The following is a 54,429-nucleotide window of genomic DNA, read 5'->3' on the forward strand; positions in this document are numbered from 1 at the left end:
GATCACCTGACCGGACACGTACGAGGACAGTACCGAGGCCAGGAACAGCACGACCGAGGCGACCTCCTCTGGGCGGGCCCAGCGTCCCTGCCGGATTCCCAGGGTGGACACGATGTTCGCGCGGACCTGCTCGGCAGAGATGCCCTTCTCCGCGGCGACGGCGTCGTGCCGCTCCAGATGTCCCGAGGTGAGCGACATTCCGGGCGACACCGCGTTGACCAGCACGCCCTTCTGCACCGCCTCCGCGGCGAGGTAGCTGGTCAGGGCGACCACCGCGGAGTTGGTGATGCCGGTGACGGCGGCGCCGGGCACCAGCGAGTGGGCGGTCACGCCTGCCACGTTGATGATGCGCCCGCTGTCGCTGGTGGCCAGATAGGGCAGGGCGGCTCTGGCGACACGCGCGTAGCCGACCAGTTTTGTGCCGAGTGCGTTCTCCAGCACGGATTCCTCGGTGTCCACCAGCGGGGTCTGGGCGAGGCGCGGCCCGGCACAGTTGATCAGGATGTCGAGCTGACCCGACCAGTCCCGCACCTGCCGCAGCGCGTCAGCGACGGCATCGGCGTCGCTGACATCGGCGCTCACCGTCAGCACGGGGGCGTCTCCGTCGAGTTCTTTCTCCGCGGCCTTCAGCGCGCCGGCATCGCGGGCCAGCAGCGCGACGGAGGCACCCTGGCTGTGCAGGGTCTTCGCGATCGACAGACCGAGGCCGGAGCTGCCGCCCGTCACCAGGGCGGTCTTTCCGTCAAGCCGCACGTCGATTGTCATTGCTTTCCTCTCTTCGGGAGTATGAGTTGGCCGCTAGAGGGCGGCACGGACCTTCCCGGGCGCGGCCGGCAGGTCGGGGTCGAAGGCCATCACCCGGTGGAAGCGGGCGAGACCGTTCCAGATGCTGATCGACATCAACAGCTCCACGATCTCCTCGGCCGAGAACCGCTGCGACAGCAGCCGTCGCAGGTCTTCGTCGATGCCGAACTCGTTCTCGGCAAGGGGAGTCGCGGGCACGTCACGGGTCACCGCGTCGGCGAACTCCAGGGCGAGCCGCAGATCCTCTGTGAAGCCCCCGTAGTCGCCGGCGGCCACGGCTGCCATGTCCTCTTCGGACACCTGCTGCGCCCGGGCGGAGGTGCACCGGTGGCTGACGGTGTACCGACAGTGGTTGAGCACGCCGACCCGGACGGCGACGAGCTCCTTGATCTTCTGCTCCAGCGCGCCGGGTCCGGTGAGTGTGCGCACGAAGGGCAGGTACACCGACAGCAGGCCAGGCCGGTTGGCAATCGCCTGCCAGGTGTGCAGCAGGCGCCCGAAGGCCTGCAGGCCCGCCTCCGCCGTCGGCTGGTCGGCGGCGTCGATCTCGTCCTTCTCACGCAGCGGAACCAGAGCCATCGCTACTCCTTGGGTTCGGATCGGGTGTTCCTACGCAGGTACGTGGCTATCGCCGTGACGTCCTCGTCCCCGTCACCCGCGTCGACCATCGCTTGCAGGACCGCGAGGTTCGCCTCGGCCTGCGGAGCACGCGCACCAACGGAGCCGGCCAGCTCCGTGGCAAGCCGCAGATCCTTGAGGGCCAACGCGGTCTGGAAGGTGACCGGTGCGCCGTCGGGGTCGAGGAACTTGTTCCGCCGGAAGGAGAGCACGGGAGAGGCGACCGCGCTCGCGGAAAGGACGTCATAGGCAGTGTGGCGGTCGATGCCGGACAACTCGGCCAGCACGAGTGCTTCCGCCAGTGCCTGGCCGGTCGAGTGCACGATCAGGTTGAGCGCCAGCTTCATCGCCGCGCCCATGCCGACCGGTCCAATGTGATGGGTGGCGGAGCCGACGGCATCGAAGATCGGGCGCACCCTGGCGATCGCGGACTCCTCGCCCCCGGCCAGGATCGTCAGCTTCCCCGCCCTGGCCGCCGGGGTGCTGCCGGACACCGGCGCGTCGACGAGGAACCCGCCGGCCGCGGCGACCTCCCGTGCGAGCGCGGCGATGGCGAGCGGGCCGGAGGTGCCCATGTCCACCGCGGTCGCGTCCGTTCTCAGGCCCGCGAGAATCCCGTTCTCGCCGCGGTACACCGCGTCGAGGGCGGCGTCGTCCGCGAGCATCGTGATCAGCACGTCAACCGATTCGGCGGCCTCGCGCGGGCTTGCCGCGACAGTGGCGCCGAGCTGACCCGCCAGGTGCTGTGCGGTGGCGGCCGTGCGGTTGAACAGCACCGTGGTGAACCCCGCCGCGGCGATGTTACCGGCGATGGCAGAGCCCATCTTGCCGAGCCCGAGGACGGCGACAGCCGGCGTGTTCACAGCGCCCCCGCGTCGTGTTCGTAGATCCAATGCTGGGCCCGGATCCCTTCTGCCGCAAGGCGTTCGTCTCGTGCGCGCTGCGCGGGGCCGTCGTGCAGGTGATAGTCCTTGCCCTGGTTCTGGGCCATCAGCTGGATCTCGCTCGCCCGTGGCTGCCTGATCGTCTCGTAGCGCCGAAGCGCCGCGGCCGCCTCCTCGGCTGTCCTGACCTCGGCGAGGACCCCGGCCAGACAGGCGGCGTCCTCGATCGCCTGGCAGGCGCCCTGCGCCAGGTGCGGCAGCATGGGGTGCGCCGCGTCACCGAGCACCGCGATCGGCCCCGCGGTCCAGCGTTGCAATGGTGCCCGGCTCAGCAGCGCCCACAGCTTCACCCCCTCCGCGTTCTTGATCATTTCGACGACCGCGGGATCCCACCCCGCGAAGGAGGCGGCTAGGTCGTCCCGATCGCCCGCCGCGCTCCACGACTCCTTCTCCCGGCCCGTTGACGGCACCACACCGAGCACGTTCATCAATCGCCCACCAGAGATCGGGTAGGCGACGAAATGCTTGTCCGGGCCGAGCCAGAGACGGGCCGTGGCGGCAGCCTCGGCGAAGGCGGTGCCCTCGATGGGAACGGTGGCGCGAAAGGCCGAGGTTTCCGAGGCGATCGGGGGACGGGCGGGCATGAACCGGTCGCACACCAGGGAATGGATGCCGTCGGCACCGACGAGCACATCGGCCTCGGCGAGGGTGCCACCGGCGAAGCGCAAGCCGATGCGGTCCTGACAGTCGATCTCCACCAGCTGCTGGCCGAGCGCCGGTGGCGGGCCGTCGAGGTGGGCAAGCAGCAGGTCGAGCAGCTCAGCCCGGTGGACGAGCAGGTGATCGAGCGGCGCTCCACCCGCCTGCGGCCCGCGCCAGATGATCTCGCCGCTCGCCCAGCGGCGTAGCTCCCAGGCGACATCTGGCCGCACCCCTACGGCGGCCAGATCTGGGCCGAGCCCGACTCGGCGCAGCAGGCGCAGGCCGTTGGGTGACAGCCGGAGCCCGGCACCCACCGCTGTCAGCTCCGGTGCCTGCTCGTAGACATCCACATCGAGCCCGGCCCGGCGCAGAAAAATCGCAGCGGACAGGCCACCGATACCAGCACCGACGATGGCGATCTTCATGGCGGACCTCTCAGTAGTCAGCTGGTTCAGTAGGCGTTGGTGACGAACAGTTCCTGTGCGGGGAACTTCGTGAGCACCTCTGCCCCGTCGTTCGTGACCACCACCTCTTCCTCGATGCGCGCTGCGGACACACCGTCCGTGGCCGGCCAGTACGTCTCCAGCGCGAACACCATGCCCTCCTGGATCTCCATGGGATGTTCGAGCGAGACGAGTCGGCTGATGATGGGCCGCTCGTGCAACGCCAGACCGAGCCCATGACCGAACTGCAGCCCGAACGCGAGGCGTTCGTCCCCGGCGTTGAACTCCTCCGCGGCCGGCCACAGCCTGGCGACCTGGTCCGTGGAGACCCCGGGCTTGATCGCCTGGATGGCGGCGTCGATGAGTTCCCGGGCCTTGGTGTACGCGTCGCGCTGCGGGGCTGTCGAGGAACCCACGCTGAAGGTGCGGTAGTAGCAGGTGCGGTAGCCGTTGTAGGAATGCATGATGTCGAAGAACGCCTGGTCACCAGGGCGGATCAGCCGGTCCGAGAAGTTGTGCGGATGCGGGCTGCAGCGCTCCCCGGACACGGCGTTGATCGACTCCACGTCGTCGGAGCCGAGTTCGTAGAGCTTCTTGTTCGCCAGTGCGACGATCTCGTTCTCCCGCACGCCCGGCTTGAGAGCGGCGACGATGTCCTGATACGTCCCGTCGACCATGCCGGCCGCGGTGGACAGGAGCATGATCTCGTCGCCCGACTTGATCTCGCGCGCGCCCAGCATGACCTGCTGCCCGTCCCGCACGTCCAGGCCCTGTCGCCCAAGTTCGAAGATCATCGCGGGCTCGACCACGTCCACGCCGATCGGCATCCCGGCGACGCCCGCGTCGGCCAGCCGGTCCTTGATCTCCTCGACGGCATGGGGGATGAGGTCGACTTCGCTGGACACCGCGCCGCGCATCGTGGTGTACGCGGCCAGGCAGTTCTCCGGCTTGAGCCACGGCGCGTACAGCTGGTTGTGCAGTGCTGCTGAACCGAAGTCCCAGAGGATCAGCTCGCCCGTCCTTGTCAAGATTGCGTAGCGACTGAGCTTGTCCCGCGTCCACTCACCGACAAAAGTGCTGGTGAGATAGCGGATGTTGTTGTTGTCGAAGACAAGCACCGCGCCGAGGTCGGAGCGTTCGATCGCCTCTGCCGCCCGGCCGAGCCGGTAGCTGCGCAACCGATCGAAATTCACCCGCTCCTCGAAGTCGACGTTGCCCGCCCCAGGGCTTGCGGTTAGCGACCGTCGCAGGTTCGGCATCGGTGGTTCTCCTCGGAGTTCGCGAGTGGTGGCGACGAACACGGCGAGCACGGGCGCCGGTTGTGAAGTATTAGAAGACACCCAACGAGCCTGACAGTCAACAGCGCTGAACAAAATTGAAGTATTTATTGACACTGGGTCGCCGGTTGCGGCAGGCTGGGCACCGGGTCGAGGACCCACTCCAGCATTCCCGGACCAGAACGGAGCCCCCCGTGCCCTACTGCTTCACCGTCACCTACACCGTGGCCGAGGAATCACGGGAAGCTGTCGCGGACGCGCTGCGCGCGATCACCACTCCGAGTCGCGCCGAACCCGGCGTCATGGACTACCGGGCACATGTCTCGCCCGAAGACCCGTGCACGTTCATGGTCTACGAGGTCTACGACGAAGAAGCCTCCTTCGCCAAGCATCGCGAGAGCGAGCACTTCGCAAAGCACTTTCACGGCGTCGTCGCACCTGCCGCACTGACCAGGACCTTCGTCGCGTTCTCGGCCCTGGAACCGGACTGACCGGCTTGCCGGCCGGCAAGCAGCGCTGAACGGGTGTGAAGCATGCGTATAGTCCCGATCGTGACGAATGCAGACACCGACGAGCCCACCTTCCGAGGCCCCGTTCGCGATCTGCCCGCCGTGACCGAGCACAAAGAGATCGGCGCGCGGTTGCGTGCCCAGCGCCGCAAGACCGGCAAGACCCTGCGCACACTCGCCGCCGAGGTGGGCGTCTCGCCCAGCCTCATCTCGCAGATCGAGACCGGTAGGTCCAAGGCCTCGGTCAACACCCTCTACGCCATCGTCGACCGCCTGGGCCTCTCACTCGACGACCTGTTCGACAGGAAGATCTCCGCCCCGGCGCCCAGCCCGCCCTCGTCGGAGCCCGCGGCCAGCGGAATCTCAGTGTGCAGCCCTGACCAGCGTCAGACCATCGACCTGGAAACCGGCGTCCAGTGGCAGCGACTCACCCGCGGCACCGACGCCGAGGTCGATTTCCTCTTCGTGGTCTACGAGGTCGGCGGCGCATCGTCGGCGAACGGCAAGTTCGTCCGACACCACGGCCGCGAGTACGGAATCATCCAAAGTGGACGGTTGCGGGTCAGCCTCGGTTTCCAGAGCTACGAGCTCGGCCCCGGCGACTCCATCTCCTTCGAATCCTCCACGCCCCACCGGCTGGAGAACATCGGCGACGAACCGGTGCACGCCATCTGGTTCTCCCTCGACCGACACGGTTCCCGCGACGCCGACTGACGCCGACTGACGGCTCTGTGTGTTTCCCGAGCCGAAGCCCATCGGCATGACGGTCGCGCGCGGATTCGCAGCAAGGAAGGAACTTCCATGGAATCCAACGACGTCTTCCCGCTCGATCTGTTCGAGGCGTACCGGACCATGACCACGATCCGGCTCTTCGAGGAACGCGTCCTGCAGCTGAGCAGGGACTCCGTCATCGCCGGCTCCGTCCACCTCTGCCTCGGCCAGGAGGCCATCCCCGCCGGTGCGCTGGCGGCTCTCGGTCCCGCCGACCGGGTGCTACCGACGTATCGAGGGCACGGCTGGGCGCTCGCCTGCGGCGTACCGGTGGGGGCGCTGCTCGCCGAACTGTGTCACCGGGCCGAGGGCATCAACGGCGGTCGCGGCGGCTCGGCCTACCTGACCGCGCCCGAGTACCGGTTCCTCGGGGAGAACTCGATCGTCGGTGCCGGCGTCCCCATCAGCGCTGGGGTGGCGCTGGCCGCTGAGCGGCTGGACACCCGCGGGGTCGCGCTGGCCTCCATCGGGGACGGCGCGATGAACCAGGGATCGGTGCACGAGGCCCTGGCGTTCGCCGCCGCCAACAAGCTGCCGTTGATCGTCGTCTGTGAGAACAACGGGTGGGCCGAAATGACCCCCTCGGCGATGACGGCCTTCACTGCGCACCTCGCGGATCGTGCCCAGCCCTATGGCATCGCCAGCGACACCGTCGACGGCAACGACCCGGGCGCCGTGCACAACGCGGTGGCCTGGGCCGTCATCCGGGCTCGGGCCGGCGAGGGCCCCACGCTGATCGAAGCCAAGACAGCTCGGTTGTCCGGGCACTACACCCGCGACATCCAGCACTATCGTCCGAAGCAGGATCTCGAAGCAGCCCAGGCGGCGGACCCGCTTCCCCGCCTGCGGCAACGACTGCTCGACGGCGGTGTCAGCACGGACAAGCTGGACGACCTCGAGGCAGAGATTCTCGCCGAGCTCGACAAGACGACCGAAGCGGTGCTCGCCATGGCGGAACCCGACCCGGCAACAGCACGCGAGCATGTCACCGCCACCGTCCGGCCCACACCTCCCGCGACCACCGTGGGAGTGACCAGGGAGCTGACGTACTGGAAGGCGATCAATACGGCACTCGCCGAGGAGCTGGCCGCCCGACCGGAAGTGCTCGTCTACGGAGAGGATGTGGGCGCCGCCGGTGGGATCTTCGGGGTCACCAGGGGCCTGCAAAAGGAGTTCGGCGCCAAGCGGGTCTTCGACACCCCGATCGCGGAGAGCGCGATTCTCGGTTCCGCGGTCGGTGCCGCCCTTGCCGGGGCGCGGCCAGTGGTCGAGATCATGTGGGGCGACTTCCTGTGGGTGGCCTTCGACCAGGTCGTCAACCAGGCGAGCAATGTCCGCTACATCAGCCGGGGAACCCTGAACGCGCCAATGACCGTCCGGCTGCAACAAGGCGCGACCCCCGGCAGCTGCGCCCAACACTCACAGAGCCTGGAAGCCGTCCTCGCCCACATTCCCGGCATCAGGGTCGGCGTGCCGGCCACCCCCGCCGACGCCTATGCCATGACCCGCGCGGCGATCGCCGAGCCCGACCCGGTGATCCTCGTCGAAGCCCGCGAGCTCTACCAGAACAAGGGCGAAGTAGCGGTCAATGCGGAACCCGAACCGATCGGCGGGGCCCGGTTCCGCCGCGAGGGCTCCTCCCTCGCGATCATCACCTGGGGGACGATGGTGCACCGCGCGCTCGAGGCCGCGAACACCCTGGCCGAATCCGGTATCGAGGCCACGGTGCTCGATCTGCGCTGGCTCAACCCGATCGACGACGAGGCCATCGCACGGGCCGTTCAGCTCGGATGCGGCCGGATTCTCGTCGTGCATGAGGCCAACCGCACCGGTGGCCTCGGTGCCGAAATCGCTGCCCGCATCACTGAAGCGCACATGGCGCGGCTGCACGCACCCGTTGCCCGGCTTGCCACGCCGGACACCAGGATCCCGGCGGCACCCGTCCTGCAGCGGTCGCTGATTCCCGGGCCGGCCGCAATCGCCGAGGCCGCCAAAGCGGTCGCCTCGAACTGACCCCCAACCCCGCACCAAGGAGAGGATCATGGCAACGGACGACGAGGTTCAAGCCAGACCGGACGAACGGCACTCCGGCGCGCAGCAGGTCTACTTCATCTGCTTCACCGAACCAGTGAGCATGTCCCCGGACGAGATGCGTCCCCATGTCGATGAGCACAAGTCCTGGATCGCGGATCTGGAAAGCTCAGGGAAGCTGTTCCTCGCCGGTCCCTTCCTCGACGACGATTTCCGGTTCTCCGGTGCCGGGATGATGGTGTTGCGCGCCGCCTCTCTACACGAGGCCAAGGAGCTCGTCGACGCAGATCCCTTCCACGCGAACGGAATCCGTACGTATCGCCTGGTCCCTTGGCAGATCAACGAGGGCACGGTGAGCCTGAGCACGGTCTTGTCCACCGGCACCTCCTCCCTCACCTGACTCCTCCGCTGGCCAGGAGTACCCATGACCCTCTCGCACAGTCCCCAAACACAACGCGCCCCCAGCAAGCAGCTGGAATTCGACGTCGGGGGACACACCATCGCTGGCAGGTACACACCCGGTGACCGGCGCGACGAACTGCCACTGCTCGTGCTGTTGCACGGCGGCTGGTTCACCGGACGCTACTTCGAGGTCCCGGCGCTGCCCGCCGGTTCACTCACCGACACCGCGATCGCGGCCGGTTTCGACGTGCTCGCGCTCGACCGCCCCGGCTACGGGTCAAGCTCGCCCGTGCCCGCCGCCGACTCTGCCTTCGAGCGACAGGCCGAGCTGATCGCGACCGCCGCCGCCCAGGCAGCGCGACAACTCGGTGCGAACGGGGTCGTCGTCATCGGACACTCGATCGGCGGCATGATCGGCGTCGACATCGCGGCCGGCGACTACGGCCTTGATCTGCGCGGCCTAATCGTCACCGGTGTGGGCTGCACGCTCGCCGACGGCGGGCGCCAGGCACATGAATTCGCGAAGCTCGCCGCCGTGCACACCGAGCCCACCCTCGCCCTTCCCGTGTCCACACAGGACCAGTTCCTGCTCTCCCAGGGGACCGCGCCTGCCGCAGAACTGCTCGAGGCGGCGCGAGCCTCCTACGCGCCCGGGGTCACCGCCGAGCTGAGCGAGCCACCCCGCTGGCTTGCCCGTCTCCCGGAGAACGCACCCCGCGTCCGGGTTCCGATCCATTACGCAGTGGGGGAGTTCGACAACCTGTGGGAGGGAACACCAAGGACGGTCGCCGAGTTCGCCGCGCTGTTCACCGGATCACCCAACGTCGAGACCATCCTCGCGCGGGGAACCGGGCACAGCATCGACCACCACCCGCTGGGGCACTGCCTGCACCTTCGACAGCTCGCCTTCGCAATGGAAGGCGCACTGTCCCCCGTATGAACGGCGAACGAGCTCATCGTGACCACACGGATTCCCGCTCGCACCGACCGCCTGCAGTCCTATTCCCTGGTCGCCGAAGCGGCGCGAGCTGGCGCTCGATGACCTGGATGCCGTTGGGGGATCGGGGGTCGCGGGAAGCAACGGCAACTGCCCAGCCTCGGGAAGGTTGGGCCGGCGCACATGAGCCACCACCCAGCCCGCGGCGCGCGCGTGACCGTGCACGAACGACACCGCGACCACCTCCGGTCGCCGAGTCAAACACCGGACCCTGACAGAACGCTGCGTCTGTGAAAGGCGCCTGCGGCCTGACAAGAGCTTGCTCGAGAATCCCGACGCTGGCTGCTGGTGCGGATTCTCTAGCAACTGCTCCAGCCGCAGGTCGACCAGCGCCCGAACTGCCTCGGGCAGGTCGGTGTACTGCTCGGCCGCGATCTCCAGCCACACCGGGCCGTAGCGAGGCATCTACACCTGGACCCAGTTCCCCTGCACGTCCCGGGTACGAAGCCCGGTCAACTCACCCGCCTTCGCGGCGGCCACCTGGGCCGCCTCCCGCTCCGACAACGGGTTCACCCGGATCACCGCGATGCCCCACCAGCGGTCCAACACCGCCTCGGCCGGGGCCAGATCGAACTCGGCGCTCGCCCGCGCGAGGCTCTCGGTGAACTCGGCCTCGAACCGCGCGCACTCCGGTGGCGACACCTCCGCCAGCACCGCCCGGATCGCCGGCGCCGAACGCTCAATCTTGGTCGTCGAGGCGGTCATCCGGTGAGTATCCGCCCCCGGCCCTCAGACCCGCGCGAGGGTGCCGATCCCGGCGTGGCAGACCCAATCACCGCCGCTCAGACGCGCTCTCGGACAACACCACCACAGCCGACTCAGCCCCCGCGGCAAGCTTGTCGTCGTCCATGACGAGACATAATGCCAGTTCAGCGCGTTGTAGTTGACATATCAGTTATCGGTGATCTCTCAATAATATATCCCAGACTACCAGTTACGGGCGGGTCGACCACTGCGCCGGGTTGGTCGGCGTTGTCCCGGGTCGCGGCGGTGGCAGTTTCTTCGGCGGTCGCTGCGGGCGGTTGCCAAGTTCGACACTGCGATGGTCAATCTCGTGCGGCGCGACAAGGCCCTGGAACCGCCGCGGATTGCCGGTCCTTCGGGCATTCGTCAGTCAACGAGGTAGTGGGCTTCGATGTAGGCGACGGTGGAGTCATACGGCTCATCCACCGGCTTCAACATGTACCTGCGGAAGACTGCGGCAGTGGCGCGGCGGACGCCTCGGTTGTGAGCGTCGGCGTTGTCCCATGACCGGGAGAGGGTGCGGGTGACCACTTGGTCGATCTCCTCGGCGAGGTTCCTCTCGGTGACTGTGAACCCGGGCGCTGCGTGGTCATGAATGATCCGGGACAGGACACCCACGTGGTCGTCGTCGAGCACGACGACGGCTTCGTCGGGGTGCTTCTCGGCGTCCACGATGGCGCGGGCGACGCGGAGTGCTTTGGACAGAAACTCCAGGGCGTCCTGGGCGTCCTGGATGATCCGGTCCCGTAGCAGCCTGATCCGCTTCAGCCAGGCTCTTTCCGAGGGGTGAGGATGACGTGGCGATCGTTAGGTTCGCGGCATGCCCAGGTTTGCGGCGTTCGACACGACGAGCTTGCGTAACGCCAGCAGCACGAACCTCAACGCCGCCGCTCAGCGGACCGCGCTCCATGAGGTGTCCCGCAGCGGGATCGGCTTATGGGTCGGCGCCTCTCCATACCCTTGTCCGAGGAACAGCTGTAAATCCGTTGGATCTTGCTGACTGAGCATGACCGCCTTCGCGGTGGGGCCCTGGCCTGAGAATCAGCTACGGACCCTGGCGGGGACCGTCGTCGTCGTCGCGCGCTAATGGCCTGGCGGACAGATGGTTCCTGGGTCTTCGGTGGTCGGGAGTGTCCGGGGCAGCCCGAACCGCGCCAGAATTCCTTTGTCGCTGAACCGGGTGATGGTCGATACCTGATCGTTGTTGAGCTCGAGCACGAGTAGACCGCGTGCCCTCAGGATGGGCGCGACGGGGTCGGGGAGGTAGTAACCGAGGGCGGGTTGGTTGTTCGCGCGGGTCGGCACGAGGGTGAGGTCGGGCCCCAAGAGCCTCATCTTCTGCAGGAACGCGGCGATGTGGTGTGGTCCGTGGCATTCCAGGGGCTCGGGTGGCATGAGCAGTTTCGCGTCGTCGGTGAGCAGGTCAACGACTTGGTGCACGTCTCCGCTCTGGAATGCGTTCACGAAGCGTTCGACGACTTCGGCTTCGTGGTGGGAGCGCGGAAGCCGTATGTGATCAGGTGATTGTTCGGGGCGAAATCCGGCTCGTGCTCTCACGAGGGTGCTATTGACCGACGTGCTGGTGACACCGAGGGTGGCGGCGGTCTCGGCGGCGGAGAAACCGAGGACGTCGCGCAGAACGAGCACGGCGCGCTGCTGGGCCGGTAGCTGCTGTAGCGCCGCGACGAAGGACAGCGCGATCGACTCGCGGGCGTCGTAGCGCGCCTCGGGACTGAGGTGAGCCTCGTCGAGGAGGGCATCTGGATAGGGTTCTAGCCACCATGGCTCGTCGGAGCTGACGAGTTCTTCGCTGGCCCGCATCGGCGCCGAAAGAATGAGTGACTCGGGTCGGCGGGACCCGTCGCGTAGGTAGTTGAGGCACCGGTTGGTCGCGATCCGGTACAGCCAGGCCCGCAACGAGTGGCCGTCGAACTTCTCGAGTGCTCGCCACGCGGCCAACAGCGTCTCCTGAAGGATGTCCTCGGCGTCCTGGAGGGACCCGAGGATGCGGTAGCAGTGCACCAGCAACTCCCGGCGATGGGGTTCGACGAGTTGCTCGAACGCCTCGCCGTCGCCGGCTTGGGCACGGTGCAGTGTCGTGTGATCCATACGCCTCATCTTCCGACGGACCTCGCACTGTTAGTGAGAACACCACCGACAGCGCCAATTCATCGGGGCTGGCGAGCGTGAACGCCACCCACCGTCGCTCGATCGTCACCGGGAACGGATCGCTGGCGGCCCGGCAGGGGCGCCGCCCGCTCACGCAACACCAGCCGAGCGGTGAACTCGTCGGTGAGTTCCCGGACCAGGCGGGTTTCTACCGGTGAAGGCCCGTACCGACGGAGGCAGGATCGGAGGTAGTGACCAAATCATGACCACTCTTTCACCGAAGTGGGCGCTCGTCACCGGCGCGGACAGGGGCATCGGACGCGGCCTGGTCGATGGACTGGTCGGTGCCCTGCACCTGGCCGTGATCGGCGTGCGCCTCGACGAACGCCAGGCGCCGTGTCAGCGTCCGTCACGGCCAGTGCCCTCGCTGGGCGGACCAGGGCGGGCCTGGAGCGCTCCCGCCGGCGCATAGGAACCGGCCGGCGGCCCGGACACACGCGGGGATGCCACCGCAACAAGCCAGCTGTACTGGATCGCAAGGCGATCCGGCCAGAACTCGGATCACCACGACGGGGTGATCATCGCAATCGAAGAATGAAGAGAAGTGGAAAGGTGTGATGATCCGATGACAGCATCGGGTTCGACAGATTTTTTGATTGTAGGTGCGGCAGGAAGCCACGGGGCGACCGGTAACCACGTCACCCGCCAGTTGCTGGCACAGGGGCACCGAGTTCGGGCGTTCGTTCGTCAAGACGATGAGCGCGCCGCCACGCTCAAGATGCTGGGCGCGCAGATCGTGGTGGGGGATGTCCGCGACTTCAGCACCGTCCGCGCCGCCCTCGAAGACGTGGGGGGCGCGTACTTCACCTACCCGCTCGACGCCAGCCTCCTGGAAGCGACGACGACGTTCGCTGCCGCCGGTAAACAGTCGGGTCTGCGCTCGATCGTGAACATGTCTCAGATCACCGCCCGCCCGGATCACGCCAGCCCGGCCGCTCGCGGCCACTGGCTGGCCGAGCGGGTACTCGACTGGTCCGGGATCGGCGTCACCCACATACGGCCGCCCTACTTCTTGGAGAACCTACTCACCATCGCCAACCCAACGACCATTCGAACCGAAGGGAAACTCTATCTGCCCTTCGGACAGGGCAGACATGCCCCGGTCGCCGGCGAAGACATCGCCCGTGTCGCCGTGGGTGTCCTGACCAACCCCGGCCCACACCACGGCAAAACCTATGTCACGACCGGGCCGGTGGCGCTGTCCATGGCCGAACAAGCCGACACGTTCAGACGCGTCCTCAACCGCCCGGTCCAGTATGTGGACATCCCGGTCGAGAACTGGCGGCAGGCCCTGTCCCAGGGCGGATTCCCCCCATTGCTGGTCGAGCACCTCAGCCAGGTAGCCGAAGCCCACAAACACGGTGAGCAGGACCTCGTCACCGACGTGGTCAAAGCGATCGGCGGGTCACCGCCGCAAACTCTGGAGACGTTCGTCCGGGACCACCGCTCCACGTTCGAGCCCACCGCACCGTAAGACGACCCGACCACCCTGCGGGGGCCTACCCTATCGGCGCCCGACGCCTCGGGGAGTCGGCGATATACGTAAACGGCGGACAACAGACGGAATGGGATGGCGTGATGACAATACTTACAACACCGCAGATTGTGACGCCGCCGCCCCGGTCGGAATAGGGGGTGGCGCGGCGACCGATCTCCGTCGGCAGTCTTCGAATGCCAGATACCAGGTCTCAATGTGACCGTCTCGATACACCAGTCAAACCATTCGTCAAGGAGTGCGTGATGTCTGATTCATTCCACAATGCCGTCGTCACCGGCGCCAGCCGTGGTTTCGGGCGCGCGATCGCCGCCGCGCTCGTCGCGGCCGGCTCCAATGTTATCGGCATCGCCCGACACGAGCGGGCGCTGTACGCGGTGCGCGACGAGCTTGGTGCGGGCTTTACCCCGGTGCTCGGCGACGCCACCGACGAGGCCCTCGCCCGGGAAATGATCGGCCAACACCAGCCGAGCCTGCTGGTGCTAAACGCCGGGGAAACCCCGCACTCGGCCCCGGTGCACGAGCAGACCTGGGAGACCTTCAGCCGCAACTGGCAGGTCGACACCCGCCACGTGTTCACCTGGACCCAGGCGGCGCTACTGCAGCCCTTGACGCCGGGCAGCGTGGTGGTGGCCATGTCCAGTGGCGCCGCGCTGCGCGGATCACCGCTGAGCGGAGGCTACGCCGGCGCCAAATCCGCTATCCGCAACATCGCCGCATACGCGAGCGAGGAGGCCGGGCGGGCCGGGCTGGACATCCGGTTCGTCACCGTGCTGCCGCAGATGACCCCGCTAGGGGGTGTCGGCGCTGTAGGGGTCAAAGGCTACGCCGCGCGCCAAGGCGTCGACCCCGACCGTTTCGTCGACGCCCTGAAACCGGTTCTGACCCCCCAGCAGGTCGCCCAAGCGGTGCTCGAGCTCGCTGCCGACCCCGCCACCGCACCGGAGTACCAGCTCAGCGGCGCTGGACGACGGCCCATCAGCTAACCCGAGCATCGATCGAGGAGCACAACGCTGCCGCCATCGCGCGCGTCCAGCGCGACAACCTCGCTACCCCGGCTGCGGCTGCTTCCCAGGCGCGAGAACACTACGGAAGAACCCGACCCTCCGGATGGCAGAGGTTAGGCCGACCCGTTAGGGATTCGGCGTCGACAAGCTCCTTCGTCCCCTGAGCACCGACGGTGCGGACCCGCTCGGAGTTGATCGGCCTCGTCGGCGTTGTCCATCGTGCTGCAATGGTGTACGAGAGTAGCGGCTCAGGCAGAACACCGCGTCCCGGTCAGGGATCGGCTTGCGGGACTTGCGCGATCATGAACTCCTGACGCCACGCCAGATAGTGGTGGGAGAACAGCGCCACTTATCGCTGGAGGTCACACCGTTGCTGCAGCTCACAGATGTCGAGAATCGTCGCGGGCACCATTTCTCAACAGGTAGCTCGCAGGGTGTGAGTGCGCCACCGGGGCCGTAGCGCCAGCTCTGTCCCCAGGAGGGCAAGCGCGCGCTCCGTCCGCTGGGCCGCCGAGCGCGGCGAGACAAACGCGGTCCCGGTGTGGTCACGGGCCATGGGGCACGAGCGCCCCAACTCCACCGCCGGTTCGACCACCTGCTCCTCGCGGGTGTCAGGGCGCGGGTACGGCCGTGGCCGGAGGCCGTCGAGCAGGAGCGTGAGCAGCCGGTGCCAGTCGCCGTGTCCGGCCCGGGTGGTGGCCGAGAGGGCGCCGACGCTCACAACCGCGCTGTCCACAGCGGTGGACAGCGACCACCCCGCGCTGACGAACCCCGGTTGGCGGCCCAGCGGTGTCGGACACTGTCGCGGGCATCGTTTCTCAACATGTGCTCGAAGGGTCACCGTGGACTGTTCCCGATTTCATTGACACTGGTTTAGGCTGCCAGTTCGGTAAGTTTTCTGAACCCTAGCTCGTATTCGATGGGTGTCAAGTAGGCGAGTGTGGAGTGTCGCCTGCGGCGGTTGTAGTAGCTTTCGATCCAGAGGAATGTCTGTTGTTGTACTTCGGTCGCACCGCTCCATGGCCGGGTGTGGATGAGTTCTTTCTTGTAGGTTGCGAAGAATGATTCGGCGACCGCGTTGTCGAAACAAGTAGCGCGCCGACCCATTGAGCGCTGTACGCCGTTCTCGGTGCAGAAGTTAGCGAATTCTCGGGACGTATATTGACAGCCTCGGTCGCTGTGGAATATGACCCCGGCCAGGGGTTTACGGGTGACCAGTGCCGCGGCGAGGGCCTCGACGATGAGGCTGGTGCGCAGGTGATCGGCGACGGCGTAGCCCACCACTTTGCGGGAGTGCAGGTCGATCACAGTCGCGGTGTAGACCCAGCCGTCGACTGTCTGGACGTAGGTAATGTCGCCACACCAGCGGGTGTCGGGTGCGTCGGCAGTGAAGTCCTGGCCGATCAGGTCTGGGGCGTCGATAGGGCGTAGACCTGCGACGGTGGTCTTCTTCCAGGCTCGGGGGTGGCGTCCTTGCAGGCCGGCGGCACGCATCAGGCGCCAGACCCGCTTGGGAGCGGTCCGCACGCCGCGCACGACCAGCTCAGCCCAGACCCGGCGCACCCCGGGGTGGCCGTGCAGGTCTTGGTGGATCTCGCGGATGGTCTCGGTGAGCTCGGCGTCGGTGCGTTCGCGCTGGCACGGCCCTGAGGTCAGCCATCGGTAGTAGCCCTGCCGGATCACTCCGAGCTGGTCGCACATGAACGTAACCGAAAACTGCTCATCGGTTGCCCAGTCCGCGATCGCCGCGTATTTCACGGCTGTTCCTTCGCGAACCAGGTGGCAACTTTTTTTGCGAAGTCCCGCTCCATCTTCACAATGGCGATCTCTTTACGTAGCCGTATCAGTTCGGCACGTTCAGACTCGGACAAGTCCTTGTCAGGAGTGCGACCGGACTCTCTTGCTGACTTCACCCATTTACCCAACGTCATCTCGTGGACGCCGATACTTTTCGCTACCTCAGCGATAGTGCGGCCGGAATTGAGCACGAGGCTAACGGCCTGGTCCTTGTACTCCTGGGTGAAGTGTCGGCGTGTCGCCACGCGAGTACCTCCGCTGCGATCAGCGGCAGTCTACGACCGGCTGTCTACAAGATCGGGAACGGTCCACCGCCCGGTGACGACAACCAGGCCGCCCGGAGAGGCACCGTCGGGTTCCCGGCCTTAAGCGCGGCTGGGGTTATGTGACGGGTTGGTCGTTGGGTGGGGGCAGCGTGGACCCGTCGCGCAGGAAGACCGGCCCGACAGACGCGGATGTGTTGGTCGGGGGTGGTGGCGCCGGGTTCGGGGCGGGGGTGGGGTTGGGCGGGGTGGGTTGGGTGATCGTGGTGCCGAACGCCGGGGGCGTGGGCATGGACGGACCAGGGTTGATCAGATCAGCCAGGCTGGGTGCCTCATCGAGTCGGGGGACTCCGAGCGGGGGCAGCCCGAGCAGGTCCAGCACGGTCTTGCCGATGCTGACGTGGGAGCTCCACCGACTGTCGATGCCGACCTTGACCCGGCCGCCGAACATCAGCAGCGGGACCCGGGGGCCGTAGGCCAGCTGGACCCCGTCGGGGGTGTGTTCGACGTTCGGGGTTACCACGTGGTCATCGAACCCGCCCCAGTCGTCCCAGGTCAGCCGGAACACTGTCGCAGACGAGGACCTAGAGGAGCTGGTTGGGTTCGTGGCCGCCGAAGCCAACCACGAACCCAACCGGCGTCGCCAACAGCGACTCGACGTCGCATTCGACGCCCTCAACACCGCGGCACAGTCACCTAACGGTCGGTGACCCCGATGGCGCTGCCCGAGCTGGACGTTGCACGAGTACAGCGGTGGTGCGCCGCGCGGATTCCCGAGCACGCCCGCCACCAAGTCCGCGTCGAGTGCCAGCTCGCCCCGCGACACCTCACGATCGTCGAGCGGCGCACTCCCTGGCGCGAGGACTTCGGGCCGGATTGGACCAGCTTCCCGATCGCCCGTCTGCGCTACACCATCGCCGACAAGTCGTGGACCTTGTACTGGCGTGACCGCCATCTTCGCTTCCACACCTACGACCCACTCGCTCCCTCACAACGAGTCGACGACCTCCTCACCGAGATCGACCGCGACCCCACCTGCATCTTCTGGGGATAACCCACGGGCCGCCAAGCCGCCAAACCTCTGGGCCAGACTCAGGTGGGGCCACTTGCGTCCGTCACGGTGGAGCCAGTTTGGGTTGACATCGCCAACCGGGCGACTACGACCGGCGCATCAGCCGTTTCTCGAACCGCGGATCCATCCGCCGGGGCAAGCTGGGCTGGATGCTGCGTCGGGGTGAGTAATTCACAGGTAAACGCGCCGGCTTCAGCGCGTCGCGTAGTTGGCGGTCGACCGCCCACCCGCTGACCGGGCGAGCCCCGAGCCACGTGGTTCGCCTAGCTCGACCTCGACCACGGCACGATGCGGCACGGTGGGGGCGCTGGACTCGCCGGTCGGTCACGGTCTCGCCGTCGACCCGTACCGTGCCAGCCGCCACATGACCTGTTGACCGGATTACGAGGCGACACATCGACCCGGGATGCCTGTCGTGGCTGGCCGCGACGGGGAGGGCGGCCTGGTGCGCTCGGTGGGGTGCTGGTCACGGGCATTGTTTTCGGTGTCGGTGATCAGCCAGCGAGCGACGTCGGCGATCTTCATGTTGGTGTCCTGGGACGCGCGGACCAGTAGTTGGAAGGCTTGTAGTGCGGTGAGCCCGTCGCGTTGCATCAGGATGCCCTTGGCCTGCCCGAGCATGTCCCGGTTGACCAGCGCGGCATTGAGGTGGTGTTCGCGGGTGGCCCCGGCGAGGGCGACCGCGGCGTGCTGGGCGAGCAGGTCGGCAAGGATCTCCGCGTCCGGGGCGAAGGCCTCCGGTTGTGCTGCGTAGAAGTTGAGCGCGCCCAGGGTTTCCCGGCGTAGGAACAACCGCAGCGACATCATGCTGCGTACCCCGCGCTCGACGGCGGCAGCCGCGAAGCGCGGCCATAGTTGGCCCGGTTTGGCGAGGTCGGCGACGTGGACAGTGTGCTGTTGGCGGATCGCGCTCAAGCACGGCCCTTCGCCGAAGTCGCTTTGCAGTTGCTCAAGCTCGCCAACCAGATTGTGACTGGAGGCCTCGACGGTAACCCGCTTGCCCTGGACAAGAGAGATCCCGGCCCAACTCGCGGCGGGGACCAGGTCGAGGGCGCCGTCCACGATCGCGCGTAGCGTGCCATCACGGTTGTCTTCGGCCCGCAGGTCTATGGCGAGCTCGCTCATTCGATGAGCCAGCGCCTGCCCCAGATACTCGGTCATGACCGTCCTACGGCGGATCAGATAACGCGCTGCGCAGGCGCGGGCGCGGGTCGGGGTGGGCCGGAGATCGCGGCCAGCAGGTCGTAGTCCTCGGTGGCGGTGAGCACGCGGCACAACCAGGAAGGTGCGGCGACGATGCGGAATTCGACGTGGTCGGCCTCGGCCCGACCCAGCGCCCAGCACAGGCAGTGAATCCCTGCGGCGCCGCAGAAGGTGAGGCCGCTGAGGTCGAGGGAGAGGGTGTCCGGTTTCCGCGCCAGGCAGCGGAGGACGGCCTCCCGCACGGTGTGGGTGTCGGACGCATCCAGCTCACCGACCAGGCCAAGGACCGTGTCGACGCCGCGCCACGTCGGGATTGCCCGCAGTAGCGGCTCGGGCGGCGCCGATCCGGGCACCTCACGGTCGGTCTCGCCGGCAGAGCTGCGCCAGACTCGGGAGTTCCCCGAAGATGCAGAGAAAAGGCTGATCATCGTCGCGGGCCTCTCATCCACAGGTCCATGAGCAAGCGCCCAAGCAGCGTAAGCCGTCGCCAGATTCACGTCAATAAAAACGTATGTTAAACCTCGCGTGTTTTGACTCGCGGGGTTAGGATCGGGGCGATGTCCCACGCAGAAGAGCAGGGCGGCTGGACGCTCTTGACCGCGCACGGGCGCGCCCTGGTGGCGATCGCCCAAAATCTGGATGCCCGGATGCGGGATCTGGCCGAGGTGGTCGGGGTCACCGAGCGCACCGTTCAGGCGATCGTGGCCGACCTCGAGACCGCGGGATACGTAGCCCACACCCGGGTCGGGCGACGGAACCGCTACACGGTGCACCTGGACCGCCCGTTTCGACACCCCGCTCAGGACGGGCACCAGGTCGGCCCGTTCCTAGACCTACTCGGCCCACCCGCCACCGGGAACTGAGCAGATCCCGCGACCCGCGGGCCCTTCCGCGTCTACGACTGGTTCGGTGGCTAGTCCGCTAAAGCACCCCGAGCTCGGTCCTCACTGATCTCAGCGGCGAGGAAGCGGTCGAGCACCGTGCCCATGGCCAGCGCACTAATCGCCAGCTCCGACACTGTTCAGCGTCAACGCAGAGCATGCCCGCGCATGTGCGCGCTCAGTCGAGTCGCTGGGCGGTTGCCCCTCGGTGGCGGTGGACTCGCTGAGGCGTCGCCGCGACCGTCTGTCGCAGCCTTCCGTGCGCTCGTCTCGTGACGGGGTATACCCGCAAATCTGGGGGTTGACTGTGGTGGGTACAGGTGCTAAAAAATTCGCCGTCAGAGAGAGTGAAGCATCGGAGAAGCGTCGCACGAGGCGACGCGACAGCAGTGGTGCACAACGGATTGTGGGAGGTTGAGGAACGGTCCGGACGGAGGCGGTCGACGGCGGTTCCGCGCCACCCACCTAACTCCGGACAGTTTATCCCTCCGAGTGGGCCGGCCCGGCCATTTCGCTGGGCCGGCCCCCTTTCCATTTCACGTTTAATCGGTGTCCGTACATGCCGGGTGCACTATCCGTAATTCGCACCTGATGCTCCTCTTGGGCACCCCAGGGCCGACGTTGTCCCGGTGACCGCACTGCGCTGACCTGGCGATCTGTTCGAATCAGTGGCAACCTCACGCGGTGCTACACCATGGCCCAAAGAGCGAGTGTGACGGGTATCACTGCCCGGTTGACACCCCCGTTCGGAGCTGTTAAAAATTCCACCCGTAAGCACAAGCGGACAACGCGGAAGCGCCAGCACGACCAGGGCACAAAGCTTAGGTCCGCAAGGGATCACAAGAGGTTGAGGAACGGTCTGGGTGGAGGTGGTCACCGCGACATATCGGTGTACATCGGAGATCAGGATCGAAGTCAAGATAGTTTGATGTCCCCCTCTGGTGGGCCGGCCCGGCGATTATGCTGGGCCGGCCCCTTTCTTTATGCGGAGCTTGCCCCTGGGCCCCGACGGGTGAGGGCGGACGGTATGGGTGTAGACGGTGCCGTAGCCATGACCCAGCCAGGAACCGGCGAGCACCTTGGCCGCCCGTTGGGCGCCCCAACCGGGGTGCCCGATTGCGACGGCACCCGCCAGCCACTAGAACAGAGCGGGTCGTTCCCCAGCACGAATGCCGGAGTCCACCGGCACCGTCTGCTTCGCCCTGCTAGTAATGGCGCGACGTGGGCATAAGCCGGGCCCGGTTCGTCCCCCGAGACGACTACCGGGCCCGGCTACCGCGTCCGCTGGTCCGCTCCCCAGCGACCGTGGCAAACCTGTGTGACGGCGGAGGGTACCCCCCGCACGGGCTCATCCACTCCCCCGGCGGCCACCCTGAGTCAAGGCTTCGTCGACCCGCTCCAGACTCGGCGTAGCGGGACTCGGTGCCGATCACGGGCATCGTCGCCCCTGCCCGCAGCGGCGATGCCAGGTTAACAGAACCAGTGTTCCGTTAAGGAAGCAGGGTCAGCGCGGGCGTGTGTTTGGGCCTGACGATGCTGAAACGCCGTCGGTCGAGGGTGCCGTTGTTCCATTATCTCACCGTAGCTATGGCCAGAATCTGAGCGTCTCATGCGTGCCACCCTCGTCCCAAGCCGTCACCCACGACAGACCTGCGACCAGCCGAAACCCTCGCTAACGCCGGATTTCGGTCAAAAACCCTCTCTGCCCGGGGACAACGTGAAACCGGCGTCGGGAGAGGAAAGGCGACCTCGCAGGCTTGCTTGCGGTCATGCCGTGGGAGTCGCTGCCACTCGCTGTCGCAGTGGTCGGCATCGGATTTGGCGGGGTCGCCAGCCGTGGCGACGTCATTGCGTGGCTTGGGCGGCTCGGCGAGTCCCTTGACGAGCTGCTTGCTCGAGACAAACCTCCGCGTGTGTGACGACAAGGCATTTGCCGTGGCGACCCTTCGAGGAGCGGTGCCGCGCCCAGGACGGTGGCCGAGGGCATCCACATCCGTCCCGGGCGGGGTACGGGCTTGCGGTGTGGCGGCATCGTGTGCGGACAGCCGTAGATACAGAAGGGCCGGGTCCTCGCTCGCTGAGCCGGGACGTCCACCGCGCCGGGCGTGGTCTGGTCGCTTCCGGTTATCAAGTCGTACGGGTCTGCAGCAGGGCGGCGGTCATGGTCGCGGCGTGCCAGCGTTCGAACGCGTGATGGCTCCAGCCGCGCTCGTCTACCAGGCGTCGGTAGTTCGCGGGCTGGATCTGCAGCCACAGCATGTCGGCGGCGGCATGGTGCGGTAGGTCGTGGCGCAGTGATCCTGTCGCGGCTGCCGCAGCGACGACGCCACGGGCGCACTCGAGCAGCTCTTGCTGGCTCGATTCCAGCAGTTGCGCCAATTCAGGGTCACTCCCGGCGGATTGCTCGAGCACGAGTTGCAGCGGCCCGAGCCGCCGCGAAATGGCGGCGGTGAAGGCGGCGAACCGCTCGAGCAGCCGGTGCGCGTCCGGAATCGCCAGGAGTTGCTGGAAGCCTTCGTCGTTGGCGGTAAGGCGCCCGCCCGTGGCTGCCCGCTGGCGGGCGAGCGCGAACAGCTGGGCCTTGTTGCCGACCCCGAAGACGGTCGGGCGCGAGACGCCGGCGCGGACGGCTAGCTGCTCGATCGTCGCAGCGGTGTAGCCCACCTCGACGAACACCTCGCCGGCGGCCGCTATGACGGCCTCGCGAGTGCGGCGGGCGGCCTCCTCGCGCATCGGCGAGCGATACGTGCGCTGGGTCCGTTTGACGCTTGCCATCTAGATTTGGCTATACTCTCGATCAAGTTAATTTACTTGGGGTCAATCTGATTTTACGAGTAGGAGGCGGACATGTCGACGCCAGAGGTTCTCAAGTCGGCGGTTCTCACGCAGTGGCGGGTTCTGGGCTTCGGCAAGCACCCGGAGATCGGTGCGGCGGTCCAGGAACGCCTGCGGGAGGCCGGCCTGGCCGCCACCATCGTGGTCCTCACCGACGACGAGGCCGGCGACGCCCGGCTGATCAAGGAGTTGGGCGAGGTCGAGTACGACGGCGTGGTGATCGGCAGCTTCATCAGCGGCCAGGATCCTCAGCTTCCCCCCACCGAGGAGACAACCCTCTGGTTCAACCGGGTGCTCAATATCATCCACGCCCACGCGCCGACCGCCCAGATCATCCTGGTCCGCAACCCCGGTGACGCGCTGCCCGCGATCAGCCGCGTACTCGGCTGAGCCAGGATGGACAGCGGATGAACCTCCCCTCACCGGCCGCGCAAACGTGCCGCTCCACATCACCGGCTCCGTCTGACTGGCGACACCGTGAGTAGGACGACGCCACCATGACCACGAAGCACGCGCCGACATGACCACGGCGAACGACGCCAGGGTCCTCATTTTCAGAGTCGGGCAACACTTGCTGAGGAATTGGGGCACAGATGGTGCAGGAATCGGCTCCCGATGGTTACTTTGACCACCACTCACTCGGGTTGTCTTCTGACGTCGCCGAGACCGACATCGCGGACATGTGCGTGTCGTGAAAGCGCCCTTCGTCTCGGCCGGAGCGCCGGTACCGAGAGTCAGATTCCGATCGGAGTGAGGCTGACCCGCGACGGTTCGAGCGCTTCGATGGAGTGCGCAAGTGCATTCGGCAAGTACAAGAGCCCGCCGGGACGAAGGTCGAAGGTCTGCTCGGCCGCAGTGACGCGGACCTTGCCGTCGAGGGCTTGCAGCAGGAGCGGGTGGTGGCTGCGGTGTTCTCTCATGTGTTGCCCGCGTCCGAACGCCAGCACGATGACTCTGGCCCCGCCGACGCTGAGCACGGTGTGATGTCCGAGCTTGCCCGGCTCGATCGGCGCCGTGGCGAGTACGTCTTCGATGTGGGTGACTCGGTCGTCTTGGGTGAGGGTGACTTCGTCGTCGCTCATGGGAGAATTGTGGCGGACGTCGGAGGAGCCACAACCACGATGAGCTCAGCGGTGGCCATCTCGGCGGCCACGTCGGCTGACTGCCAGCTCCGAGGGTTAGCGATTCATCGCGCCGCATCCAGCGACCTGCGCATTTTAGAGGCGTAGCTCAGCTGTTGGCCGCCGAAACACTTCTGGCATGACGGCTGGCATGACGAGGCCTTTTCTCCCAGGGTCGAGCTCAAGCCACCCTGAACCTCGCCGGTCCCCATGGTGATCTTGTTCAGTTGGGGTTCGTCTGCGTACGCGCTGGCCTATTGAGTGTCCGGCGCCCTGCGTGGGGGCGTTCTGTTGGTGTCGGGTCGCGAGATGGGTCAGCCGCGGATCGCGGTGGTTTCGCGGGTGAACTGGCGGTGGCCGATCAGCTTGTAGGCCAAACGAGCTGGGGCCGGCACGACCTGCATGAACCTCTGCCGTTCCGCGTCATCGGTTTCCTCGGTGATGTGGCCCAGGATGACCAGCCGCCGCGTGACCGGAATCGCGCTCATGCCGTGCTTGCCGAGCGCGTCCCATTCGCTTTGCGTCAGTGTGACCGAGACGATCGGGAGCAGCTTCTGCTCCTCCTGCGCCAGGTGATCGATCAATGTCGGCATCGTGGCGTCGATGAGGGCCGCCATCTGCTCGCCGGCGGCGGCGTCCGCGCTCGCTGTCCACGCCGGCAGCTCCGCGCCGACGGCCGCGACGGCGTCGTTGATCTGCGCGTGCTGCGCATCCATCCGGTCCATCAGGTCCGGGTCGAGCGCGGCTCGCTCGCGCAGCAGGGGAAAGAGCAGCTCGTCCTCGCCGGTGTGGTGCGTGTGGAGGAAGTGCAACATCTCCCGGGCGTGCGCGCCGATGGCCTTGGATCGCGCACGGTCATGGGTCGCGGAGCGGAACAGTCGGGGGAGCTGACCGAACTCGCGCCGGATGACGCGGTGGATCAGAACCATCTCGTGGGTATCGACGCTGGGTCCGGAGGTGCTCACCGCGACTCTTCGATGGTCGCCGCGTTCTGGACGGCTTCGTGCGCCGTGGTTGCTGGCCGGCCGATGAGCTTCACCAGGTCGTCTCTAGCGGTAAACAACTCTCCGCGAGCCAGGCCGGCATCGGCGTCGGCGACGGCGGCGGCCATCTCTGGCGGCAGCCCCGCAGCGATCAGGGCGCCCGTGTAGTCAGCGACCGACATGTCCTGGTAGGCGATGTGGGTGCCGAGGACGTCGCTGATCGTGGCGGCGAGTTCGGTCAGGGTGAACGGCGTTCCGCCGAGCTCGTAGGTCGCTCCGAGGTGCCCGTCCTGCGTCAGCACCGCGACGGCGGCGGCCGCGTAGTCGCGTCGGCTGGCCGCGCTGACGAGACCGTCCTGCGCGCTGCCCAACAATGCGTGGTACCGGGTGATCATCGGGAGCTGGTCGGTGTAGTTCTCCACGTACCATCCGTTGCGCAGAATGACGAACGCCGAACCGCTGTCACGCAGGTAGTCCTCGGTGCGGCGATGTTCGTCAGCGAGCGTCATTTGCGCGGTCGAGGCGTTGACGATGCTGGTGTACACGATCCGGGACACACCCGCTCGGGCCGCCGCGTCGATGGCGTTGCGGGCGTTGTCGAACCGCTCCCCGACCGTCGTCGTCGAGACCAGCAGCATCGCGTCGGCGCCCACGAAAGCGTCGTCGAGGGTGCTCGGGTTGGCGAAGTCCGCGCGCCGCACCGTGACCCCAACGCGCGTGAGGTCGGCGAGTTTGTCGATGTCTCGGCCGGTGGCCACAACCTGAGCTGGCGGCGTTCCGGTGGCGAGGAGTTGTTGTACGACGAGCCGACCTAGGCGGCCTGATGCGCCGGTGATGACAGTGGACACGGTGTTGCCTCTCGATCAGGGAGTGCGGCGTGAGCGAATGCCGTCGGTGCTGTGCGGGCGGGATCGCTCAGATGCCGATGAAGTCGTCAGAGACATTGACTAAACTAGTCAATGACTCTGATGATGTCAAGGCGGAGTGGAAGCCTGCTGGCGCCCGCTGGCCGCGGCGGCTCGGGGCGAACGGGATCGGGGCGGACGGCTCGGCGCGGCCGGGTTTACCGCGCGTAGGGGTCGGTGATCTCGCGGAGTTGATCCAGGATCTGGTGCAACAACGTGAAGTTGCGGGTGCCCAGGTAGGCCTTCCACTCCGAGAGGATCTCGGCCGATGTAGCGATGGCCAGCTCAGCGGCTCGGCGGCCACGTTGCTCGATCACGATCAGCCGGGCGCGCCCATCGGTTGGGTCGGGGACCCGGCGGACATAGCCCAAGCGTTCCAGTTGATCGACCAGCACGCCGGCGCTCTGCTTGCTCATTTGCGCCTGGTCAGCGAGGTCCGTGAGGCGCGAACCGTCCGGGTTGATGCGTTGAAACACCCGGCACTGGGCGAGGGTCCAGTCGTCGAACCCGGCATCCTGGAGGGCCCGGAAAATCCGATCCTCCATGTACCGGTACGGGATGAACAACGCCACCCCTAGATCCACCCGCTGCGCGTCGTTCATACCGTTCTCGACTCCATCGCCCACCCGCCCCCATGAGGAACACACCCTACGTCGCTACCGCCGCACCAGATCACCGCCGACACGACCGCCAGGCCGTCTCCGCGGCGCTGCGCCTACCGCGGCCCACCCGGCATCCGCCGATGCCCGTCAGTGGTGCCGGACCTGTTGCCATTAGCGCCACTCTATGACTACATTCGTCAATGTAGCTGACTAATTGACGTCCACGACCTCCGCACATCCAGCGCTACGACACAGACAGAGAGAACAGAGGGAGCACCATGACATCGACACCGACCCTGGCGGGCAAGCGAGCCCTGGTCACCGGAGGCAGCCGGGGAATCGGCGCCGCGATCGTGCGGCGCCTGGCCTCCCAGGGAGCTACCGTCGCGGTGAACTATCGATCCGATCGGGCCGCCGCCGATGCGCTCGTCGGCGAACTGACCGACCAGGGGTGTGCCGCGTCGGCCTTCCCCGGCGACGTCAGCGACGCGGCGCAGACCCACGAACTCGTCGGCGCGGTGGTATCGGAGTTCGGCGGCTTGGATCTGTTGGTCAGCAACGCCGGGGTCGAGCACTTCGGAGCGCTGGAAACCATCACCCAGGCCGACTTCGATCGCCTCTTTCAGACCAACGTAGCCGGACAACTGTTCGTCACCCAGGCCGCGGTCGCCGCGATGACCGACGGCGGCCGGATCGTGCTCAGCTCCTCGGTCAGTGTGCGCCTAGCGGTCTATCACCACGCCCTGTACGCGGCTAGCAAAGCCGCCATCTCGGCCATGGTGCGTAATCTGGCTCCCGAACTGGCCGAGCGGAACATCGCCATCAACGCGATCGCCCCCGGCGCCACCGCCACCCGCATGGCAACCCGCTACAGCGCCAACTACACCCCCCCTGCACTCGCCGATGTACCGTTTGACGCGCTCATCCGCTCGATGAGCGCACTCGGTCGGTTGGCCCAACCTGCCGAAATCGCCGCCGTGGTCGCGTTTCTGCTCTCCCCAGATGCGTCTTATATCACCGGCGCAACCATCGAAGCCGACGGCGGCTGGAGCTAACACGGCCATGGCGCCCACGAAATCACCCTCTTCTTTGGATTCAGGGATGACCACATGTGACTCAGCGGCACCTGCGTTGGTGAGTAAGGGCCGGTGGCCAGATCGAGGCTAAGTGTCCGGTTGGGGATCCGTTCTCGGATTGACGGTTCGGCGCTGAAGTGGGCACGGCGGCCACGGCCGCTCGGCAACCGCTTCACCGGAGCGGGCCGACCCACTCTCCGGAGGTGCGCCATGGCCGCGCTTCTCGTCGGCTATGCGCGCTGCTCGCCCGACCAGCAGGATCTCACCGCTCAGCGAGATGGCCTGATCGGCCTGGGCGTCGCGCCCAACCGCATCTACGTCGACCACGGATTGACCGGCACCAACCGGAGAGCACCCCGGGCTGCGAGAAGCGCTCGCGGCCTGCCGGGACGGCGACACCCTGGTAGTGACCAAGCTAGACCGGCTGGCCCGATCCCTGCCAGATGCCCGGGCCATTGCCGACGAGCTGACCGCACGGCATGTCTCGCTCAGCTTGGGCGGCTCGCACCGGCGATCACCGACGGTCGGTGCCCTCCTGGTGTCGATGGCTCTCGACGAGTTGCTTGAAGTTCAGTAACTGCCGTCGAGCCATGATCAGATCTCCGATGGAGAGCCCGAGGGCCACCCAGCGGTTGGTCCGCATGACGATCTTGAGCAGCAGACGTGTCGTGTCGTGACCCTGAGGCACGAGGACATAGGACATGAAGGCGCCCATTATGCGGCCCGTGAGCTGATTCTCCGGATCGATGGAGACGATCTGGCCCCACTCGCGCCCGCCAGCGGTGGTGAACCTTTCTCCGACTTGAGGCTCGGGAAGGCCCACCAGTTCGCGAGGTGAGTGGCGGCCAAGGTTGTCGACCCAGTCGTACGAGTAGGGCGCAACCCTCACTTGCGCGACCCAGGGCCACACCGCTTCGACAGACGCCTCGATACTCACGCCCCGCCACGCCTGCAACGCGGGTGAGGTGACGAAGTCGTCGCACGGGTATGAGCGCAAGATCTCGCTCTCGCTCACGCCCCACCGGTCACCGATCATGCATCCATCGTCCACCACGGGGTGTGTCGGAGCACGGGGTTCGACTCTCCGAGGCGGCTCCACGGAAGCGCCAGGTCAGAGATCTGACCCCGTATCTGTGGCCCAGGCAGCTGATCACCTTCTGGCATGAGTCTTGGCATGTCGGGTCGTGTCGGGCTTACCTTTGCGCCATGGCGACGCCCGGGGCCGGGAGTGCAACAGCCCTGCTGTGATCCCAGTCGAGCTGAGCGGCGCCAGGGCCTGGGTCCCCACCAACGGTGACCCGTCGGAGTTCGCCGCTACCCCGCGCCGGGCGGCGATCGCCGCGATCCGGCAGGCTGGGCGCAATGGATATCGAGTTTGTCGACGACGTGCTCGGCGCGGTCGCCAGGGCCGAGCTGATGCCGCGATTCGGGCGCCTGGCCGCGTCGGAGGTGTTCAGCAAGTCGTCGGCCTTCGACGTGGTGTCGGTCGCGGACCGGGCCGCCGAGCAGGCCATCACCCGCGCGGTGTTGGCGCGCTATCCCGAAGCGGTCGTGATCGGTGAGGAGGCCGCCGACGCCGAGCCGGCGATCCTGCGCCAGCTGGAGACGGCCGAGCTCGCCCTGGTGGTCGACCCGCTGGACGGCACCAAGAACTTCGTCTCCGGCCTGCCGCTGTTCGCCGTGATGGCCGCGGTGCTGCGCGCCGGGCGGGTGGTCGCCGGCGTGATCCACGACCCGGTGACCGACACCTCGGCCGTGGCCGTCGAGGGCGGCGGCGCGTGGCTGCGCCGGGGCGGGGTGACGGAGCGCCGGCTGCGGGTCGCCGCGCCGGCCCCGGTGGCCGAGATGGAGGCCGTCGCCGGCACCCAGTTCGTCGCCGAACCGCTGCGTGGCGTGCTGGCCGCCAACCTGGGCCGGCTGGGCAGCCACACCTGGCTGCGCTGCGCCGGCCACGAGTACCGGATGGCCGCCGCCGGCCACTGCCACCTGCTCACCTACCACCGGCTGATGCCGTGGGACCACGCGCCGGGCTGGCTGCTGCACCGGGAGGCCGGCGGCTACAGCGCGCACTTCGACGGCACGCCGTTCCAGGTCGGCCGGATGTCCGGTGGCCTGATGTGCGCGCCGGACGAGGCCTCCTGGCACGCCGCCCGCGACGCGCTGTTCGAGGCCCACCCGGCCGGCTGAGAGCCGCCGGGGCGAACCGCGCGGGACTGTCCGGGCGGGCGATCGAGCATGTCAAAGGAGAGGTCGGGATAGCCTGCCCGCGGTGCCTCGAACCGCGTGACCGGAGGAAGCGATGCTGGGATGACGGCAGGGCGACCGGTGCCCACACAGGACGACGTGCTCGGGTACTTCAACACGCTGTCGAACTGGGGACGGTGGGGCGACCACGACGAGCTGGGCACTCTGAACCACATCACCGACGACGTCCGGCTGGCGGCGGCGCGGGCCGTGCGCCACGGCAGGAGCGTGTCGTGCGCTTGGGAGGTTGCCGTACCGCAAGACATGGAGCGGTCGACGACGACGTGCCCGTGCGCCGCCGACATGCCGGGCGCCGAGGACATGCCAGTGGCCGCGTTCCACAACGACCGGCGTTGGGGCTTCTCGTCCGAGCAGCTCGGCATTACGTTCCACGGCAACACCGTCACCCACGTCGACTCGCCGTGCCACATCTTCTGGGACGGCACGATGTACAACGGGCGGTCGCATTCGCTGGTGGATGCCGCAACGGGATCGGCGTGGGCGGCCGTCACGGCGGCGGCGAACGGGATCATCACGCGTGGTGTGCTGCTCGACATTACGAAGGTCCGCGATGTGCCGTGGTTGGAACCGGGGCAGGGTGTGTTTCCCGACGATCTCGAGGAGGCCGAGCGTCGCCAGGGGGTGCGGGTGCGATCCGGCGATGCGGTACTCCTGCGGACCGGCTATGGCCGCGTCCGGCACGAGGCCGGTGAGGCCAGCGGTTTCACGCAGGCCGGCTGGCACGTGTCCTGCCTGCCGTGGCTGCATGAACGGGGGGTCGCGCTGATCGGCGCTGACACCCCCCAGGACGTTCAGCCGTCGGGGTACGAGGACGTGTTGATGCCGGTTCACGCCGTGGGCCTCGTCGCGATGGGTCTGTGGCTGCTCGACAACTGCGACCTGGAGGCGTGCGCGACGACGGCTGCCGAGCTCGGCCAGTGGGACTTCCATCTCGCGGTCGCGCCGGTCCGCTTCGCCGGTACGTCCGGCAGCCCGGTCAACCCGATCGCCACATTCTGACCGCGGTCCACGAGGGGATGCGATGCCATGAAGGACCCGGCCCGCAGCCTGAACGCGGTCGTGGTCGGTGAGGACACGAGCTCACCTCGACCGTCGAGTTCATCGAAACCGCCTCCGGGCGCTCGACCCAGTCACCGCTGCCCGCGCTGCGCTAGGAATTCCGGGCACGGCCGGGCTCAACGACTCTGCTCGGTCACGCACGAGAAGGGCGGCGGAAGCCGATGAGCGCGCAACCCGAACCCGATGACGTCATCGACGGCCCTGGTATCCGGGTGGAGTCGCCGGGCTGTGGTCGGATAGGCGACGCCGCGTGCGCGGGTGCGCCGAGTACTTCGCCGGAGCGAGCATGATCGCTATCGAGAGCGACGCGGTGTTCGACGGAGAGCGCTTCCTGCCCGACGGCGCGGTCGTGATCGTGGAAGGCCGGCAGGTTCGCTCGGTGAACTCAAGGGCCACCGAGCTCCCGGGCGGGTGCGAGGTGCTTCGGTTCCCGGGCACAACGCTGCTGCCCGGGCTGATCGACATGCACGTCCATTTGTGTTGCGACAGCGGCGCGGGCGCACTCGACCGGATCCCGGAGTTCAGCGACGCCGGGCTGGTGACGGTCATCGAGAACGCGCTCGCCGCGCACCTGAGGTCTGGGGTGACCACCGTGCGTGACCTGGGGGACCGGGAATGGGCCGTGATCGACTGGCGTGACCGCAACCGGGACAGCGCCTTTCCGACCGTTCTTGGCAGCGGGCCGCCGATCACCAGCCCGCACGGGCACTGCGCCAACATGGGAGGCGAGGCGCGCGGGGTCGAGCAGCTGCGGCGCGCGGTGGGCGAGCGCGCCGAGCGGGGCGCCGACATCGTGAAGATCATGGCTAGCGGCGGAGCCAACACACCGGGAACCGATCCGGCCGGGGTGCAGTTCGGCGTCGAGGAGATCCGGGCGGTCGTGGAGGAGTCCCACGCGCGCGGCCTCGGGGTGACCGCGCACGCCCATTCCCTTGCTGCGATCAAGAATGCCGTTGCGGCCGGGGTCGACGGCATCGAGCACTGCACGTTCGTCACAGCCGATGGCATCGACGTCGCGGGCTCCGTCGTCGCGGATCTCGTCGCGTCCGCCACGACGGTGTGTCCGACGCTCGGAACAGTACCCGGTGCGACACCTCCGCCCGGTGTGCTCGAGATGATGCGGAAGACCGGGCTCAGCCTCGAACAACGGGGCCAGACGGTCGCCGGCCTGCACGGCGCCGGGGTCCGCATCGTGTCCGGTTCCGACGGTGGGATCTCGGTCGGCAAGCCGCACGGAATCATGCCCGAAGCGGTGATCAGCCTCGTTGACGGCGGTGTATCGCCGGCAGAGGCACTCGCCACCGCGACCTCCTTGGCGGCCGCGGCGTGCGGGCTGGGCGATCGCAAGGGTCGCGTGGGCGCGGGATACGACGCCGACCTGCTGGTCGTCCAGGGTGACTCGCAAGTCGGTGTCACAGCCCTGCGCGATGTCCGAGCGGTCTTCCTGCACGGCATCCGCGCTTGAGGACCTCGGGCCGACCGAGTGCGCCGCATCGCCGCCGGCGGCCCCGTTGGCGCAATTCCCGCGGACCACTAGTCTAGGGTTGCGAAGATCATCATCCCGGCCTTCCCGACGTTCGTCGCCCAGTTCCTGGGAATCGCCCTGGCCACACTGCGAGACACCGGTCAGCAGCCGGTGTACCCGCGCTGGACGGCCTACTTCAACGTCTGGGCCGCCGTGTTGTTCCTGCCGGGCGGCCTCGCCTACTTCTTCCGGACCGGGCCGTTCGCCTGGAACGGCGTGTTCGCGTTCTGGGTCGCCGCGAGCACGTTCTTCCTCTGGCTGCTGGTGATGACCTGGCTGACGATCGCCGCGATCGACACCGAGCCGAGCACCGGCCAACCAGGGCCCGCGGCGGCCCGGGGCTGACCACCGCATACCGGCTGACCGGTCTCACCGTCGAGAGCAGGAGGACATCCCTGCCCACCATGGCCCGCCCGTCGCAGCCCCGTTAGTCGCGGTGGGCGATGCCGTGCAGGAGCATTTGGGTAAGCTCCTCGATCTGCCGGGTCTTGCTCGGCCGGCGTTCGTATCCGGGGAAGAGCCAGTCGTCGAGCAGCACGATCGACATCACGGCCCCCGCCGCGACCGCGACCGTCATCGGGGGATCCAGGCTCTTGTACTCCCGCGCCTGTCCGTGGTCCAGCAGCACGCGACGCATGATCCGCAACCCGTCGGCGAGAGCCTGGCTGACGTCCACGGCGATCCGATCGAGTACCCGGTCCCCACCCTGTACCCGCGCCGCGATCAGGGTCCCCAGCAGGTTGCGATGCTCCTGCACCACGGCGTAGAAGCCTTTCACGAACGAGCTCGTGATCACCTCGGGGTCGCTCGACTTCGGCGGGCGGCGGTCCCAGTCCGCCGCCCAGTTGGTGATGAACTCCGTGAAGGGCTTGAGGATCGCCTCCTGGAACAGCTCCGCCTTGGTGCCGAAGTTCCGGAAGATCACCGGCTCACCCACGCCGGCCTCGACGGCGATCTGCTTCGTTGTCGTGCCGTGGTAGCCCTGCTCGGTGAACAGCTGGTGAGCGGCCTTGAGTACCAGCTCCCGAACCTCATTCGGTCCACGACGGACGTGCTTGCGCTCAACGGGCTCCACCTGGTGAGGATAGCGGCCAGGTCTCCAGCAGCGGTACTTACTTCTATCGATAGTGGCACTTGCGATAGATGGCCAAGCCCGCCTACCCTCCCGGCGTGAGGTCGGTCACCTCTGCAGCTCACCGGGAGGATCGAATGATCAAGCAGATGGAGATGAACACGAGGGTTGCGAAGGCCTTCGTGTGGTCCGCGATCGTGCTTGTCGCCGGTTTGATCGTGGCGCAGGGATTCCTGATGCACTTCGTCCCGGGAATCGACCCCAGCTTCAGTGCCGAGCAGGTCCGGCAACACTTCATCGACCGCAGGTTCGAGATCCAGATCGGATCGATCCTGCAGATCATCTCGTGGAGCTTCTGGGCCACCTGGGGCATCGTGATCACGGTGTTCATCCGCAAGATGGAACGCGGCTATCCATTCCTGACCTACGCCTCCATCGCTCTGGTGGGCGGCGGGTCGGTGTTCTTCCTGTTGATCCCCATGACCTGGGCGGTGTGCGCGTTCAGGGCCCCGGAGATGGCGCCACAGATCATCCAGTTCGCCAACGACTGGGTGTGGTTCGACTGGCTGTTCACCTGGCCGCCGTTCTCCATCTGGTTCTTCGTCATTGCCGCCGCGATCTTCAACGACCACAACGTGCCCACCATCTACCCGCGCTGGGTCGCCTACCTCAACGTGTGGTGCGGCATGCTGATCTTCCCGGCCGCACTGATCGCGTTCTTCCACAAAGGACCGTTCGCCTACAACGGCATCGGCGCGTTCTGGTTCCCGGTGGTCATGTTCTTCGGCGAGATCGTCGTCATGATCGTCGTCTCGATGCGTGTCATCAACGAGCAGGCAGCCAAGCTGCAGGCCGAAGCCGAAGCCGAAGCCGAAGCCGAAGCCGAAGCTGAAGCCGAAGCCGGCGAGGCGACACCCACCAACGCTCCGACGCCAGTCGCCGGCGCCTGACCTGCATTGCGATCTCTCGGCGACGAACCACCGCTACGTCGAGTCGTGGAAGCAGGGTTCGAGGACATGACGACAGAGCAGGCGCACACGACCACGGAGCCGGTTGAACAGGTGACGGAGGGCCGCAGCGTGGGCGGTCACCCGGGTGATGATCGCGTATTCCGGTGCCGCCGTGGGTAGTGCGCGTCCTACATTCTGACGACGATGTCCCGGTTGCCGTGCCGGTACCGTTTCCACCCTCGAATATTTCGCGAGACGAGCGCACGGGGCAGGAAACGTCATGGCTGACGATGCCGGACTTCTTCGGGACCGGGTAAAGCTGGCTCGCCTGTCCGGCGATATGAAAGTTTATCGGGTCGCCGACAAGTTATGGGAAGAATGCGCGAGCGGCCGCGTACGAGGAGATGAGAGCGAGCTGTTTTTGCTCTTCAGGCAGATCGAGAGGTCTCTCGGCCGGATTGTCGACGAGCGTGACTTCCTGGCTCGTGCTGTGCGCGATCTGGGCGAGAAGGAAATCGACGCTCGCTTATTCGTCAACCCTGATCGGCGCTTCACCGACGATGATCTGGCCCGCCTACGGACGATCGTGACCGTCCGCGGCAGCGTCACCGAGACATTGGTCAGTTTCGTCGAGGCCCTTCCGGTGATGTTCTCCGACCGGATGCGGGAGATCAGGTCAGAGTACGAGCGGATCCGCACCGGGGACGAATCGCTGTTCGCTCACGCGGCGGCTCACTCGTGTTGCGGCGCAGCCGGTGTGGGCCTGTTGTTTGGCCTGTTCGGGGGGCCGTTGGAGATGGCGGCCTCCGGCGCGGAGGCGATCGCCTGCTGTTGAGCGAGGCCGGCCACCGGCCCGGCGTGCTGACTCGACATAGCGACCAATCGCCTCCCAGAACCGCTGCCGATGCTCCTGCCGCGCCGCCGGCGGTCGACCACGCGACGCCGCATCGCAGGCCTGCCCGTCCGTGCCTGGATAGCCCGTCCAAACAACAGTCGTTCGGGGGATTTCAACTCATCGAGGAGTCGGCTAATGAAGTATGTGATCAGCTGGTTCGAACGTCCGCAGGGTTCGCCCATCGAGTACGAGAATGCCCAGAAGCGAATCCTTGAGGTATTCGGACAATGGGAGGCGCCCGACAATTTCGAGATCGAGTTCTTCGTGATACGAGTCGGCGAGTGGGGAGGGCACATGCTGATGGAATGTGACGATCCCGTGGCCATTCACAAATTTTGTTCGATGCTTCCGGCTTTCGTATTCGAGGTGCGACCCGTCATTAAGGTTGAGGAAGCCGTCCGCGGCGAACTCGAGGTCATTGCCTGGCGGGATGGGCTGAAACCCAAGTGATTTTGCGACGCCCCTCTCGCGCGACGTCACTTGCCACGTTCGTGGAGGCTCAGTCGCCAGGACTCCCACCGTGTCGTTGTGGCGACCTGGCAACCGGACTAGAGGCCGGTGCGGTCGAGCCAGTCGTTCATGTCGTCCTGGAACTGGGGGGCGGTGCGGGCGAACGCGACCGCGTGACCGGCGTCGGGCACCGCACGCACGGTTACCTTTTTGCTGTGTGTGTAGGTTGCCGCCTGCGGCCTGGGGTTGGAGAAGAGCTGATCCTGGGCTCCGGCCAGCAACAGAACCGGCACGTCGATCAGGCTGTTGCGGGCGGCGTTCCCGGCGAGGGCCTGGACGGCGTTGCGGGTGCCGGCGCAGGCGTCCTGTGTCCGCCACTTGACCAGGTCATTGGCGATATCGCTGTCGACGTTGTGGATGTGGTCGGCGCGGAACTGCTGCGCGTCGGCCTCGAGCGCCGCGTAACCGCTGGATGAGCGGGCGTCCAGCAGCCCGACGAGATTCTTCGGCGAGGCCAGGCACCGCACCTGCTGCTCCCCGGCCCGCTCCAACGCCAGCGGGGTGATGTTGAGCTCGCCCGAGTCGAGCACCCCGAGCGCGTCGATGTCATGGAAGCCCGCGGCTTCCTGTTCCACGATCAGCCCACTCGCTGAATGCCCGACCAGACCGACCTTGTCAAAGCGTGGGCTCCTGTCACCGGTGTAGGAGCCGTTCCGTAGCTGCCCGACGATCTGGTGCAGCACGTCTGCTTCGACGCCGAAGCAGATGCTGTTGCCGTTCGGCTTGTCGCTGTCACCGTAGCCAAGTCGGTCGATGGTGACCGACACATGACCGCGACGCGCCATCTGCTCGACGTAGTTGTAATGCTCATCGCCGGGGTAGCGCCAGAAGTACTCGCCGTAGCCGTCGCCGTGGGAGTACAGCGTGCCGTCCACGTCGTTCCGATCGAGCTCGGACCTGGGCCCGGTCAGATGCCCGCGCACCACCGCCTGCTTGCCGTCGGGGGTGTCCGCACAGGGCACGCCGGAGTGGTTTCTGGTAACAACGTGGAACGCCACCGGCACGGAGCTGACCTCGCTACCAGAGCCCGGGTCCGCGGCCGCTGTACCGCTGATCGCCAACGAGACAGCCGCCGCGATCACAGCGCCCAACCCCACGCGAACCCATCGCGATGGCAACACTGCCTGAACCTTCAACCACATACCCGCTCAACTGGTTGCGCGCGACCACGTCACGGCTTCTGCCGCAAAGTAGCCAAGTGGGTATCCGCAATTACCCAGCGTGAACGCCGTCGAACCTTCAGATGGTCCGGACAATCTTCTGGCTGGACACCCACGGTCGGTCAGTCCGGGCCGGCCTTGAGGTAGCGGCGGCGCTGTTGTGCCTGGTCGGGTAGTTCGAGCGGGGCCAGGGTGGTGCCGGTGGCCCTGGCCAGGATGTGGTCGGCGAGCGCGGGGTTGCGGGCCAGTACGGGGCCGTGCAGGTAGGTGCCGATGATGCGGCCGGTCGACACGCCCTCGGTGCGGTGCCGGGTCCACCGGTCGCCGTTGCCGACCCCGGAGACGACGCGGCCGAGCGGTGCGGCGTCGGGCCCGAGCGTGGTGGCGCCGAGGTGGTTCTCGAAGCCGGACAGCAGCCCGACGCCGGGGATGGTGCAGCGGCTGACCACCTCCCCGGTCGCCCTGCGCCGCCGTGGCCGGGTGGTTACGTCCAGCAGCTCGGCGCCCGGGTGCAGCTGTCCCGCCCGGTCGGTGACCGTGCGGCCGAGGATCTGCAGGCCCGCACAGACGGCCAGCGTGGTCGCCGACCGCTCCAGTGCCCGACACAGCGCACGATGCTCCCGCAGCCAGGTCGCGGCGAATAGCTGGGCGGTGTCCTCGCCGCCGCCGAGCAGGTAGATGTCGCACTCGGTTGGCGGTGGGGTGCGCGCATCGCAGTGGACCACCCGCGCCGCGATCCCGCGCCGGTGCAGCCGCTGGTGCAGCACGACCGCGTTCCCGGTGTCGGAGTAGGTGCCGAGTACGTCGGGCAACAGCAGCCCGATCGTGATCACCGAGTCGGCCACTCCGGCACCTCTCCCAGCGGGCCCGCGCGCGTGCCCTCCTGCTCGCCCGACGGGCCCACTCGCGGGGTGGCGATGCCGTGCTCGCCCAGTGGACCCACGCGCAGGCCGCGCCGCGCGCAGTGGTCGAGCAGTCTCGGCAGCGCGCCGAGGGTCGCCCGCCAGGCGTCCGGGGCGGCCTGCCCGGCCGGGCAGTCGTGCAGCAGCACGGTGGCCCCGTCGGCGAGGTCACGGCTGGCCAGGTGGAACACGGACTCGGCCGACGCGTGGCCGGTCCAGTCGCGGCCCCAGTGCGTCCACAGCACGGGGGTGAGGCCGAGCCGCCGGGCCTCGCGCAGCGCGGTGAGCGTGGCCACGCCGTAGGTCGGCCGGTACCAGCGCGGTAGGGAGCCCGTGCGGTCCGCGATCACCTCGCGCGCCCTGGCCAGCTCGGCGCGGGTGGCCCGGGGACCGCGCCGGGCCAGACACCGGTGGTCCCAACCGTGCACCCCGACCTCGTGACCCGCGTCGACCAGCTCGCGGGCGAGCGCCGGCCAGCGGGCCACCGACTCACCGAGCAGGAAGAACGTGGCCCGGACCCGCCTCTCGCGGAGCGCGGCGAGGAACGCGGGCGTCGAGCGGGGGTCGGGCCCGTCGTCGAACGTGAGTGCTACGTGCCGCCGGTCGCCGACCCCGGACAGCGCCGGCGCGAGGCGGCGGCGCACCGGGCCGATCGCGGCCACGGCGGGCGCGAGCTGCGCCGCCGCCAGGGCGCCACCCAGCGCCAGGCCCACTGCCGCCAGGCCTGCACCTGACGCCAGGCCCGTCGCCGCCGCGCCCGCCCGGCGGTCGTCGTTCATGCCGGCGGCTCGACCGCGAGCGCGGCGATCACCGCGGCGGGGTCCGGGGCGGCCAGCAGCGAGGCGGCGGCGGAGCGCTGCACGTCGGTGAGCTCGTCGGCGAGCGCGGCTCCGAGCAGTCGGTGCAGCTCGCCGACGTCCCGGGCGTGCGCCACCAGGCCGGAGAGGTCCAGCGCGGCGACGTTGGTCTGGCCGTGGCCGGGGATGCACCGGTACGTGATCACCGGCACCCCGGCGGCGAGTGCCTCCTGGCAGCTCAGGCCGCCGGCGTTGTGCACCACGACATCGGCCGCGTGCAGCAGCGTCGGCATGTCGTCCACCCAGCGCAGCTGGATGCACCGGCCGCCCCGGGCCAGTCTCCGGTGCAGCCCGCCGTTCTTGCCACAGACCACGACGGGCAGCACGGCGCCGGCGGCGGCCACCTCGTCCACCGTGCGCTCGACCTTGCCGACTGCCCACGAGCCGGCCAGCACGAGCGCCAGCTTCCCGTCGGTCGGCAGGCCGAACCGGGCGCGGGCCGCGGCGACCTCGGCGGGTGAGCGCGCCGGCCGGAAACCGGGCGCGATGGCGGGGGCGGTGACGTGCACTCCCGGGGCACCGAGCGCATCGGCCTGGTCGGCGGTGACCTTGTGCATGGCCAGGTGCGCGTCGACCCCGCCGCTGACCCACAGCGAGTGCACCGACATGTCGCACAGGAACGTCGCCACCGGGGTCGTCAGCGTGCCGTTCCGGCGCAGTTGCCCGAGCACCTGGCTGGCCAGCGGATAGGTGGAGACCACGGCTCGGCAGCCCGTGCCGAGTGCGGTCACCATCCGGGGGCGCGCCAGGTTCGCCAGCCGGGCGGCGGCGGCGGACAGGCGCCGATGCCGGTCCAGCGCGGTGTACAGCAACTCCCAGGAGCTGGGTGCGACCGCCAGCTCGAGCGCGTACGCCCGACGCAGCGCGGCACCGAGCACGCCCGGCAGCAGGTCGAGGAAGTCCACCAGCTCGATCTGGAACCCGCGCTCGCGCAGCCGCCGGGCGAGCTCTGTCGCGACTCCGTCGTGCCCCGCGCCGACGCTGGCGGAGACGATCACGATCCGGTTCCGCACCTGCCGTAGCCCCGTTATGACTCCCCCCAAGAACGAGTTCGACCATTAAACACGCTGGTTAGCGAGGTGTCGCCACTTTCTACTGGTCGGACTGTCGACGATCGAGCGGCTGAGGGCATCCTGGTCAGCTCGCTGTCGGATGTTCCGCGGCCAACCGCGTGCGCACCGGCGCGGTGGTCAGCAGCGGCCGTAACGGACCCGCCTCCAGCACTGTGACCAGCTTGGTCAGTACGCCGGAGGCCACTCGGAAGCCGACGAGGGCGACAGCGGCGCCGAGCAGCAGCCCGGCCAGCACGTCCTGCGGGAAGTGCGCGCCGACGTAGACCCTGGCGACCGCCATCAGCACCGCGGCCAGCGCGGACCCGGCCCCGAGGCGCCGACTGACCAGGAACAGCCCGGCGGTCACCGAGCCGGCCATGACCGCGTGGTCGCTGGGGAACGACGGGTCCGTGCTGTGCTGGGCCAACACCAGAATGTGCGGGTAGAGGGTGTCGGGACGGGGTTCACCGACCAGCGCGGCGACCGGCTGGTTGATCGCCAGGGCCAGCAGCATGCCGGCCGGTGCCCACAGCGCGGCGGCTATCGCCGGCACGCTCGCGCTCCGCCGGGCCAGCCACCAGCCGCCGAGCAGCAGCGCGGCGAACAGCACCACGCCGTAGCTGGCGTAGGCCAGCACCACCGGCTGCAGCCACCCCGTGGCGCGGGCCAGTTCGTTGATCGTCAGGAACAGTGCGGTATCGGGATTCATGGGTCCTCACGGTTGCCCGAACAGCCTCGATGGCGGGGGTCTGCTGCCGGCCTCTGGCTCAGCGGAGCGCACCGAGCAGCGCGGTGAGCGCGGCCTTCTCGCTGGCCGGCTTCGGGCTCGTCGCCCGGAGCTCGCGCAGGACCGTGTCGATCTTGCTGTCGATGGCGGTCCAGGCCGCCTTGTCCTTCGGCTTCAGCCGTGCCTCGGCGTTGTCCCACTCGGTTTCGAGGTCGTCGACGCGGGTCGTTGCGCCGGACTGATCGCCGGTGGTCAGCAGCCGCAGGGTGTCCTGGGTGATCGTGCGGAACGCCGAGAGGTCACCCAGTGGCGACGGTGCCGCCGCGGGTTGCGCGCCGGGGGCCGCCGGGGTCGGCTGGTCCCCGCCAGGCATCGATTCGACGGCTGCGGCCGGTTCCGGGGTGCCCGCCCGGAGCGCGGACGTGCGCACCGAGTAGCCGACCCCACCGGCGACCAGCACCAGCGCCAGGACAGCGACGGTCTGCCACAGGCCGCCGCGTTCGTTGGTGGCGGCCGCGTCGAGCACAGGGTCGTCCGCATCGGCCGCGATGACGTCGGCCTTGCTGATCGAGAGGTAGGCGACGATGCCCAGAATGCCGACCACGAAGATGAGGCTCGTGACCGTCGCGCCGAGCCCCAGTCCGCCCTGGTGGGTGGACTGCGACAGGTAGTCACCGATCGACGCGCCGAGCGGGCGGGTCAGGATGTAGATGAACCAGAAGGCCAGCACCGAGTGGAGCCCGAACCGCCAGCCGAACGCGGCCAGGGCGATCAGCGCGGCCACGATGGCCCCGGTGACCAGGTAGCCGAGCCCGAGAACCTCGGCCATGAGGTCGCCGGTCGCCGTGCCGAGGGCGAACGTGAACAGGATCGCGAGCCAGTAGAACGCCTCGCGCCGCCTGGTCACGATGGAGTGGATGGACAGCGTCCGCTCGGCGCGGTACCAGACGAGGAAGGTGATCGCGAGCAGCCCGCCGAAGATCAGCGTGCTCGCCTCGAGCGGCACGCCCATGCTGTCGGTGAGGTTGTCGGTGACCAGGGTGCCGAAGACGCTCACCAGCGCGACCGCCAGCCAGTACCTGCTCGGCACGTACCGGTCGGCGCGGAATTGGAAGATCATCGCGACGATCAGCAGCACGCCGGTGACGAGTGAGGTGCCGGTCAGGCCGAAGTTCAGGTTGACGTTCAGGAAGTCGGCGGCCGACTCGCCGACGGTCGTGCACAGCACCTTGACGATCCAGAAGTACAGGGTGACCTCTGGGACCTTGTTCAGGAGCTGGCGGCTCGGGGCGAGGGCGTGGTGTGCAGTCATAGGACTCTCTCTGGTTCGGTGGCCGCGTCGGCGGTTCGGGTGGCCGGGGTCCACCCGTGGCACAGGGCCGATGCGGACACGGCGGGGCCGACCGAACGCGCCCGCCATCGACAGAGCACCGTGGCCGAGGGCGGTTCCGGGAGGCGAATGGGGAGCCGGGCCATGACAATTCGGACGCTAGAGGCCGACGGGTTAGCCACCGGCTCACCAAAGGCAAGCGCAAAGCAAACTTCCGTCACCCATCCGACTCGACATTGGCTGCGGACTGACACAGCTCAGACCCGCCCGGCCCGGCGGGCGCGGGCGATCTCGAGCGCGACCGGGATCAGTGAGAGGACGACGATCGCCGAGATCGCGGGCAACAGGTAGCGGTCGACGTTGGGGACGCTGGCCCCGAGGGCGTGGCCGGCGAGTATCAGGCCCACGGTCCAGAGCAGTCCGCCGACGGTCTGCCAGAGGGCGAACGTGCGGGACGGGACGCCGAGCGCGCCGGCCACCGGGCTCAGTACGGTGCGCACCACCGGGATGAACCGTGCGATCACCACCGCGCGCCGGTGGCCGTAGTGCTCCAGCAGACCGGCGGCCCTGGTCATCGCGGCGACTGTGCGTGGCCCCCGGCGCGGGCTGTGCAGGGCGGCGGCCGCGCGCCGGCCCAACAGATAACCCAGTTGGGCACCGAGCAGTGCTCCGGCGGCCGCCGCCAGCATGACGCCCGGCAGCGGCAGGCTGACCGCGCCAGTGGTGGAGGTCAGCAGTCCGGCGGTGAACAGCAGTGAGTCGCCGGGCAGGAAGACCCCGATCAGCAGGCCGGTCTCGGCGAAGAGCACTGCGAAGATGCCGATGATGCCGAAGCTGTCGATCAGCGATCTGGAGTCCAGCAGGTTGAGGGCGAGCAGCATGTGTTGCACGGTCGAGGTCCTATCGGGCGGGGTCCTATCGGGCGGGGTCCGGACGCAGGGTCACCGCGACGAAGTCGCGTTGGTCGGGTTCGAGGTAGCGGGTGGGCGGCCCGGGCATGGCAGGCAGCAGCGGAGTGGGCACCGGAGCTCCGTCAGGGCCGGGCCGGTAGGTGAGCAGGTCCACCATCCGGGGGTGGATGTCCAGCTCCATGCCGCGGACCACGCCCGCGGTGGCCAGCGCCCGTGCCAGGCTGGTTAGGGTGAGTTGGTTGCCGCCGGCGTAGTAGAGGTTGCCGGCCGCGTCGACGCCGACCCCGGAGCGCCAGGTGTACTGCAGTTGGTTGCGGGCGCTGCCCCACCGACCGCGCGCGTTGACCTGGAGCCCGGGTACCGGCGCACCGTTGTCGACGATGAGCTCCAGGTTCTGTCGCACCGCGGCGATGTCCGGGCCGAGGCGGGCATCGCGCCCCCACATCCCGACGGACATCTGCCCGGTGCGGTCGATGACCAGTGACGCGGCCCCGTCCCGGAGCTGACGGACGTGCCGGCCGTCGGCGTAGAAGCCACCGTGCGCGCTCACCATCTTGAATCCGGAGTTGAACGCAGCCACCAGCCCGGCCCGGTCCGCGGCGGGAACCTGGCCGCCCTCCGGCCACGACTGCGCGTCCGGCTCCTTGGTCCCCGCGATGAGCCGCCCCCGGACGAGACGGCGGTCGAAGCGGGCGATCCCGGCGATGACGCTGGGGTGCGCCGCATCGGGTCGGATGAACGTGGTGAACAGGGCGGGCGCACCGCCTACGGCCTGTCGGCCGGTGCTCCACACGCCCTCGCCGGGCACCGGGGGTGCCATCGGCAGGGCGGGCAACGCGGACACCACACCCGGAGCCGGCGGCGTACCGGTGCGCGGGAGCAGCCCGGGGTCGGGCGCGGGGCCAGTGGGGGCGTGCCGGGTGAACCACCAGTTCTCCACCGCGTCGACGATCGGCGCCCCGCCGCTGTCCCGGATCCATTCCACGGTGCGCACGCCGACGCCGGCGTTGCCGGGATAGGTCAGTGCCCGCAGGTAGGAGACGGTCGGGCCGATCAGCAGAAGCACTGTGCACACCGCAATCAACCGCCGTGCGCTCACCGTGGGTGGCTGGCCGCGACCGCCGGGCGCCGTTCCCTGATCTGATCGCATGAGCATGCAACCGACGCTAGGGAACCGGCGGTAGCCTCCTGACCAGCTGAAAGCAATCGCTCGGCAAACGCTGCCGCTGTCGGTGGCACTCAGGTGCCGGGCCGGGTCGCCCATCGTGGGTCAGATGGTCGCGCCGGCCTCCGTCGGGGCGAGCTGTACCGCCCGGGCGGCGTACCGGCGGGCCAGCCAGGCACACGTCATGAGTTGGATCTGATGGAACAACATCAGTGGCAGAACGACGAGCCCGACCGTCTGCGCCGAGAACAGCACGGTGGCCATGGGAATGCCGCTTGCGAGGCTTTTCTTGGAGCCGCAGAACACGATGACTATTTCGTCCTCCCGGCCGAAGCCGTAGTTGCGGGCAGACCAGGTCGTGACTCCCAGGACCAGTGCCAGCAGTACAACGTTGGTACCGACCAGCAGGAGCAGCGACACGGGCGTCAGGCGGCTCCAGATTCCGGCGACCACGCCTTCGCTGAACGCTGTGTAGACCACCAGCAGAATCGAGCCCCTGTCGACCAGCCCGAGCACCTTTTTGTGACGTGCAAGGAATGCGCCGATCCAGCGACGCAGTAGCTGGCCCGCCAGGAACGGGACCATGAGCTGCAGCATGATGTCGCGGACCGAGCCCCAGGAGATTCCGCCGTACCTGGTTACCAGGAATATCGCCACGAGTACCGGGGTGAGCACGATCCCGAGGATGTTGGAGAACGACGCGCTGCAGATGGCGGCCGCGACATTCCCCCGGGCGATGGAGGTGAACGCGATTGAGGACTGGACGGTCGACGGCAGGCAGCACAGGAACATCAGTCCGGTGTAGAGCTCGGGAGTCAGCACGGTCGGGACGAGCAGCCTCGCGGCCAGTCCCAGCAACGGGAACAGGAACCACGTGCTGGCCAGGACGACGGCATGCAGTCGCCATTGACGTAACCCGTCGAGGGCCTCCCTGGAGGAGAGCCTGGCACCGTAGAGGAAGAAGAGGAACCCGATGGCGACCGTCGTGGCGTGAGTGAGAACTACCGCCGAACTGCCTCTGGCCGGCAGGATCGAGGCAACCCCGACGGTGCCGAGCAGGCAGAGGATGTAGGGGTCGAGGCGGAGCTTCGCCAGAACGTTCCCGAGTCGGGAAGGCCGTGCCCTCGCCGTAGGCCTCCGGTGTTTCCCCACGTCAGACGACCTCCGGTGTGATGTGCGGGGTGAGTCGTGCGGGCCGACGCACGTGCCGCCCGGGTATCGGACCGGCGGCACGTGCGCCCGCGCGACGGTCAGACCGCGAGCGGCTCCCGCGAGTGACTCGGGTGGTGGCGGCTGATGTTTTCCTCCAGCAGGGCAAGTGAGGCCGCGACGCCCACGTCGCCGTCCTTGATCTCGGGCAGTCGGCCGTCCTGGGCCCTGAGCTCGAGCATCGCCTGGTCCATGGCGGTTTGTGCGGCGAACAGGCACGGGGTGCTGTACATCGCGACGTTCACGCCCAGGTCCTGTAGCTCCGAGAGCGACAGTCGCGGCGACTTGCCGCCGGCGATCTGGTTGAACAGCAGCGGTTTGTCGCCGATGACCGCCCGGACCTTCCGGATCCGCTCGATGCTGCGCACACCGTCGACGAGCAGGACGTCGGCGTCGGTCGCCGCGAGGGCCTCGGCCCGGCGCAGGATCTCGGTCTCCTCGGTGGCGTCGGTGCGCGCCACCACCAGCAGGTCCTCGCGGGTCTCGAGTACCAGGTTCAGTTTCTCCAGGTACTCCTCGAGCGGCAGAATCTGCTTGCCGTCCACGTGCCCGCAGCGGCGAGGCCGTTTCTGGTCCTCCAGCACGATCCCCGAGGCACCGATCTGCTCGAGGTGCTCCACCACGTGGCACGCGACTTCCGGGTCGACGTAGCCGTCGTCGATGTCGACGAGCAGGTGGTGGCGGGGGAATGCCAGTCGGAGCCGCTGCACGAAGTTGACCATGTCTGGCCAGGCGATGAATCCGATGTCCGGCAGGCCGTAGTGGGAAGCGGCGAAGCCGAAACCGGAGACGAACAGGCCGTCGTAGTGCGAGGCGGCGACCGAGGCGGAGAACATGTCGAACACCCCGATGAGCGGAGTGATGTTGCCGGAGCGCACTTCGTGCCGAAGAGCATTGCCGTAACTCATAGAACCTCCTGGAAGCGATCAATGGTTAGACGATCAGGGGTAATGCCGTGTGGCTGAGGTGTCAGCGGGCGAGGTCGTCGCCGGCGGGGACCAGTTCGCGTGTCTGACGGCGACTGGTGAGGGTCTGATAGACCACCAGCCCCACGAGTAGCGCCGCGAGAACTCCCGAGGCGCCCAGGGTCCCCAGTCCCAGGCCGCCCTCGTCGTGGGTCTTGCTCAGTGTGTTGCCGGCGTTGGCGCCGAACGGCCGGGTGAGCACGTACGCGCTCCAGAACAGCATCGCCGGAGCGATCGGGGTGAGGTAGTGCGCCGCCACGATCAGTACGAGCGCAGCGGTGATGACGACGGTGCTGGCGACGAAGCCGAGTCCCGTGTTGTGGGCCAAGAAATCGCCGGTGGAGGTCCCCAGGGTGTTCGCCCGATCAGCACCAACGCGCCGTTGGCGTAGCCGAGACCCGCGGTTCGGTTCATGAAGTCGGACATCGTGGTGCCGGCCGTGCTGGTGGCAAGGATCACCCGACATTGAGAGTCTGGGCCACCAGATCGCCGCCGGTCTCGCCGAGCGTGGTGGCGAGAATCTTCATAATCCAGAATTACGCGGTGATCATGGGGAGCTTACTCATTCTCCTCCTTCCCCCGAAAGAAGACTGGGCGCACTGACTATTCAGTATCAGTGCGGGGTTGCTCGATGAGCTCGACGTCATTGGGACCTCACCATGAGCATCCACGGTCAGAGTTAGCGCTCGGCAAACTGTCGATAAGCGCAGTTCAAGTTGGGAGAAACTCAACCGGTCGGGTGACCAACCGTGGGGTGGGGGCGACGCTCCTCCCGGCTTCGTCAACGTCGAAAGTAGGATCGCTACACTTACCGGATGACCCGGGGTCCGAGACTCCCGATCGACCCTCCGAGTCAGCGTCGCGCCGGGAGGCTGATCGTCTCGGCGTCGCTACTGGTCTGCCTGGCGCTCAGCGTACTGGGCACGATCTACGTCGTGAGCTGCTGGAACTATGCCAACCGGTTCATCGAGCCGAACCCGTCGACCGTCTCCGGGGCGATCGTCGGTGGCGGTGGGACAGTGCCGGCGCTGTCGTTCTCCGAGGTCCTGGTACAGACCGAACTAGGTCCTGCTCCTGCCTGGTACATCCCCTCGCGCGGCACTGCCGATGCCACCTGGGCGATCATGGTGCACGGCCTCAACGCCAGCAGGGTCGAGCCGTTGCGGGCTGTTGCCGCGGTGCATGCGCTGGCGATTCCGATTCTTGATATCACCTATCGCAACGACTATTCGGCGCCGGGGTCGCCCGATGGACTGGCGCATCTGGGTGGCACGGAATGGCGTGACCTGGACGCCGCTGTCCAGGTCGCGGGGAAAATGGGCGCCCGCCGCGTGGTCTTGTACGGGTGGTCAATGGGAGCCACGCTGATATCCGCGTTCCTGGCGCATTCGGCGGTGGCCGGCCTGGTATCCGCGGTGGTCCTCGATTCGCCGGTTCTGAGCCTGCTGGCAACAATGCGGTTCCAGGCCGACGAGGGTGGGATCTGGCGGCCGGTGGTCTGGGGTGCGGCACAGCTCATCCGAATGCGGACCGGTACCGATCCCGGCGATCTCGACCTCGACGTGCATCCACCGCGGACCGAGCCGCCGGTCCTGGTGATTCAGGGAACGGCAGACACCCTGGTTCCAGTAGAAACCGCGCGGCGCTTCGTCGCCAGGGCGCCGGCCCGGGGGTGGGATGTGCGGTACCTGGAGATCCCCGACGCCGGTCACACCCGCGCCTGGGACCAGGATCCCGTCAGGTACGACGCCGCGGCGACGGAGTTTCTGCGGGCCTACCTTCGGTAGGACCCGGCGTCTCGTGGCTGGCTGGCTCGGTCGTGCTCGGCCCCGGTCACGACGCTGCGCCCGTGATCGGCGCGTGTGTGAATCCCGACCAGTTCGATAGTCTGTCGACAGTAGTTGTTCCACATAATTGAGATGTCCCCTCCGGCAGGTGCCGGACCTCTGTCGGGAGTACGGCGGCGGCCTCGGCGGGGAGGGCGTGAGGAGAGGGCGACGGCATGCGGGCCGAGGCGTTGAAGGGCCATCTCGATGGCTTGCTGCTCGCCGCGCTGGAGCCGGGTCCCGCGCACGGGTTCGCCGTGATGACGGAGCTGCGTTGTCGCACCGGGGGAGTGGTGGACCTGGAGAGCGGCACGCTGTACCCGGCGCTGCGCCGGCTCGAGGGGGCCGGTCTGATCGTGGGTACCTGGACAACCAGTCCCGGCCGCCGGCGCCGCGAGTACGAGCTCACAGATCGAGGACGGCGCTCGCTGGATGAGCAGCGCGGCCTGTGGGCCGACTTCGTGGCCGTGATGGGTGCGGCGCTGGGCCCGCGGGCGGCGATGCCCGTTCCGGGCGTCCTGGCATGAGGTTAGGGGAGTCCGAGGAGGCCGGCCCTGCGCAACCGGCGGTCGAGCGCTACCTGGAGCGACTGCGAGCCAAGATCTGGCCCAGGGCGGCCGACGTCGGAGCCGCCGACCTGATGGACGAGCTGCGGGACCACCTGCTGTGCCGCATCGAGGAGCAGGTCGCCGAGGGTGCAGGGCCCACGTTGGCGGCCGACCGTGCTGTGGCCGAGTTCGGCCCGCTGGACGGCATGGCCGGCGCGCTGCACGCGGAGCTCGCCCGGCCGCACCTGCGTCGGCTCACCATGGTGCTGCTGGCTCTCGGAGTCACGGCGGGGACGATCTGGACCGGCGTGATCGTCGCCGGTCCGGCGGAGCCCTGGACCGAGCACACCGAGCCGATGCCGGTGGTGATACTCGACGCCGGCGGCGCACTCGCGGGCACGTTGACGTTGACCGCGGCGGTGCTCGGAGTGTTGCTGATCGGGTGTAGCGGGCGGCTCTGGGCGTACCCCCGGGTGCGTGCGAGCCTGCAGCGGTGGTCGCTGCGCGTGTCCTGGGCGACGCTGGCACTCGGGCTGGTCACGGCGGCTCAGCTCGCCGGCTACCTGCTGGTCCGCGCCGTGGTCGAGCCGAGCTCGCTGGCCTGGCCGGTGGTGATCACGTCCGCCGCGCTCACCCTGGCCGCGACCCCGGTGCTGTTCGGCCCGTTGCGGAGGGTCACCGCGAGGAAGGGCGCACGTTGACGTCCACGGCAATCTGGTAGGCGCGCCCGGGCACGGTGCGCAGCAGGTGGTCGGCACCGGCGGTTCGGAGCTTGCGTCGCAGGTATCCGACGTAGACCTCGACCGCGTTGGCGGAAGCGGCCTCGGTCCCACCCCAGACCAGTTTCAGTAGCTCGGTCTTACTCACAGGCGTCGCCGGGCGGCTGGCCAGGACGTGCAGCAGCTCGAACTCGCGTGGGCTCAACCTGATCGGGCAACCCGCGTAGCTGACCTGCTTGGCTAGCGGGTCGACGACCAACCCGCCGACCCGGTAGGGCCTCGGCTGGCGGGAATCCAGGCGCCGTCGTCGCAGCATGGCGCGGATCTGTGCGAGGGCCAACGGAACGGACAACGGCTTGCGCAGGAATCCGTCCGCACCCTGATCGAGCCCGTTGATCTGGTCGGCCTCGCCGTCCTTGGCCGCGATGATCAGTACCGGGGTGTCCACCCCTTGGGCCCGCAACCTCTGCACCACCTGGCAACCCGACAACCCCGGAACCGCGAGTTCGAGCAGAATCAGGTCGAATGCGGAGTGCAGAGCCGCACGCAATCCAGTGGGACCGTCGCCGGCGACGACGACCTCGAATCCCTCGCGCCCCAGACCCTGACCGAGGACTCCGCCGCTCGGAGCCGCAGCGTCGATCAACAGAACGCGTGGCACGTGTAGGAACGCTACACAACGCACCCCTGAGCCTCCTCAGTCCGGGTCGATCCGCGTCGTGCCCGGTCCGGCAGTCAGCGTTGACCGAACCGGGGCCTAGCGGCTCAGCGGCGAGCGGAGCTGGGCAGATGGCCCCCGGGGATCAGCAGCCCCGAGGTGACGAGGACCGCTGTGCCCCAGGCGATGGCGAGCGCCCAGCCGGCGAGGACGTCGGTCGGGTAATGCACGCCCAGGAAGACTCGGGAGAACCCGACCGCGAGGACCAGCACGACCGAGGACACCCACAGCACCCCGCGCGGGCCGCGGCCACGCACTACCCAACGGGTCAGCAACGTGGCACAGAGCAGGACCACCAGCGCGGAGAAGATGGCGTGTCCGGAGGGGAAACTGTAGCCACCGGCTTCGACGGCGTGCAGCCATACCGGTGGCCGGGCCCGAGCCACCCCGTCCTTCGTCGCGGTGTCGATTGCCCCGATACCGCCTACCCCCACGGTTCCGATCACCAGCGGTGTGACACCCCGTACCCGCCAGGCGATCCACCCGCACACGGCGACCGCGATCAGGGTCATGGCCACCGGGCTGCCTATCGTGGTCACGATCCGCAGCAGGATCACCGCACCGCGGTTGCGCGCGGTGGCCAGCGCGGCGACGGCCGGCAGGTCGTAGCGTGCCAGTCCGGTCCCGTGGCCCACCTGCTCGAGCAACGCGGCGAAGGCCGCGATCATGGCCAGCACCACCACGAGTCCCACCGTCGCGACCAGCCAGTACGGGTTGCGCGAGTGACCTGCCGGGGTCTCGGTGGGCGGCCGGGACTTCATGCTGTGGTGCTCCTTGCTGGTCCGTGTCAGTGCAGGCCTGCGCAGCCCGCGATGCGCGCGAGGCTCCGCACGGTCAGTGCACGAAGTCACGCTGGCTGTGGATAGCGGTCAGCGGGGCCGCCAATGTCCGCCAGCAGCACGGCGACCAAGAGGCTCTGTTCAACTCCCACGATACGAGAGCATCAGCATGAGACCGAAGATAGGCGCGGCGAGGCCAGGCCTTGACCAGCCACAGTCAATCGCTTGGTAAAGCCGGTCCGGGCCCGCGGGCTTGAGTTCAGCGGTGCTGGAGGGCTGTGAGCGAGGTCTCCGCCGGCGATGGAAGGTTCGTTGCCCGGCTGACGACTACCTCTGCGCACTCGTGCTCGCGGGTGCATCCGAGACATCAGCTGAGGACAAGAAATGGCCACCACATTTGGTGCGGCACCCTACGGAACCACGAGGGTTGTCGATCATGTTACTACCCGCAAGCTCGGTACCGAGCTGATCGGGACGTTCTTCCTCGTATTCACAGTCGGCGCCAGTGTGCGCGGCGGCAGCACGCTTGCCCCGTTGGCCATCGGCGCCGCTCTGATGGTGATGATCTACGCCGGAGGGCACATCTCCGGTGGGCACTACAACCCCGCGGTGACGATGGCGGCGCTGGTGCGGGGCCGGATCGGCGGCGGTGAGGCCGTCGGGTACTGGGTCTCGCAGTTCGTTGCCGGTGTGCTGGCGGCGCTGGTTGTGCGCGCGGTCGTCGCTCCGGGTTCGGCGACGACCCTGGCGTTGTCCGGTCACGCACTGGTGGCCGCGTTCGTGGTGGAGCTGCTGTTCACCTTCGCCCTGGCCTATGTGGTGCTGAACGTCGCCACTAGCAAGGACCACCCGGACAACTCCTTCTACGGGTTGGCGATCGGTTTCACCGTGATGGTCGGTGCGGTGGCCGTCGGTGGGATCTCCGGTGGTGCGTTCAACCCGGCTGTGGTGCTCGGTGGCGCGGTCATGGGCCTGTTCCCGTGGACGGCGCTGATCTACCTGGTTGCCGAGCTGCTCGCCGGTGTCGCCGCCGGGCTCGCGTTCCGGGCGCTCAACCCCGACGACAAGTAGTCCCGCCCACTGATAGGAGGCACGATCATGACCAACACGCATCCCAGGCCGACGACGACGGACGCCGGTATCCCGGTGGCGAGTGATGAGCTCTCGCTCACTGTGGGCCCGGATGGCCCGATTCTGCTGAACGATCACTATCTGATCGAGCAGATGGCGAACTTCAACCGGGAGCGGATCCCGGAGCGTCAGCCGCACGCCAAGGGTGGTGGCGCGTTCGGTCGCTTCGAGGTGACCGGCGATGTCCGCGCGTACACCAGCGCGGCGGTGTTCCAGCCGGGAACCAGGACCGACACACTGATCCGGTTCTCCACCGTCGCCGGTGAGCGCGGTACCCCCGATACGTGGCGGGACCCGCGTGGGTTCTCGCTGCGGTTCTACACCTCGGCGGGCAACCTCGACATCGTCGGGAACAACTGCCCGATGTTCTTCATCCGCGACCCGATGAAGTTCCAGCATTTCATCCGGTCGCAGAAGCGCCGTGCGGCGAACAACTTGCGCGACAACGACATGCAGTGGGACTTCTGGACCCTGGTGCCGGAGTCGGCGCACATGCTGTCCTGGTTGATGGGGGACCGGGGCATCCCGAAGTCCTGGCGGCACATGAACGGCTACTCCAGCCACACCTACAGCTGGGCCAACGCCCACGGTGAGAAGTTCTGGGTGAAGTACCACTTCATCACCGACCAGGGCATCGAGTTCCTCACCCAGGCCGACGCCGACCGGATCGCCGGGCAGGACGCCGACTACCACCAGCGTGATCTGTACAGCTCGATCGAAGCCGGGAACTTCCCCAGCTGGACGTTGAAGATGCAGATCATGCCGTTCGAGGACGCCAAGACCTACCACATCAACCCGTTCGACCTGACCAAGACCTGGCCGCACGGCGACTACCCGCTGATCGAGGTCGGCCGGCTCACGCTCGACCGCAACGCCACCGACTACCACACCGAGATCGAGCAGGCCGCGTTCGAGCCGAACAACCAGGTCCCCGGTACGGGCCTGAGCCCGGACAAGATGCTGCTGGCCCGTGGGTTCTCCTACGCCGATGCGCACCGCGCCCGGCTTGGGGTCAACTACAAGCAGATCCCGGTGAACCGGCCCAAGGTTGAGGTGCACAGCTACTCCAAGGACGGTGTCGGGCGCACTGTCAATGCCTCCGATCCGGTCTACGCGCCGAACTCCTACGGTGGCCCGAAGGCTGACCCGTCGCGCACCAACGAGGTGCTCTGGCACTCCGACGGCGACATGGTCCGCTCCGCGTACACCCTGCGCAAGGACGACGACGACTACAGCCAGGCCGGTGTGATGGTCCGTGAGGTACTCGACGACGCCGCCCGGGCACGACTGGTCAACAACGTCGCCGGGCATCTGCTCGGCGGGGTGTCCGAGCCGATCCTGCTCCGCGCCCTCGAGTACTGGCGCAACATCGACAAGGACCTGGGCGACCGGATCGAACAGGCCGTCCGCGCCGGAGCGTCCTGATGAGCAGGCCCCACCGCGGCAGCCGAGAAATTCGGGGATGATTCGGTGGTGAGATGGACGAGCTGACCAGGCTGGCCGTGCAGGCCCGCCGCGGTGAGCCCTCGGTGATGGCCTCGTTTATCAGGGCCACCCAGGCGGAGGTGTACTCACTGTGCGCCTACCTCGTGGACAAGGACAGCGCCGAGGACCTCGCCCAGGAGACCTACCTGCGGGTATTCCGGGCGCTGCCCGACTTCCGGCGGGAGTCCTCGGCGCGGACCTGGCTGCTGTCCATCACCCGGCGGGTATGCATGGACGAACTCCGCCGCCGGATCCGTCGACGCCGCCGGGAGACGTTGGTCCCGGAGTTCAGTGCCGAGTTCGACACTGAGCTTCCGGGGCCTCCGGCGGCGGACGACGACCAGGCCGAGATACGAGAACTGTTGACACAACTACCGGAGGATCGGCGCAGCGCTTTCGTGCTCACCCAGATACTCGGACTGTCCTATGCCGAGGCGGGGGACATCTGTGGGTGCCCGCCCGGGACCATAGGCTCCCGAGTGGCCCGAGCGCGCGCCGATCTGATTCAGGCACTGGAGCGCGGCACCTCGCGGCGCACCGAGATGGAGGCGCGTCCAGATGCGATGGACTAACCGATGGAACAGGCGGGCACCGAACCCGCCGACCGGGCGACTAGCCCAGGACGATGACTGCGCCGCCGCGCGCGCGGCATTGTCCGCCCAGGTGGACGGTGAGACCGAGCCGGCGATGACCGAGACGATCGCCGAGCACCTGGCCGACTGCCCGTACTGCGCGGTGTGGCAGGAATCGGTGCACCGGCTCACCAGAAGGGTCCGGCTGACCTCGGCGCGGGCACTGCCGGATCGCACCCCGCAACTGTTGGCCGCCGTGCTCGCCGATCAGTCGGCCCGCCGCCCCGCCCGACCCGCCTACCGGTTCACCAGGTGGGGATTGGCGGTCGCCGCCGCAGCGCAACTAGTGATCATCATTCCGGCGTTGATCCTCGGTGACGCCGGAGCAGGGGTTCCAGTGCAGGCCGCCCACGAGCTCGGCGCGTTCAACCTGGCGCTGGCGGTGGGCTATCTCGCCGCCGCGCTGCGCCCGGCCCGCGCCCGCGGCACCTTACCGCTGGTCGGGG

At 67.8% G+C, this 54,429-nt stretch carries 64 protein-coding genes (3 of these 64 only partly in view); 29 read left to right on the plus strand and 35 right to left on the minus strand.

What is annotated here, in order from left to right; translation table 11 throughout:
* Window positions 1-10: the 3' end of an LLM class flavin-dependent oxidoreductase gene (locus ACTXG6_RS08885; protein WP_445187274.1), read on the plus strand. 266 nt of this gene lie to the left of the window's left edge; only the last 10 of its 276 coding nucleotides appear in the window; its start codon lies off the left edge, out of view; the stop codon is at window positions 8-10.
* Here ACTXG6_RS08885 and ACTXG6_RS08890 read toward each other — a convergent pair.
* The 5 genes in view from ACTXG6_RS08890 to ACTXG6_RS08910 are tightly spaced (at most 33 nt apart) and all read right to left on the minus strand, a layout consistent with a single transcriptional unit that may run on beyond the window.
* A protein-coding gene (locus ACTXG6_RS08890; RefSeq protein WP_445187275.1) for an SDR family NAD(P)-dependent oxidoreductase crosses the window boundary here: on the minus strand, window positions 1-765 show its 5' portion. It extends 36 nt beyond the left edge of the window; 765 of the gene's 801 nt are visible here — the first part of the coding sequence; the start codon lies at window positions 763-765; its stop codon lies off the left edge, out of view. The two genes, ACTXG6_RS08885 and ACTXG6_RS08890, sit on opposite strands and share 46 nt — an antisense overlap.
* Window positions 766-798: 33 nt before the next feature.
* A complete protein-coding gene (locus ACTXG6_RS08895) occupies window positions 799-1,383 on the minus strand; it encodes a carboxymuconolactone decarboxylase family protein (protein WP_445187276.1) in 585 nt (194 codons plus the stop codon).
* A gap of 2 nt (window positions 1,384-1,385) precedes the next feature.
* Complete coding sequence (locus ACTXG6_RS08900; RefSeq protein WP_445187277.1) at window positions 1,386-2,285, minus strand: NAD(P)-dependent oxidoreductase; 900 nt, start codon at window positions 2,283-2,285, stop codon at window positions 1,386-1,388.
* On the minus strand, window positions 2,282-3,433 hold the full coding sequence (locus ACTXG6_RS08905; protein ID WP_445187278.1) for an FAD-dependent monooxygenase: 1,152 nt from the start codon (window positions 3,431-3,433) through the stop codon (window positions 2,282-2,284). Before ACTXG6_RS08905 ends, ACTXG6_RS08900 begins: the two co-directional genes overlap by 4 nt.
* A gap of 26 nt (window positions 3,434-3,459) precedes the next feature.
* Window positions 3,460-4,710, minus strand: coding sequence for a M24 family metallopeptidase (locus ACTXG6_RS08910; protein WP_445187279.1), 1,251 nt, complete (start codon window positions 4,708-4,710; stop codon window positions 3,460-3,462).
* A 212-nt stretch (window positions 4,711-4,922) separates the two neighbouring features.
* Here ACTXG6_RS08910 and ACTXG6_RS08915 point away from each other — a divergent pair, with 212 nt between their 5' ends.
* From ACTXG6_RS08915 to ACTXG6_RS08935, 5 genes are all read left to right on the plus strand, one after another.
* Window positions 4,923-5,219, plus strand: a complete 297-nt coding sequence (locus ACTXG6_RS08915) for a putative quinol monooxygenase (protein WP_445187280.1) — start codon at window positions 4,923-4,925, stop codon at window positions 5,217-5,219.
* 60 nt (window positions 5,220-5,279) lie between these two features.
* Window positions 5,280-5,951 (plus strand): helix-turn-helix domain-containing protein, encoded by a 672-nt coding sequence (locus ACTXG6_RS08920; RefSeq protein WP_445187281.1) that lies wholly within the window; start codon window positions 5,280-5,282, stop codon window positions 5,949-5,951.
* A gap of 87 nt (window positions 5,952-6,038) precedes the next feature.
* The gene (locus ACTXG6_RS08925; protein WP_445187282.1) at window positions 6,039-8,021 is read left to right on the plus strand and encodes an alpha-ketoacid dehydrogenase subunit alpha/beta; all 1,983 of its coding nucleotides are present in this window, start codon (window positions 6,039-6,041) and stop codon (window positions 8,019-8,021) included.
* 28 nt (window positions 8,022-8,049) lie between these two features.
* Window positions 8,050-8,439 carry a YciI family protein gene (locus ACTXG6_RS08930; RefSeq protein ID WP_445187283.1) on the plus strand — a complete coding sequence of 130 codons (390 nt, stop codon included), beginning with the start codon at window positions 8,050-8,052 and terminating at the stop codon, window positions 8,437-8,439.
* A 24-nt stretch (window positions 8,440-8,463) separates the two neighbouring features.
* Window positions 8,464-9,381, plus strand: coding sequence for an alpha/beta fold hydrolase (locus ACTXG6_RS08935; RefSeq protein ID WP_445187284.1), 918 nt, complete (start codon window positions 8,464-8,466; stop codon window positions 9,379-9,381).
* A gap of 462 nt (window positions 9,382-9,843) precedes the next feature.
* Here the strand turns inward: ACTXG6_RS08935 and ACTXG6_RS08940 are convergent, their stop codons facing one another.
* From ACTXG6_RS08940 to ACTXG6_RS08950, 3 genes are all read right to left on the minus strand, one after another.
* Window positions 9,844-10,143: a DUF6247 family protein gene (locus tag ACTXG6_RS08940; RefSeq protein ID WP_445187285.1), complete on the minus strand. Its 300-nt coding sequence runs from the start codon at window positions 10,141-10,143 to the stop codon at window positions 9,844-9,846.
* 405 nt (window positions 10,144-10,548) lie between these two features.
* Window positions 10,549-10,854: a hypothetical protein gene (locus tag ACTXG6_RS08945; protein WP_445187286.1), complete on the minus strand. Its 306-nt coding sequence runs from the start codon at window positions 10,852-10,854 to the stop codon at window positions 10,549-10,551.
* 411 nt (window positions 10,855-11,265) lie between these two features.
* A complete protein-coding gene (locus tag ACTXG6_RS08950) occupies window positions 11,266-12,300 on the minus strand; it encodes a sigma-70 family RNA polymerase sigma factor (protein ID WP_445187287.1) in 1,035 nt (344 codons plus the stop codon).
* Window positions 12,301-12,368: 68 nt separating this feature from the next.
* On the opposite strand from ACTXG6_RS08950, the gene ACTXG6_RS08955 reads away from it, so the two are divergent.
* The 4 genes from ACTXG6_RS08955 to ACTXG6_RS08970 all read left to right on the plus strand — a co-directional run bounded on the left by ACTXG6_RS08955 (window position 12,369) and on the right by ACTXG6_RS08970 (window position 14,832).
* Window positions 12,369-12,509, plus strand: coding sequence for a hypothetical protein (locus tag ACTXG6_RS08955; protein WP_445187288.1), 141 nt, complete (start codon window positions 12,369-12,371; stop codon window positions 12,507-12,509).
* Between the two features lie 44 nt (window positions 12,510-12,553).
* Complete coding sequence (locus ACTXG6_RS08960) at window positions 12,554-12,763, plus strand: hypothetical protein (protein ID WP_445187289.1); 210 nt, start codon at window positions 12,554-12,556, stop codon at window positions 12,761-12,763.
* A gap of 153 nt (window positions 12,764-12,916) precedes the next feature.
* Entirely contained in the window at window positions 12,917-13,825 is a 909-nt protein-coding gene (locus ACTXG6_RS08965) for an NmrA family NAD(P)-binding protein (RefSeq protein WP_445187290.1), read from the plus strand.
* Between the two features lie 197 nt (window positions 13,826-14,022).
* A complete protein-coding gene (locus ACTXG6_RS08970) occupies window positions 14,023-14,832 on the plus strand; it encodes an SDR family oxidoreductase (protein ID WP_445187291.1) in 810 nt (269 codons plus the stop codon).
* A gap of 894 nt (window positions 14,833-15,726) precedes the next feature.
* Here ACTXG6_RS08970 and ACTXG6_RS08975 read toward each other — a convergent pair.
* From ACTXG6_RS08975 to ACTXG6_RS08985, 3 genes are all read right to left on the minus strand, one after another.
* The gene (locus ACTXG6_RS08975; protein WP_445183283.1) at window positions 15,727-16,611 is read right to left on the minus strand and encodes an IS3 family transposase; all 885 of its coding nucleotides are present in this window, start codon (window positions 16,609-16,611) and stop codon (window positions 15,727-15,729) included.
* Window positions 16,608-16,895, minus strand: a complete 288-nt coding sequence (locus ACTXG6_RS08980) for a transposase (protein WP_445183284.1) — start codon at window positions 16,893-16,895, stop codon at window positions 16,608-16,610. Before ACTXG6_RS08980 ends, ACTXG6_RS08975 begins: the two co-directional genes overlap by 4 nt.
* A 136-nt stretch (window positions 16,896-17,031) precedes the next feature.
* On the minus strand, window positions 17,032-17,739 hold the full coding sequence (locus ACTXG6_RS08985; RefSeq protein WP_445187292.1) for an alkaline phosphatase family protein: 708 nt from the start codon (window positions 17,737-17,739) through the stop codon (window positions 17,032-17,034).
* On the opposite strand from ACTXG6_RS08985, the gene ACTXG6_RS08990 reads away from it, so the two are divergent.
* Window positions 17,629-17,967: a DUF3024 domain-containing protein gene (locus ACTXG6_RS08990; protein ID WP_445187293.1), complete on the plus strand. Its 339-nt coding sequence runs from the start codon at window positions 17,629-17,631 to the stop codon at window positions 17,965-17,967. The genes ACTXG6_RS08985 and ACTXG6_RS08990 overlap by 111 nt on opposite strands.
* 399 nt (window positions 17,968-18,366) lie before the next feature.
* Here the strand turns inward: ACTXG6_RS08990 and ACTXG6_RS08995 are convergent, their stop codons facing one another.
* Window positions 18,367-19,146, minus strand: a complete 780-nt coding sequence (locus ACTXG6_RS08995) for a GAF and ANTAR domain-containing protein (protein ID WP_445187294.1) — start codon at window positions 19,144-19,146, stop codon at window positions 18,367-18,369.
* A 17-nt stretch (window positions 19,147-19,163) separates the two neighbouring features.
* Window positions 19,164-19,541, minus strand: coding sequence for an STAS domain-containing protein (locus tag ACTXG6_RS09000; RefSeq protein WP_445187295.1), 378 nt, complete (start codon window positions 19,539-19,541; stop codon window positions 19,164-19,166).
* Between the two features lie 204 nt (window positions 19,542-19,745).
* Between ACTXG6_RS09000 and ACTXG6_RS09005 the strand changes: the two genes are divergently transcribed.
* A complete protein-coding gene (locus ACTXG6_RS09005; protein ID WP_445187296.1) occupies window positions 19,746-20,051 on the plus strand; it encodes a helix-turn-helix transcriptional regulator in 306 nt (101 codons plus the stop codon).
* A 2,145-nt stretch (window positions 20,052-22,196) separates the two neighbouring features.
* Here ACTXG6_RS09005 and ACTXG6_RS09010 read toward each other — a convergent pair.
* A complete protein-coding gene (locus ACTXG6_RS09010) occupies window positions 22,197-22,844 on the minus strand; it encodes a TetR/AcrR family transcriptional regulator (protein ID WP_445187297.1) in 648 nt (215 codons plus the stop codon).
* A gap of 72 nt (window positions 22,845-22,916) precedes the next feature.
* Here ACTXG6_RS09010 and ACTXG6_RS09015 point away from each other — a divergent pair, with 72 nt between their 5' ends.
* Window positions 22,917-23,294, plus strand: a complete 378-nt coding sequence (locus ACTXG6_RS09015) for a hypothetical protein (RefSeq protein ID WP_445187298.1) — start codon at window positions 22,917-22,919, stop codon at window positions 23,292-23,294.
* Between the two features lie 344 nt (window positions 23,295-23,638).
* Here ACTXG6_RS09015 and ACTXG6_RS09020 read toward each other — a convergent pair whose 3' ends face one another.
* The 4 genes from ACTXG6_RS09020 to ACTXG6_RS09035 all read right to left on the minus strand — a co-directional run bounded on the left by ACTXG6_RS09020 (window position 23,639) and on the right by ACTXG6_RS09035 (window position 26,485).
* Window positions 23,639-23,986 (minus strand): cupin domain-containing protein, encoded by a 348-nt coding sequence (locus ACTXG6_RS09020; protein ID WP_445187299.1) that lies wholly within the window; start codon window positions 23,984-23,986, stop codon window positions 23,639-23,641.
* A gap of 353 nt (window positions 23,987-24,339) precedes the next feature.
* Entirely contained in the window at window positions 24,340-24,990 is a 651-nt protein-coding gene (locus tag ACTXG6_RS09025) for a hemerythrin domain-containing protein (protein ID WP_445187300.1), read from the minus strand.
* Complete coding sequence (locus ACTXG6_RS09030) at window positions 24,987-25,856, minus strand: SDR family oxidoreductase (RefSeq protein ID WP_445187301.1); 870 nt, start codon at window positions 25,854-25,856, stop codon at window positions 24,987-24,989. The genes ACTXG6_RS09025 and ACTXG6_RS09030 overlap by 4 nt, the downstream gene beginning before the upstream one ends.
* Window positions 25,857-26,071: 215 nt before the next feature.
* Window positions 26,072-26,485, minus strand: a complete 414-nt coding sequence (locus ACTXG6_RS09035; protein ID WP_445187302.1) for a MarR family winged helix-turn-helix transcriptional regulator — start codon at window positions 26,483-26,485, stop codon at window positions 26,072-26,074.
* A 308-nt stretch (window positions 26,486-26,793) separates the two neighbouring features.
* Here ACTXG6_RS09035 and ACTXG6_RS09040 point away from each other — a divergent pair, with 308 nt between their 5' ends.
* Window positions 26,794-27,570, plus strand: coding sequence for an SDR family NAD(P)-dependent oxidoreductase (locus tag ACTXG6_RS09040; RefSeq protein ID WP_445187303.1), 777 nt, complete (start codon window positions 26,794-26,796; stop codon window positions 27,568-27,570).
* A gap of 427 nt (window positions 27,571-27,997) precedes the next feature.
* Window positions 27,998-28,168 carry a hypothetical protein gene (locus ACTXG6_RS09045; RefSeq protein ID WP_445187304.1) on the plus strand — a complete coding sequence of 57 codons (171 nt, stop codon included), beginning with the start codon at window positions 27,998-28,000 and terminating at the stop codon, window positions 28,166-28,168.
* Here the strand turns inward: ACTXG6_RS09045 and ACTXG6_RS09050 are convergent.
* Complete coding sequence (locus ACTXG6_RS09050) at window positions 28,106-28,627, minus strand: polyketide cyclase (RefSeq protein WP_445187305.1); 522 nt, start codon at window positions 28,625-28,627, stop codon at window positions 28,106-28,108. The two genes, ACTXG6_RS09045 and ACTXG6_RS09050, sit on opposite strands and share 63 nt — an antisense overlap.
* 326 nt (window positions 28,628-28,953) lie before the next feature.
* Between ACTXG6_RS09050 and ACTXG6_RS09055 the strand changes: the two genes are divergently transcribed.
* From ACTXG6_RS09055 to ACTXG6_RS09070, 4 genes are all read left to right on the plus strand, one after another.
* Window positions 28,954-29,778: an inositol monophosphatase family protein gene (locus ACTXG6_RS09055; RefSeq protein WP_445187306.1), complete on the plus strand. Its 825-nt coding sequence runs from the start codon at window positions 28,954-28,956 to the stop codon at window positions 29,776-29,778.
* 156 nt (window positions 29,779-29,934) lie between these two features.
* A complete protein-coding gene (locus ACTXG6_RS09060; protein ID WP_445187307.1) occupies window positions 29,935-30,855 on the plus strand; it encodes a cyclase family protein in 921 nt (306 codons plus the stop codon).
* A 346-nt stretch (window positions 30,856-31,201) separates the two neighbouring features.
* Window positions 31,202-32,380, plus strand: a complete 1,179-nt coding sequence (locus ACTXG6_RS09065; RefSeq protein WP_445187308.1) for an amidohydrolase family protein — start codon at window positions 31,202-31,204, stop codon at window positions 32,378-32,380.
* 171 nt (window positions 32,381-32,551) lie between these two features.
* On the plus strand, window positions 32,552-32,785 hold the full coding sequence (locus ACTXG6_RS09070) for a hypothetical protein (RefSeq protein ID WP_445187309.1): 234 nt from the start codon (window positions 32,552-32,554) through the stop codon (window positions 32,783-32,785).
* An 82-nt stretch (window positions 32,786-32,867) separates the two neighbouring features.
* Here the strand turns inward: ACTXG6_RS09070 and ACTXG6_RS09075 are convergent, their stop codons facing one another.
* Window positions 32,868-33,515, minus strand: a complete 648-nt coding sequence (locus ACTXG6_RS09075; protein ID WP_445187310.1) for a TetR/AcrR family transcriptional regulator — start codon at window positions 33,513-33,515, stop codon at window positions 32,868-32,870.
* 68 nt (window positions 33,516-33,583) lie between these two features.
* Between ACTXG6_RS09075 and ACTXG6_RS09080 the strand changes: the two genes are divergently transcribed.
* From ACTXG6_RS09080 to ACTXG6_RS09090, 3 genes are all read left to right on the plus strand, one after another.
* Window positions 33,584-34,462 (plus strand): hypothetical protein, encoded by an 879-nt coding sequence (locus ACTXG6_RS09080; RefSeq protein WP_445187311.1) that lies wholly within the window; start codon window positions 33,584-33,586, stop codon window positions 34,460-34,462.
* A gap of 280 nt (window positions 34,463-34,742) precedes the next feature.
* Window positions 34,743-35,297: a hypothetical protein gene (locus ACTXG6_RS09085; RefSeq protein ID WP_445187312.1), complete on the plus strand. Its 555-nt coding sequence runs from the start codon at window positions 34,743-34,745 to the stop codon at window positions 35,295-35,297.
* 195 nt (window positions 35,298-35,492) lie between these two features.
* Complete coding sequence (locus ACTXG6_RS09090; protein WP_445187313.1) at window positions 35,493-35,807, plus strand: DUF3303 domain-containing protein; 315 nt, start codon at window positions 35,493-35,495, stop codon at window positions 35,805-35,807.
* Window positions 35,808-35,905: 98 nt separating this feature from the next.
* Here ACTXG6_RS09090 and ACTXG6_RS09095 read toward each other — a convergent pair whose 3' ends face one another.
* The 13 genes from ACTXG6_RS09095 to ACTXG6_RS09155 all read right to left on the minus strand — a co-directional run bounded on the left by ACTXG6_RS09095 (window position 35,906) and on the right by ACTXG6_RS09155 (window position 46,672).
* On the minus strand, window positions 35,906-36,742 hold the full coding sequence (locus ACTXG6_RS09095; protein ID WP_445187314.1) for an alpha/beta hydrolase: 837 nt from the start codon (window positions 36,740-36,742) through the stop codon (window positions 35,906-35,908).
* A 407-nt stretch (window positions 36,743-37,149) separates the two neighbouring features.
* Window positions 37,150-37,872: a type 1 glutamine amidotransferase gene (locus tag ACTXG6_RS09100; RefSeq protein ID WP_445187315.1), complete on the minus strand. Its 723-nt coding sequence runs from the start codon at window positions 37,870-37,872 to the stop codon at window positions 37,150-37,152.
* On the minus strand, window positions 37,857-38,708 hold the full coding sequence (locus ACTXG6_RS09105) for a polysaccharide deacetylase family protein (protein ID WP_445187316.1): 852 nt from the start codon (window positions 38,706-38,708) through the stop codon (window positions 37,857-37,859). Before ACTXG6_RS09105 ends, ACTXG6_RS09100 begins: the two co-directional genes overlap by 16 nt.
* On the minus strand, window positions 38,705-39,799 hold the full coding sequence (locus ACTXG6_RS09110; RefSeq protein WP_445187317.1) for a glycosyltransferase: 1,095 nt from the start codon (window positions 39,797-39,799) through the stop codon (window positions 38,705-38,707). The genes ACTXG6_RS09105 and ACTXG6_RS09110 overlap by 4 nt, the downstream gene beginning before the upstream one ends.
* Before the next feature lie 124 nt (window positions 39,800-39,923).
* Entirely contained in the window at window positions 39,924-40,547 is a 624-nt protein-coding gene (locus tag ACTXG6_RS09115) for a phosphatase PAP2 family protein (RefSeq protein WP_445187318.1), read from the minus strand.
* Between the two features lie 58 nt (window positions 40,548-40,605).
* Window positions 40,606-41,877 (minus strand): COG4705 family protein, encoded by a 1,272-nt coding sequence (locus tag ACTXG6_RS09120; RefSeq protein WP_445187319.1) that lies wholly within the window; start codon window positions 41,875-41,877, stop codon window positions 40,606-40,608.
* A 275-nt stretch (window positions 41,878-42,152) separates the two neighbouring features.
* Window positions 42,153-42,776, minus strand: a complete 624-nt coding sequence (locus ACTXG6_RS09125) for a DedA family protein (protein ID WP_445189958.1) — start codon at window positions 42,774-42,776, stop codon at window positions 42,153-42,155.
* 34 nt (window positions 42,777-42,810) lie between these two features.
* Window positions 42,811-43,872, minus strand: a complete 1,062-nt coding sequence (locus ACTXG6_RS09130; protein ID WP_445187320.1) for a phosphodiester glycosidase family protein — start codon at window positions 43,870-43,872, stop codon at window positions 42,811-42,813.
* 204 nt (window positions 43,873-44,076) lie between these two features.
* Complete coding sequence (locus ACTXG6_RS09135) at window positions 44,077-45,066, minus strand: bile acid:sodium symporter family protein (protein ID WP_445189959.1); 990 nt, start codon at window positions 45,064-45,066, stop codon at window positions 44,077-44,079.
* A 155-nt stretch (window positions 45,067-45,221) separates the two neighbouring features.
* A complete protein-coding gene (locus ACTXG6_RS09140; RefSeq protein ID WP_445187321.1) occupies window positions 45,222-46,088 on the minus strand; it encodes an isocitrate lyase/PEP mutase family protein in 867 nt (288 codons plus the stop codon).
* 61 nt (window positions 46,089-46,149) lie between these two features.
* The gene (locus ACTXG6_RS09145; RefSeq protein WP_445187322.1) at window positions 46,150-46,473 is read right to left on the minus strand and encodes a hypothetical protein; all 324 of its coding nucleotides are present in this window, start codon (window positions 46,471-46,473) and stop codon (window positions 46,150-46,152) included.
* Window positions 46,407-46,571: a hypothetical protein gene (locus tag ACTXG6_RS09150; protein WP_445187323.1), complete on the minus strand. Its 165-nt coding sequence runs from the start codon at window positions 46,569-46,571 to the stop codon at window positions 46,407-46,409. Before ACTXG6_RS09150 ends, ACTXG6_RS09145 begins: the two co-directional genes overlap by 67 nt.
* A gap of 29 nt (window positions 46,572-46,600) precedes the next feature.
* The gene (locus ACTXG6_RS09155) at window positions 46,601-46,672 is read right to left on the minus strand and encodes a hypothetical protein (RefSeq protein ID WP_445189960.1); all 72 of its coding nucleotides are present in this window, start codon (window positions 46,670-46,672) and stop codon (window positions 46,601-46,603) included.
* A gap of 288 nt (window positions 46,673-46,960) precedes the next feature.
* On the opposite strand from ACTXG6_RS09155, the gene ACTXG6_RS09160 reads away from it, so the two are divergent.
* The 3 genes from ACTXG6_RS09160 to ACTXG6_RS09170 all read left to right on the plus strand — a co-directional run bounded on the left by ACTXG6_RS09160 (window position 46,961) and on the right by ACTXG6_RS09170 (window position 49,220).
* Window positions 46,961-47,932 carry an alpha/beta hydrolase family protein gene (locus ACTXG6_RS09160; protein WP_445187324.1) on the plus strand — a complete coding sequence of 324 codons (972 nt, stop codon included), beginning with the start codon at window positions 46,961-46,963 and terminating at the stop codon, window positions 47,930-47,932.
* A 215-nt stretch (window positions 47,933-48,147) separates the two neighbouring features.
* A complete protein-coding gene (locus ACTXG6_RS09165; protein ID WP_445187325.1) occupies window positions 48,148-48,498 on the plus strand; it encodes a PadR family transcriptional regulator in 351 nt (116 codons plus the stop codon).
* Window positions 48,495-49,220, plus strand: a complete 726-nt coding sequence (locus tag ACTXG6_RS09170; RefSeq protein WP_445187326.1) for a permease prefix domain 1-containing protein — start codon at window positions 48,495-48,497, stop codon at window positions 49,218-49,220. The genes ACTXG6_RS09165 and ACTXG6_RS09170 overlap by 4 nt, the downstream gene beginning before the upstream one ends.
* Here ACTXG6_RS09170 and ACTXG6_RS09175 read toward each other — a convergent pair.
* On the minus strand, window positions 49,195-49,899 hold the full coding sequence (locus ACTXG6_RS09175; RefSeq protein WP_445187327.1) for a response regulator transcription factor: 705 nt from the start codon (window positions 49,897-49,899) through the stop codon (window positions 49,195-49,197). The two genes, ACTXG6_RS09170 and ACTXG6_RS09175, sit on opposite strands and share 26 nt — an antisense overlap.
* Window positions 49,900-50,003: 104 nt before the next feature.
* Window positions 50,004-50,717, minus strand: a complete 714-nt coding sequence (locus tag ACTXG6_RS09180; protein WP_445187328.1) for a phosphatase PAP2 family protein — start codon at window positions 50,715-50,717, stop codon at window positions 50,004-50,006.
* A gap of 402 nt (window positions 50,718-51,119) precedes the next feature.
* Here ACTXG6_RS09180 and ACTXG6_RS09185 point away from each other — a divergent pair, with 402 nt between their 5' ends.
* The 4 genes in view from ACTXG6_RS09185 to ACTXG6_RS09200 are tightly spaced (at most 53 nt apart) and all read left to right on the plus strand, a layout consistent with a single transcriptional unit that may run on beyond the window.
* Entirely contained in the window at window positions 51,120-51,806 is a 687-nt protein-coding gene (locus ACTXG6_RS09185; RefSeq protein ID WP_445187329.1) for an MIP/aquaporin family protein, read from the plus strand.
* Window positions 51,807-51,833: 27 nt separating this feature from the next.
* Window positions 51,834-53,291 carry a catalase gene (locus ACTXG6_RS09190; protein WP_445187330.1) on the plus strand — a complete coding sequence of 486 codons (1,458 nt, stop codon included), beginning with the start codon at window positions 51,834-51,836 and terminating at the stop codon, window positions 53,289-53,291.
* 53 nt (window positions 53,292-53,344) lie between these two features.
* Window positions 53,345-53,923, plus strand: coding sequence for a sigma-70 family RNA polymerase sigma factor (locus tag ACTXG6_RS09195; RefSeq protein ID WP_445187331.1), 579 nt, complete (start codon window positions 53,345-53,347; stop codon window positions 53,921-53,923).
* Window positions 53,910-54,429: the 5' portion of a zf-HC2 domain-containing protein gene (locus ACTXG6_RS09200; protein WP_445187332.1), read on the plus strand. Its footprint extends 185 nt past the window's final position; 520 of the gene's 705 nt are visible here — the first part of the coding sequence; the start codon lies at window positions 53,910-53,912; its stop codon lies beyond the right edge, outside the window. The genes ACTXG6_RS09195 and ACTXG6_RS09200 overlap by 14 nt, the downstream gene beginning before the upstream one ends.

The sequence above is a fragment of the Pseudonocardia sp. Cha107L01 genome, from assembly GCF_052566575.1.

Excerpts from the sequence above, each read along its gene's own strand:
- ACTXG6_RS08895 (WP_445187276.1), bottom strand. The coding sequence starts at position 1,383 with ATGGCTCTGGTTCCGCTGCGTGAGAAGGACGAGATCGACGCCGCCGAC.
- ACTXG6_RS08905 (WP_445187278.1), bottom strand. The coding sequence starts at position 3,433 with ATGAAGATCGCCATCGTCGGTGCTGGTATCGGTGGCCTGTCCGCTGCG.
- ACTXG6_RS08910 (WP_445187279.1), bottom strand. The coding sequence starts at position 4,710 with ATGCCGAACCTGCGACGGTCGCTAACCGCAAGCCCTGGGGCGGGCAAC.
- ACTXG6_RS08925 (WP_445187282.1), top strand. The coding sequence starts at position 6,039 with ATGGAATCCAACGACGTCTTCCCGCTCGATCTGTTCGAGGCGTACCGG.
- ACTXG6_RS08930 (WP_445187283.1), top strand. The coding sequence starts at position 8,050 with ATGGCAACGGACGACGAGGTTCAAGCCAGACCGGACGAACGGCACTCC.
- ACTXG6_RS08935 (WP_445187284.1), top strand. The coding sequence starts at position 8,464 with ATGACCCTCTCGCACAGTCCCCAAACACAACGCGCCCCCAGCAAGCAG.
- ACTXG6_RS08940 (WP_445187285.1), bottom strand. The coding sequence starts at position 10,143 with ATGACCGCCTCGACGACCAAGATTGAGCGTTCGGCGCCGGCGATCCGG.
- ACTXG6_RS08950 (WP_445187287.1), bottom strand. The coding sequence starts at position 12,300 with ATGAGGCGTATGGATCACACGACACTGCACCGTGCCCAAGCCGGCGAC.
- ACTXG6_RS08960 (WP_445187289.1), top strand. The coding sequence starts at position 12,554 with ATGACCACTCTTTCACCGAAGTGGGCGCTCGTCACCGGCGCGGACAGG.
- ACTXG6_RS08965 (WP_445187290.1), top strand. The coding sequence starts at position 12,917 with ATGACAGCATCGGGTTCGACAGATTTTTTGATTGTAGGTGCGGCAGGA.
- ACTXG6_RS08970 (WP_445187291.1), top strand. The coding sequence starts at position 14,023 with ATGCCAGATACCAGGTCTCAATGTGACCGTCTCGATACACCAGTCAAA.
- ACTXG6_RS08990 (WP_445187293.1), top strand. The coding sequence starts at position 17,629 with ATGGCGCTGCCCGAGCTGGACGTTGCACGAGTACAGCGGTGGTGCGCC.
- ACTXG6_RS08995 (WP_445187294.1), bottom strand. The coding sequence starts at position 19,146 with ATGACCGAGTATCTGGGGCAGGCGCTGGCTCATCGAATGAGCGAGCTC.
- ACTXG6_RS09005 (WP_445187296.1), top strand. The coding sequence starts at position 19,746 with ATGTCCCACGCAGAAGAGCAGGGCGGCTGGACGCTCTTGACCGCGCAC.
- ACTXG6_RS09010 (WP_445187297.1), bottom strand. The coding sequence starts at position 22,844 with ATGGCAAGCGTCAAACGGACCCAGCGCACGTATCGCTCGCCGATGCGC.
- ACTXG6_RS09015 (WP_445187298.1), top strand. The coding sequence starts at position 22,917 with ATGTCGACGCCAGAGGTTCTCAAGTCGGCGGTTCTCACGCAGTGGCGG.
- ACTXG6_RS09020 (WP_445187299.1), bottom strand. The coding sequence starts at position 23,986 with ATGAGCGACGACGAAGTCACCCTCACCCAAGACGACCGAGTCACCCAC.
- ACTXG6_RS09040 (WP_445187303.1), top strand. The coding sequence starts at position 26,794 with ATGACATCGACACCGACCCTGGCGGGCAAGCGAGCCCTGGTCACCGGA.
- ACTXG6_RS09050 (WP_445187305.1), bottom strand. The coding sequence starts at position 28,627 with ATGATCGGTGACCGGTGGGGCGTGAGCGAGAGCGAGATCTTGCGCTCA.
- ACTXG6_RS09055 (WP_445187306.1), top strand. The coding sequence starts at position 28,954 with ATGGATATCGAGTTTGTCGACGACGTGCTCGGCGCGGTCGCCAGGGCC.
- ACTXG6_RS09065 (WP_445187308.1), top strand. The coding sequence starts at position 31,202 with ATGATCGCTATCGAGAGCGACGCGGTGTTCGACGGAGAGCGCTTCCTG.
- ACTXG6_RS09080 (WP_445187311.1), top strand. The coding sequence starts at position 33,584 with ATGGCCAAGCCCGCCTACCCTCCCGGCGTGAGGTCGGTCACCTCTGCA.
- ACTXG6_RS09085 (WP_445187312.1), top strand. The coding sequence starts at position 34,743 with ATGGCTGACGATGCCGGACTTCTTCGGGACCGGGTAAAGCTGGCTCGC.
- ACTXG6_RS09090 (WP_445187313.1), top strand. The coding sequence starts at position 35,493 with ATGAAGTATGTGATCAGCTGGTTCGAACGTCCGCAGGGTTCGCCCATC.
- ACTXG6_RS09105 (WP_445187316.1), bottom strand. The coding sequence starts at position 38,708 with ATGAACGACGACCGCCGGGCGGGCGCGGCGGCGACGGGCCTGGCGTCA.
- ACTXG6_RS09115 (WP_445187318.1), bottom strand. The coding sequence starts at position 40,547 with ATGAATCCCGATACCGCACTGTTCCTGACGATCAACGAACTGGCCCGC.
- ACTXG6_RS09120 (WP_445187319.1), bottom strand. The coding sequence starts at position 41,877 with ATGACTGCACACCACGCCCTCGCCCCGAGCCGCCAGCTCCTGAACAAG.
- ACTXG6_RS09125 (WP_445189958.1), bottom strand. The coding sequence starts at position 42,776 with ATGCTGCTCGCCCTCAACCTGCTGGACTCCAGATCGCTGATCGACAGC.
- ACTXG6_RS09140 (WP_445187321.1), bottom strand. The coding sequence starts at position 46,088 with ATGAGTTACGGCAATGCTCTTCGGCACGAAGTGCGCTCCGGCAACATC.
- ACTXG6_RS09150 (WP_445187323.1), bottom strand. The coding sequence starts at position 46,571 with ATGTCCGACTTCATGAACCGAACCGCGGGTCTCGGCTACGCCAACGGC.
- ACTXG6_RS09160 (WP_445187324.1), top strand. The coding sequence starts at position 46,961 with ATGACCCGGGGTCCGAGACTCCCGATCGACCCTCCGAGTCAGCGTCGC.
- ACTXG6_RS09165 (WP_445187325.1), top strand. The coding sequence starts at position 48,148 with ATGCGGGCCGAGGCGTTGAAGGGCCATCTCGATGGCTTGCTGCTCGCC.
- ACTXG6_RS09170 (WP_445187326.1), top strand. The coding sequence starts at position 48,495 with ATGAGGTTAGGGGAGTCCGAGGAGGCCGGCCCTGCGCAACCGGCGGTC.
- ACTXG6_RS09180 (WP_445187328.1), bottom strand. The coding sequence starts at position 50,717 with ATGAAGTCCCGGCCGCCCACCGAGACCCCGGCAGGTCACTCGCGCAAC.
- ACTXG6_RS09185 (WP_445187329.1), top strand. The coding sequence starts at position 51,120 with ATGGCCACCACATTTGGTGCGGCACCCTACGGAACCACGAGGGTTGTC.
- ACTXG6_RS09190 (WP_445187330.1), top strand. The coding sequence starts at position 51,834 with ATGACCAACACGCATCCCAGGCCGACGACGACGGACGCCGGTATCCCG.
- ACTXG6_RS09195 (WP_445187331.1), top strand. The coding sequence starts at position 53,345 with ATGGACGAGCTGACCAGGCTGGCCGTGCAGGCCCGCCGCGGTGAGCCC.